This is a genomic window from Streptomyces krungchingensis (assembly GCF_054729265.1).
In genome coordinates this window covers 1-57671 of the sequence record NZ_JBPUKY010000003.1, presented here as the reverse complement: position 1 = coordinate 57671, position 57671 = coordinate 1, and the positions used below count along the sequence as shown (strand labels likewise).

At 67.9% G+C, this 57671-nt stretch carries 44 protein-coding genes, 1 tRNA gene and 2 pseudogenes; 22 read left to right on the top strand and 25 right to left on the bottom strand.

From position 1 onward, the window contains the following. Positions 1–68 precede the first annotated feature (68 nt). Positions 69–236, bottom strand: a complete 168-nt coding sequence (locus tag ACSYGO_RS46255; RefSeq protein ID WP_460390482.1) for a hypothetical protein — start codon at positions 234–236, stop codon at positions 69–71. A 204-nt stretch (positions 237–440) separates the two neighbouring features. On the opposite strand from ACSYGO_RS46255, the gene ACSYGO_RS46250 reads away from it, so the two are divergent. Next, complete coding sequence (locus ACSYGO_RS46250; RefSeq protein ID WP_460390481.1) at positions 441–1040, top strand: hypothetical protein; 600 nt, start codon at positions 441–443, stop codon at positions 1038–1040. 256 nt (positions 1041–1296) lie between these two features. Here ACSYGO_RS46250 and ACSYGO_RS46245 read toward each other — a convergent pair whose 3' ends face one another. Further along, on the bottom strand, positions 1297–1503 hold the full coding sequence (locus ACSYGO_RS46245) for a DUF6417 family protein (protein WP_460390480.1): 207 nt from the start codon (positions 1501–1503) through the stop codon (positions 1297–1299). A 441-nt stretch (positions 1504–1944) separates the two neighbouring features. Beyond that, a complete protein-coding gene (locus ACSYGO_RS46240; RefSeq protein WP_460390479.1) occupies positions 1945–4374 on the bottom strand; it encodes a helicase associated domain-containing protein in 2430 nt (809 codons plus the stop codon). 195 nt (positions 4375–4569) lie between these two features. Between ACSYGO_RS46240 and ACSYGO_RS46235 the strand changes: the two genes are divergently transcribed. The 4 genes from ACSYGO_RS46235 (at position 4570) to ACSYGO_RS46220 (ending at position 10453) form a co-directional block, all read left to right on the top strand. After that, entirely contained in the window at positions 4570–5547 is a 978-nt protein-coding gene (locus ACSYGO_RS46235; protein WP_460390478.1) for a TniQ family protein, read from the top strand. Positions 5548–6285: 738 nt separating this feature from the next. Continuing rightward, positions 6286–6984: a hypothetical protein gene (locus ACSYGO_RS46230; protein ID WP_460390477.1), complete on the top strand. Its 699-nt coding sequence runs from the start codon at positions 6286–6288 to the stop codon at positions 6982–6984. 20 nt (positions 6985–7004) lie between these two features. Further along, positions 7005–9383, top strand: a complete 2379-nt coding sequence (locus tag ACSYGO_RS46225) for a transposase (protein WP_460390476.1) — start codon at positions 7005–7007, stop codon at positions 9381–9383. Beyond that, positions 9380–10453 (top strand): ATP-binding protein, encoded by a 1074-nt coding sequence (locus ACSYGO_RS46220; RefSeq protein ID WP_460390475.1) that lies wholly within the window; start codon positions 9380–9382, stop codon positions 10451–10453. The genes ACSYGO_RS46225 and ACSYGO_RS46220 overlap by 4 nt, the downstream gene beginning before the upstream one ends. 43 nt (positions 10454–10496) lie before the next feature. Here the strand turns inward: ACSYGO_RS46220 and ACSYGO_RS46215 are convergent, their stop codons facing one another. Continuing rightward, positions 10497–10958 (bottom strand): GNAT family N-acetyltransferase, encoded by a 462-nt coding sequence (locus ACSYGO_RS46215; protein WP_460390474.1) that lies wholly within the window; start codon positions 10956–10958, stop codon positions 10497–10499. Between the two features lie 810 nt (positions 10959–11768). Between ACSYGO_RS46215 and ACSYGO_RS46210 the strand changes: the two genes are divergently transcribed. Beyond that, positions 11769–12950 carry an AlbA family DNA-binding domain-containing protein gene (locus tag ACSYGO_RS46210; RefSeq protein ID WP_460390473.1) on the top strand — a complete coding sequence of 394 codons (1182 nt, stop codon included), beginning with the start codon at positions 11769–11771 and terminating at the stop codon, positions 12948–12950. Between the two features lie 699 nt (positions 12951–13649). Here the strand turns inward: ACSYGO_RS46210 and ACSYGO_RS46205 are convergent. The 4 genes from ACSYGO_RS46205 to ACSYGO_RS46190 all read right to left on the bottom strand — a co-directional run bounded on the left by ACSYGO_RS46205 (position 13650) and on the right by ACSYGO_RS46190 (position 26223). Beyond that, positions 13650–13973, bottom strand: coding sequence for an ankyrin repeat domain-containing protein (locus tag ACSYGO_RS46205; protein WP_460390472.1), 324 nt, complete (start codon positions 13971–13973; stop codon positions 13650–13652). Between the two features lie 58 nt (positions 13974–14031). Continuing rightward, the gene (locus ACSYGO_RS46200; RefSeq protein WP_460390471.1) at positions 14032–20544 is read right to left on the bottom strand and encodes an RHS repeat-associated core domain-containing protein; all 6513 of its coding nucleotides are present in this window, start codon (positions 20542–20544) and stop codon (positions 14032–14034) included. A gap of 102 nt (positions 20545–20646) precedes the next feature. Then, positions 20647–24261: a laminin G domain-containing protein gene (locus tag ACSYGO_RS46195; protein WP_460390469.1), complete on the bottom strand. Its 3615-nt coding sequence runs from the start codon at positions 24259–24261 to the stop codon at positions 20647–20649. Between the two features lie 1338 nt (positions 24262–25599). Beyond that, positions 25600–26223, bottom strand: coding sequence for a hypothetical protein (locus ACSYGO_RS46190; RefSeq protein WP_460390468.1), 624 nt, complete (start codon positions 26221–26223; stop codon positions 25600–25602). 164 nt (positions 26224–26387) lie between these two features. On the opposite strand from ACSYGO_RS46190, the gene ACSYGO_RS46185 reads away from it, so the two are divergent. Together ACSYGO_RS46185 and ACSYGO_RS46180 are read left to right on the top strand one after the other, a co-directional pair. Next, on the top strand, positions 26388–26591 hold the full coding sequence (locus ACSYGO_RS46185) for a transposase (protein WP_426682776.1): 204 nt from the start codon (positions 26388–26390) through the stop codon (positions 26589–26591). A gap of 17 nt (positions 26592–26608) precedes the next feature. Continuing rightward, complete coding sequence (locus tag ACSYGO_RS46180) at positions 26609–26920, top strand: transposase (protein ID WP_460390467.1); 312 nt, start codon at positions 26609–26611, stop codon at positions 26918–26920. On the opposite strand, the gene ACSYGO_RS46175 is transcribed toward ACSYGO_RS46180, so the two are convergent. Beyond that, entirely contained in the window at positions 26912–28486 is a 1575-nt protein-coding gene (locus ACSYGO_RS46175; RefSeq protein WP_460390465.1) for a hypothetical protein, read from the bottom strand. The genes ACSYGO_RS46180 and ACSYGO_RS46175 overlap by 9 nt on opposite strands. A 329-nt stretch (positions 28487–28815) precedes the next feature. Between ACSYGO_RS46175 and ACSYGO_RS46170 the strand changes: the two genes are divergently transcribed. Beyond that, positions 28816–29622, top strand: coding sequence for a barstar family protein (locus tag ACSYGO_RS46170; RefSeq protein ID WP_460390464.1), 807 nt, complete (start codon positions 28816–28818; stop codon positions 29620–29622). 125 nt (positions 29623–29747) lie between these two features. Further along, positions 29748–30092: a hypothetical protein gene (locus ACSYGO_RS46165; protein WP_435233990.1), complete on the top strand. Its 345-nt coding sequence runs from the start codon at positions 29748–29750 to the stop codon at positions 30090–30092. Positions 30093–30662: 570 nt separating this feature from the next. On the opposite strand, the gene ACSYGO_RS46160 is transcribed toward ACSYGO_RS46165, so the two are convergent. From ACSYGO_RS46160 to ACSYGO_RS46140, 5 genes are all read right to left on the bottom strand, one after another. Continuing rightward, on the bottom strand, positions 30663–30911 hold the full coding sequence (locus ACSYGO_RS46160) for a hypothetical protein (protein ID WP_426682780.1): 249 nt from the start codon (positions 30909–30911) through the stop codon (positions 30663–30665). Positions 30912–31166: 255 nt separating this feature from the next. Further along, positions 31167–31240 (bottom strand) — tRNA-Met (locus ACSYGO_RS46155). A 549-nt stretch (positions 31241–31789) separates the two neighbouring features. Further along, entirely contained in the window at positions 31790–32455 is a 666-nt protein-coding gene (locus ACSYGO_RS46150; RefSeq protein ID WP_460390463.1) for a DUF4097 family beta strand repeat-containing protein, read from the bottom strand. Positions 32456–33323: 868 nt separating this feature from the next. Beyond that, on the bottom strand, positions 33324–34082 hold the full coding sequence (locus tag ACSYGO_RS46145) for an HD domain-containing protein (protein WP_460390462.1): 759 nt from the start codon (positions 34080–34082) through the stop codon (positions 33324–33326). 77 nt (positions 34083–34159) lie between these two features. After that, positions 34160–34489: a PadR family transcriptional regulator gene (locus ACSYGO_RS46140; RefSeq protein WP_460390461.1), complete on the bottom strand. Its 330-nt coding sequence runs from the start codon at positions 34487–34489 to the stop codon at positions 34160–34162. Between the two features lie 428 nt (positions 34490–34917). On the opposite strand from ACSYGO_RS46140, the gene ACSYGO_RS46135 reads away from it, so the two are divergent. Beyond that, complete coding sequence (locus tag ACSYGO_RS46135; protein WP_460390460.1) at positions 34918–35661, top strand: vWA domain-containing protein; 744 nt, start codon at positions 34918–34920, stop codon at positions 35659–35661. 292 nt (positions 35662–35953) lie between these two features. Here the strand turns inward: ACSYGO_RS46135 and ACSYGO_RS46130 are convergent, their stop codons facing one another. Further along, positions 35954–36721, bottom strand: coding sequence for a hypothetical protein (locus tag ACSYGO_RS46130; protein ID WP_460390459.1), 768 nt, complete (start codon positions 36719–36721; stop codon positions 35954–35956). Between the two features lie 294 nt (positions 36722–37015). On the opposite strand from ACSYGO_RS46130, the gene ACSYGO_RS46125 reads away from it, so the two are divergent. Next, a complete protein-coding gene (locus tag ACSYGO_RS46125; protein ID WP_426682664.1) occupies positions 37016–37150 on the top strand; it encodes a hypothetical protein in 135 nt (44 codons plus the stop codon). 103 nt (positions 37151–37253) lie between these two features. Here ACSYGO_RS46125 and ACSYGO_RS46120 read toward each other — a convergent pair whose 3' ends face one another. Genes ACSYGO_RS46120 through ACSYGO_RS46110 form a run of 3 tightly spaced genes read right to left on the bottom strand, consistent with a single transcriptional unit; the run spans position 37254 to position 38907 of the window. After that, positions 37254–38108, bottom strand: coding sequence for an ECF subfamily RNA polymerase sigma factor, BldN family (locus ACSYGO_RS46120; RefSeq protein WP_460390458.1), 855 nt, complete (start codon positions 38106–38108; stop codon positions 37254–37256). Further along, on the bottom strand, positions 38105–38626 hold the full coding sequence (locus ACSYGO_RS46115) for an RNA polymerase sigma factor (protein WP_426682662.1): 522 nt from the start codon (positions 38624–38626) through the stop codon (positions 38105–38107). Before ACSYGO_RS46115 ends, ACSYGO_RS46120 begins: the two co-directional genes overlap by 4 nt. After that, positions 38623–38907 carry a hypothetical protein gene (locus tag ACSYGO_RS46110; RefSeq protein WP_460390457.1) on the bottom strand — a complete coding sequence of 95 codons (285 nt, stop codon included), beginning with the start codon at positions 38905–38907 and terminating at the stop codon, positions 38623–38625. The genes ACSYGO_RS46115 and ACSYGO_RS46110 overlap by 4 nt, the downstream gene beginning before the upstream one ends. A gap of 501 nt (positions 38908–39408) precedes the next feature. On the opposite strand from ACSYGO_RS46110, the pseudogene ACSYGO_RS46105 reads away from it, so the two are divergent. Then, a pseudogene (locus ACSYGO_RS46105) lies at positions 39409–39645 on the top strand (SAM-dependent methyltransferase); the annotation flags it as partial. Here the strand turns inward: ACSYGO_RS46105 and ACSYGO_RS46100 are convergent. Then, a pseudogene (locus ACSYGO_RS46100) lies at positions 39621–39731 on the bottom strand (hypothetical protein); the annotation flags it as partial. The pseudogenes ACSYGO_RS46105 and ACSYGO_RS46100 sit on opposite strands and share 25 nt — an antisense overlap. 40 nt (positions 39732–39771) lie before the next feature. Next, positions 39772–40032 carry a hypothetical protein gene (locus tag ACSYGO_RS46095; RefSeq protein WP_426682660.1) on the bottom strand — a complete coding sequence of 87 codons (261 nt, stop codon included), beginning with the start codon at positions 40030–40032 and terminating at the stop codon, positions 39772–39774. 261 nt (positions 40033–40293) lie between these two features. Here ACSYGO_RS46095 and ACSYGO_RS46090 point away from each other — a divergent pair, with 261 nt between their 5' ends. Beyond that, positions 40294–41397 (top strand): hypothetical protein, encoded by a 1104-nt coding sequence (locus ACSYGO_RS46090; RefSeq protein ID WP_460390456.1) that lies wholly within the window; start codon positions 40294–40296, stop codon positions 41395–41397. Between the two features lie 163 nt (positions 41398–41560). Here the strand turns inward: ACSYGO_RS46090 and ACSYGO_RS46085 are convergent, their stop codons facing one another. Next, positions 41561–42169 carry a TetR/AcrR family transcriptional regulator gene (locus tag ACSYGO_RS46085; protein ID WP_460390455.1) on the bottom strand — a complete coding sequence of 203 codons (609 nt, stop codon included), beginning with the start codon at positions 42167–42169 and terminating at the stop codon, positions 41561–41563. Positions 42170–42292: 123 nt separating this feature from the next. On the opposite strand from ACSYGO_RS46085, the gene ACSYGO_RS46080 reads away from it, so the two are divergent. Then, positions 42293–43039 (top strand): SDR family NAD(P)-dependent oxidoreductase, encoded by a 747-nt coding sequence (locus ACSYGO_RS46080; protein WP_460390454.1) that lies wholly within the window; start codon positions 42293–42295, stop codon positions 43037–43039. Positions 43040–43917: 878 nt separating this feature from the next. On the opposite strand, the gene ACSYGO_RS46075 is transcribed toward ACSYGO_RS46080, so the two are convergent. Further along, entirely contained in the window at positions 43918–44511 is a 594-nt protein-coding gene (locus tag ACSYGO_RS46075) for an AfsR/SARP family transcriptional regulator (protein ID WP_460390453.1), read from the bottom strand. 651 nt (positions 44512–45162) lie between these two features. Here ACSYGO_RS46075 and ACSYGO_RS46070 point away from each other — a divergent pair. The 6 genes from ACSYGO_RS46070 to ACSYGO_RS46045 all read left to right on the top strand — a co-directional run bounded on the left by ACSYGO_RS46070 (position 45163) and on the right by ACSYGO_RS46045 (position 52342). Beyond that, entirely contained in the window at positions 45163–45579 is a 417-nt protein-coding gene (locus tag ACSYGO_RS46070) for a hypothetical protein (protein WP_426682655.1), read from the top strand. A gap of 379 nt (positions 45580–45958) precedes the next feature. Continuing rightward, positions 45959–47503: a S8 family serine peptidase gene (locus tag ACSYGO_RS46065; RefSeq protein WP_460390452.1), complete on the top strand. Its 1545-nt coding sequence runs from the start codon at positions 45959–45961 to the stop codon at positions 47501–47503. Beyond that, positions 47500–47820 carry a hypothetical protein gene (locus ACSYGO_RS46060; RefSeq protein ID WP_426682653.1) on the top strand — a complete coding sequence of 107 codons (321 nt, stop codon included), beginning with the start codon at positions 47500–47502 and terminating at the stop codon, positions 47818–47820. The genes ACSYGO_RS46065 and ACSYGO_RS46060 overlap by 4 nt, the downstream gene beginning before the upstream one ends. A 304-nt stretch (positions 47821–48124) precedes the next feature. Beyond that, a complete protein-coding gene (locus tag ACSYGO_RS46055; RefSeq protein WP_460390510.1) occupies positions 48125–49207 on the top strand; it encodes a M14 family metallopeptidase in 1083 nt (360 codons plus the stop codon). A 155-nt stretch (positions 49208–49362) separates the two neighbouring features. Continuing rightward, entirely contained in the window at positions 49363–50961 is a 1599-nt protein-coding gene (locus ACSYGO_RS46050) for a S8 family peptidase (RefSeq protein WP_460390451.1), read from the top strand. A 112-nt stretch (positions 50962–51073) separates the two neighbouring features. Continuing rightward, positions 51074–52342: a hypothetical protein gene (locus tag ACSYGO_RS46045; protein ID WP_460390450.1), complete on the top strand. Its 1269-nt coding sequence runs from the start codon at positions 51074–51076 to the stop codon at positions 52340–52342. A 923-nt stretch (positions 52343–53265) separates the two neighbouring features. Here the strand turns inward: ACSYGO_RS46045 and ACSYGO_RS46040 are convergent. Next, entirely contained in the window at positions 53266–53733 is a 468-nt protein-coding gene (locus ACSYGO_RS46040) for a hypothetical protein (protein WP_426682649.1), read from the bottom strand. 720 nt (positions 53734–54453) lie between these two features. Here ACSYGO_RS46040 and ACSYGO_RS46035 point away from each other — a divergent pair. Continuing rightward, positions 54454–55219 (top strand): IS5 family transposase gene (locus ACSYGO_RS46035; RefSeq protein WP_460390509.1). Its coding sequence is split into 2 segments (ribosomal slippage): positions 54454–54768 and positions 54770–55219, totalling 765 coding nucleotides; the frame shifts between segments, so codons are not numbered across the junction. Between the two features lie 46 nt (positions 55220–55265). On the opposite strand, the gene ACSYGO_RS46030 is transcribed toward ACSYGO_RS46035, so the two are convergent. Both ACSYGO_RS46030 and ACSYGO_RS46025 read right to left on the bottom strand, forming a co-directional pair. Beyond that, entirely contained in the window at positions 55266–55667 is a 402-nt protein-coding gene (locus tag ACSYGO_RS46030) for a hypothetical protein (protein WP_460390449.1), read from the bottom strand. Positions 55668–55921: 254 nt separating this feature from the next. After that, a complete protein-coding gene (locus ACSYGO_RS46025; protein ID WP_460390448.1) occupies positions 55922–56851 on the bottom strand; it encodes an alpha/beta hydrolase in 930 nt (309 codons plus the stop codon). Positions 56852–57671: the final 820 nt, after the last annotated feature.

Sequence of the window (57671 nt, the reverse complement as noted above, 5' to 3'; positions counted from 1 at the left end):
CGGCCGTCGTGTCCGGCATTGGCCGGACCACCACCGAGCCTGGCGGACACACCCAGGCGCCTGACGGTCTATCGGGTGCTTGGGAGGGTGGGGAGGACGCGGGTGAGGAGGAAGTCGAGGAGGAGTTCGGGCCGCTTGTAGGCGGCGAAGTGACCGACGTCCTCGATCAGGGCGAACTCCTTGACCGGGTCCTGGACGTCGTCGAAGAAGGTACGGGCGCGAGTCGGCGTGTTCACCAGGTCGGAGGCGCCCTGGACGACGAAGAACGGGACGTCGAACCGGGTGCCGTCCGCTGTAGGCCACGGTCGGGAAGCAGCCGTTGCCCGGCGAGTCGCCGGGCGCACGCCTCGATTTGCCCCGCGTCCAACGCGAACTTGCCGCGGTCGATGCGAGAAGTGAAGCAGCCCCTGTCCCGCTCCCGGAGCGGGCATGCTGGCCTGATGACCATCCCTTTCGGCGACTTCGAGGACTTCTCCCACCTCGACCTGCATCTGCTGGCTGCAGCCGACGCCCACGAACAAGCCCAGATACGCCTCGACCGCGCCCGCATCTCCGCGCGCACCCAGGGCACACTGCCCGACTACCATCCTGACGACATCGCCGCCGCCCGCTCGGGCTCTTGGCGCGCCCTGCGCCGCGACGAAATCGGCGACGAGCAGCCTGAAAGGCTCGGGGGGCGGCTGTACCTGCTAGCTTTCGAGGGAATCGTCCGCTACATCAAGGTCGGCATGGTCGAGGGGCGGACTCTGGCCGCGCTGAGGGACAGGGTCCGCCGTCACGAGCACGCCGCCGAGATCCATCAGTGCTTCCTTCTCGACGCCTGGGCCTCACAGCCCTGCGCCACAGATCAGGCGGCCAGACAGTGGGAAGAGCACGTCCTTGAGCGGTTGAACACATTGCTCAACGGGGATCGGGTACGGCGGGTACACCGGGAGTACTTCTACGGCATCTCTTTTGACCTGGCGATGACCGCGATCGAGCTCGAACGCCCGGAGGTGGACGGTACCCCCCGGCATCCCGGTGTCGTTTACCAGGGGTAAACACCATGCGGCGCGTCTCTGCCGTACTCCGGCTGGCCCCCAGTAGGGCCCGTGCGGAGTCCGCGTAACGCCAGGAGCCGCCGACAGGTTGGTAACTGTCGGGCCACCAGCAGACGCGGAGACCGGCCCGGCCTTCGCCCGCAGGCACACAGCGAGGTCACCCGCCGCGCCGGCGGTGCGCAGCAGTCGACCATGGCGCGGGACCGCACCGCGCGGGGGCCGTCAGCACACACGATCAATTGAGTGGGTCCGGCGCTCAGTTCTCGGACGGGATGCGGGCAGCAATTTCCCGGGCCAGGCGGTCCGCCTCCGGCGACATAGGGCCGCCGTCCTGCGCTACGGCCAACAGCAAGCTGAGTAGATCATGCGCCTCTTCCAGGGTCAGCAGTGCCAACCGCTCGGCGGTCTCTTCAACAGGCGCGAAGTCGACCTCGTCGAGATCAAGCTGGTCGTCGTCATCCATGCACGGCGCAACGCTGTCAGGGCCCGCCCAGTCACGGCCGGTCCCTGACTTGCATCCGGCCCGGGCAGCGGAGGCGCCGGGCCTCGGACGAGCGGTGGTCGTCAAGGGCGGTCGCCTACGCGGCGAAAGGCTCCATGAGGCTTCAGCCAAACGATCGTCCTCATGGGCAATAGCTGAGGCCCGGGGACACTGTTCCCTTCACGACCACGCCTCCTATATCCGGCATGTAGCTACGGATGTTCCCAAGACCTCGCACTCTCCTAGCCAGAAGGAAGGGGAAAGCTGAATCCGCTGCCGCTGCGGAGGACCCAGACAGCGCGGGAGTAGACGATCGTCTCCTGCTGCCCAGTGCGTCCTTCTGGTGCGGGTGCAGCGGCAGGGCAGGTACGGCAGGCGGCAAACGCGTTTCCTTTGCGGGGTGGTGGCCTGGGGGCGGGATGTTCAGCGCAGGGCGAGTGGAGACGGCCGAGTCCATGACAGATCTGGTGCGGACCACCAAGACTCGTCCGTGGTGTGCTCCTCCTCGTCCGGGGCGGGGGCGGGCTGGAAGACGGGATCCAGGTCGATGCCGAGCGCGGTCAGGGCGGTGGTCTGGGGGATGGTCAGCTGTGCGGTGTCACCGCGGCATCTGCGCAGCCACTGGCCCAGGAGGACCTCGTCGCCGCGGACGTCTTCCCGGTGGCCGAGCGGGACATCCAGGTGCCCTTCGCGCTGCATGTACTGGCGGGCGGCCGTCAAGCCGCGGGCGAAGGCGCGGGCGCGCGGTGCGGATGCTGGCAGCAGCAGCATGGCATGGGGGTGCAAGTCCGGCTGTCGGGCGGCGAGTTGGCCCAGCAGCCGTACCTGCTGAGGGTGCAGGGCGGGCAGCTGGTTGAGCTGGTGGTTCAGCCAGGCGGCGGCCGTGTACCCGGAGGCGGGTGTGGGGGCGGTGTGCCGTGTGAGGGTGAGGTGGGTGTAGTCGTGCTGCCATGCCACGCCCCAGGGCGGGTTCCACCACGGGTCGACGGCGTTGAGGGCATCGATGCGGTCGCCGTGCAGCTTTTGGTCTGCGGCCAGCTGGCGCTGCCGGGCCAGCCAGCGCAGCAGGGGCCGTTCGTGCGGGGTGGGGGCGCGGGTGACGGCCAGGGTGCCGTGGTGGGCGGCGAGGGTGATGGCTTGTTCCAGGCGGGCCTCGAAGCTGTTTTCGGGGTGGGGCCAGGAGATGTTGAGGCTGGTCAGGGCGAGGGCGCGCTGGGCGTCGAGGCTGCCGTGGGCGTACAGCGAGCGTTGCTGGCCCAGCCAGAGTCCCAGGGGGTATCCGGTGCGGTCGGTGTACTCGCTGGGCACGTTGAGGTGTCCACGGCGCTCGAAGAAGCGGATGGCAGCGTTCCATCCGATCTGCCACAGTCCCGTGTCGACCTGGTGGGTGCGCAGCTGGGTGACGGCGGCGACCTCGCTGGCGCGCTCGGGCGGCGGGGGGCGGGGGATGATGCGCTCGGAATCGATATCGGTGTGGCCGCCGCCCAGGCGCCGCCAGTAGTGGGAGTCGTGGGTGCGCAGCCCGTTGAGGACTTCCCACAGGATGGCGTACTCCGAGCAGAGCATGGCTCGTTCGGTGCTTTGGTGGGGACCGATGTAGACGGGGATGATCAGGACGGCGATTTTTCCTGCTCCGGGGGGTTGGCGCAGGGCGCGTCCCAGGGCCTGGATGATGTCGGAGGCGCTGCGTTTAGGGTCGGCGAACAGGACGGCGTCCGCGTCGGGCACGTCGACGCCTTCGCCCAGGATGCGGACGTTGGACAGCACAGCCCCGTCGACGTGGTCGGCGGGGCCGGAGCGGCGGCGCAGCAGGGGGGTGCCTTCGAACTCGGCCAGGAACTGGGCGCGCAGGCGGGGTGATTGCTCGTTGTGCAGGGCGCGGGTCCACAGGCGGCGCACGCGGGTGGTTGAGGCGGCTGCCTCGACGGTGCGGGGCAGTGTCTCGCTGAACTGGCGGGCGTAGGCGACGCGGCTGTGGAAGCTGATGACGCGGCGGATGCGGTGGGTTCGCATTGTGTGCAGGAGGCAGACCTGCAGGGCGGCCAGGCGGAGGCCGTTGGCGTGGCGGGAGATGTCGCCGGTGGTGACGATGTCGCGCAGGTCGTCGTCGGTGATGACCGGCGCGACGATGCGGTAGTCGGCGAGGATGCCGCGGTCGATCGCGGCGGCGAGGCCAAGGTTGTAGACGACGGGCCCGTAGATGGAGGGGTCGTCCATCGAGGCGAGCGGCTCGGGCGGTTCGTCGGGCTGTGAGGTGCGGCGGCGCGGTTTCTTGGGTTCCTCGGGCTTCCAGATGCGGGGGGTGGCGGTCATGTAGAGGCGGCGCTCGGCGGGGATCTCATGGTCGTGGTGGATACGCGCCCAGCTTTTGTTGCTGCTGCCGCTGCTGCGGTGCGCCTCGTCGATGATCACGATCTGCCAGGGCGGGAGCCGGTGGTACCGGTGGGCGCGGGCGATCACGCCAAGGGAGTGGTAGGTGGTGAACACGACGGCCGAGCCGGGGCGGGCGGCCAGTGTGCGGGCGAGGTGGGCCGAGTCGGTGGTCGTTGCCAGGCGGTCGCCAGAGAAGCTCACCGTGTTCGTCTTGAGGGTGCAAACGGCAAGCATGCGGGTGATGCTGCTGTCGGCGTGCCAGTTCCAGGCGGTCTGGCTGATCAGGTTGAGGGAAGGGACGACGACGAGGATGTGCCCGGAGCCGGCGAAGTGCTCGGCGATCCGGATGGCGGTGATCGTCTTTCCGGTGCCGGTGGCGGAGATGATCGTGGCCCTGGGCATGCGGGACAGGGCCCGCACCGCGGCGTCGTACGCTTCCTGCTGGTGGACCCGCAGTTGTTTGACGCCTTGGCCTGCCACGGCCGGGGCTCCCTTCAGGGGACGGTACAGGCAGCAGCGGCCCGGCCGACGGGCACTGCAGACCCTGGATCGACCTTGCGTCAACCGTGCCGGCTGTTCAAAGCTGATCCGGAAAGTCGTTACCGAGATCACAGCGCACCCTCCGCCCGAGGAGCAGGGCGCAAAGGCGGGCGCCCGTGCTCGGTGGAGGTGAGTGTGGTGGAGCAGGTGCGCCCCCTGCCGTACCGGTTGCTTCTTGTGGACGGCGAGTCGACCGGCTCTTTCGTGACGCGGCTGGCTGCCCGTCACCGCCAGCCTGTCGCGCACCTTCTGGCGACGGTGGGTGAGGGCCGCTCCGCCGCCGACATCGATCCGTGGCAGAGCGAGCTGTATCTCAGCGCCGCAGCACGACAGCGGCTGGCGGTTCTTGCCGGGCGGCCACTGGCGCAGCTGACGCGGGCACTGGCAAGCCTGCGCGATGAGCATCTGCTGCCCGACGGGTCGGGAGCTGCGGCGTACAAGTGGCCGTGGCGGCCGCACAGCGGGTTCCTGGTGCGCGGGTGTGCACTGTGCGCGGCCCGCCGCGGTGTGCTGGATCCGGTGTGGCTGATCCGGCCGGACCCGTGGCATATCTGCGTACGGCACGGCCGTTTCCACGACATCTCCCGCGACGGCCGGGTGTCCTTCATCGACCTGTCGCCGGGCCCACACGTGCTGCGGGCCGAGCAGCGCAGACTCCATCTGGTCAAAAGGCTGGGCCCGGTGGGCCGGCTACTGGTCGCTGACGCCTTCGCGGTCCTGGCGCATCCCGCTGTGCACCTGCCGCAGCTGGGCAGCAGCAGGACCACGCCGCTGCGTCTGCTGCCCATCGCGGTCAGCGTCGCTTACCGGATGGCCCGGCTTGAGCGGCTCCGTCTGGACCGCAGGCTGATGCACGACGACTACCGCCGCTGGCACGCGGAGGCCGGGCGCGATCTGGGCTGGCACTTCCGCGCGGCCCTGGAGACGTGGAGCATGCTGCATTCGCCGCTGCAGCTTCCTCCGCTCCCGCTCACCCGTGCGGCCCGGCCACCGTCCGGGCCGTACCGAAAACCCGGCCGCCCCCACCGAGCCGTGCCCGAGATGGCCTCCGTCGACAAACTGACCTGTGCCACCTGGGACGTTCTGGCCCTCGAAGAGCGCCCATACGGCTAACCCGGCGCCGGTGCACCGCAACGTGACAGCAATCTCTATCTATTCGTCGAGAGGCAGGGGCTGTGGCATCGGTTCACGGATCGGCCGGGCACATCTTCGCCATCCGTGCTTGCGCGCTCTGCCGCAGACGATCAGCTTTCTGGTGGGGAAGCGAACGGCTCATCCCTGCAGCGCCCGGCGTGGGCCAACGGTCTGGAGATGGCCGGGCTGGCGATGCAGCTGGGCTCTGGCCAGCATCGAGCGGCTCAGGTGGATCCGCGGGTGTGGGGACGGCAGATGCACCGGCCCTTCAGGTCCTGGGGAATCTCGTTCGAGGTCCACGAGGTGCGCCTGATGGTCGAGTTGCGGCTGCATCGGCACCACTCTGCCACGGCTGCGAAGTCCCGGGCAGCGCGGTGGTGTCCCTTACCAGGGCTGGCGTGGGCGACGTGGTCGTGTCTGCCCGTCAGGTATGGCCACGGAGTGGGCGCGTTGCTGCGTGAACGGCGCACGGGCATCCTGCACATGCGGGCCCTTCACGCCCTGGTCGGCGGGGTGCGCTGGCAGATGCTGCCGCAGCCGCTGCCCGGAGGGGAAACGCTGATCCGCGCCGCCTGCTATGAGGAGAGGTCGGGCCCGCCCGGCCATGGCGCTGGACGGGCTCCCGGCGGGTGCGGCCTGTCCCCTAGCATCGCTACGAGCACTGCTCCCCTGCCGCGGCCGGTGGGATCATCGGTGCGGAAGGGGACGCCTTGGCCAATGGATATTGAGGTTCAGTACCGCAGCGCGGCAGGCCGCACCTGCCGCGACGAGCCGGCCGGGCTGCGAGGCGTGCCGCTCGAGGAGCGGCAGCCGCTGTTGGAGCCGCGCGCTTACAAGGGCCGCCCGTCCATCGTGACCAAGTGGATCGCTGCCACCACCGGGCAGGTGGTGTGGTGCACGAGCACTGTGCAGATGGACGCGGCAATGCTTCTGGACTTCGATGCGGACATCGTGTGCTTCCAGTCTCTTGTGGTGCGGCTGCACTGGAAGTTGGAGGGCCGGGGCGGCATCGTGGAGCCGGCGTTTGTGGCCCGCACCCGCGACCAGCGCCGGCTGGTCTTCGCGTATCCGCCCCGCGACAGGGCGGATACGGAGGAGCGGGTGCTGCGGCAGGCGGCCGAGCAGGCGGGCTGGGAGATACGCCCACTGCACGTGCCGCAGGGGGTGCTGCGGTCCTCGCTGGAAGGCGCCGCGCACTTCTGCGGCCCGGAGTTCGCCGGCGACGCCCACACCCGCCGGGTACTGCTGGACGTGTTCGCCGCGCCGCGCCCACTGCAGGAGGGCGCGGCGGCCTCGGGCCTGGGGCTGAAGGCGCCCGGCTATGCGTGGCATCTGGTGTGGACAGGCGCGCTGACGTGTGACTGGACCAAGCCGTTGCTGGCGACCTCTGCGGTGTGGGCCAGCCCGGCCGCCTAGGCCAGGTCAGGATGAGAGGAATGGCGACGGCGGTGCAGGCTGAGAGTACGGAACAAGGCCGACTGCGGCTGGGGGCGAGGGTTCGCTGGCAGGGCGGCACCTACCGGGTCCTGGTGCTGCAGGGGGCGGAAGTACAGCTGGGCTGCCTGGACGAGGCGGGGCAGGACGCCCGGGCGATGGTCTCGGCCGTGGTCGGCGCCAGCGACTTCGCGCTCCTCGATGAGGATCTGCAGGAGCTCGAGCAGGAGCAGGTGGCGGACACCAGCAGCCTGTCCCTGCTGTCGGAGTCCGAGTTGGCGCTGGTGCGAGACTGGGAGCGGCATCTGCGGGAGGTCGACGACGGGGTGCCGCCGGATGCCGAGGAAGGCGCAGTGCCGCGCCCTGGCTACGACCCCGCCCGGTTCACCGTGCGCCAGCGTCTGGCCGCCAAGGCCGCAGAGATGAAGACGCTGGGCTTCAGGCATGCCTCAGTCGGCACGATCGAACGGCGCAGGCGCGCGTATCAGGCGCGCGGCGTGTTCGGGCTGATCCGCGAGATCATGCCGGGCTCGCCCTGGGGGCGCACCGACGAGCGGGTGGTGCAGCTGCTGCTGGCGGAGATGAGGGCGGGGCTGGGGGAATCCGACGGGGACGCCAGCCGGCTGTATGAGCGGCTGCAGGCCGCTGTGCGGCGCGAACACGAGGCCGACTACGACGATTTGATGATCTCCCGGGCCACGTTCTACCGGCTGCTGGGACGGCTGGGCATCAACGTGGCCTTTCTGCACTGGCCCACCGATCGGCGTCTGGACGGGGCCAACGGCGCCGTGCCGCCGTACACGCCGACCTTCGCACGGCGGCTGGGTGAGCAGGTGCAGATCGACTCCACCGGCCTGGACATCATCGCGATCGGTGACGACGGGCGGCCGGTGCAGGTGGAGCTGACCGCGGCAATCGACGTGGCGTCGCGGACCATCATCGGCGCAATGATCGTGCCGAAGGTGCCGGGCCGCGGTCCCAGGGGGCGGCGGCTGGGCGGCCGCGCCACCCGCTCCTTCGACGCGGTGCTCATGCTGGCCCAAGCCCTGGCCCCGATGCCGGGCCGGCCCGGCTGGTCACCGCGGGCGCTGGCGGAGCACTCCGAAATGCCGTACGCGGATCTGGTGGCGTGCGATCCGCGGATGGCCGGTGCGGCCGCCCGGCCGGTGATCCGCCCGCGGATGGTCGTCGTCGACCACGGCAAGATCTTCAACAGCCAGCACTTCGACGACGTGTGCCGGATGCTGCGCATCAAGGTCCGCCCGGCCCGGGAGCGCACCGCCACCGACAAGGCCATCGTCGAGAGCACCTTCAACGCGATCAAGCGCCGGTTCTCGCAGTATGTCGCCGGATATACCGGCTCCGACCTGAAGCGGCGCGGCAAGCACGTCAGCGAGGGGCCGCTGTGGAACCTGAACGAGCTGCAGGACCTGCTCGATGAGTGGATCGCCCTGGACTGGCAGCAAAAACCGCACGACGGGCTGCGCAGCCCGTTCCTGCCCGGCCTGACGATCAGCCCGAACCGCATGTACGCCACGCTGGTGGCCGCCGAGGGGCATGTGCCACTGGTGCTCACCCCGCACGAGAACCGCAAGCTGCTGCCGTTCGACTACCTGCGGGTGACCGACAAGGGCATCCGGATCGGCAACCGCACATACAACAGCGAGGAGTTGCAGGAGTACAAGAACCGGCACTCTGGTATCCGCGGGCAGGGCAGGCGCTGGCAGATCCGCTACAGCCCCTACGCCCCACGGTTCGTGTGGCTGTGGAACCACCACGAGGACGACTGGGCGGAGGCGGAGTTCATCCACCAGCGGCTCATCGGCGACGCCTGGACCCAGTGGACCTGGGAGCAGGCCACCCTCAACGTGCTCGAGGACGGCGGCCGCAAAGACGATGAGCGGCGCATCGCCCGCGAGGTGTCCGCGCTGCGCGAGCGGGCCCGACGTGGCCCGGATCCCGACGTCCCGCGGGCGGTGCGGCTGTTCACGGGACCTGTACTGGATCTGGACGTGCCGGTGACCGACCCATACGAGGGTGTCCCCGACCCCGATCCCGCCACCGTGGTGCGCGCCCCGTCGCTGACCACAGCCGCCGAACACATCCTGCAGACGGCTCGGCCCGCCGCTCCCCCACAGCCAGATCGCCCCGGCACGGACACCGGGCCGGAGCCGGCGTACGAGCCCGCCGACGACGGTCACCCTGAGGACGCCGGGGGCCACCCGCAGGCGCCTGCCCGCCCGAACAGGACGGGTGTGTTGAGCCTGCGGGGCGGTGCGGCAGAAGTATTCGCCATCACCCGGCCACCCGCCCGACGGCAAGCCCCCTCCCCCGGTGCCGGCGCGCCCGGTGACGGTGAAGAAGACGAAGGAGAACCGTGAGCCGACGAGAACTGATCCGCGCCTTCGGCACCGATGTGGCCCAGAGCGTCACCCAGCCCATTGAACCGCCGCTGCTCACTACCCGGGAGGGCTGGGACCTTGCAGCCTCCCGCCAACTGGCCCCGCCCAAACGCGCCGACTGGGCACCCAAAGGCACCAGGGTCGGGCCCCGCGATCCCCGCCTGATCTACCACGCGGAAATGCTGCCCGTGGTCACACCCGCCTTGTGGCGGGGCCTGCTGGATGCGCGGCGCCAGCTGCGCAAGAACCGGTTCCGCAGCGTCGGCCGCGCCACGGACATGATCGTGGACGGGGACCGGGGCACAGGCAAGTCCACGTTGCTGGTGCAGATCGGACGCGGCTACCAGGGCCTGATCGAATCGGATCTGGGTCCCGACCCCAACCGCATCCCCGTCATCTACATCACGGTCCCGCCGGAGCGGGAGAGCACTCTGCACTGGTCGCTGCCCTTCGCCGAGTTTCTGGGCCTCAACCACACCCTCAACCCCAACGACCGCAACCGGCGCACCACCGACATGACCGAGCCCGTCGCCCACGTGATGCGCCAGGCGAAGACACGGCTGGTCCTCATCGACGGCATCAACCGAATCCAGGACAACGAGATCGCGGCCGCCTTCAGCTACTTCGAGGCGCTGCAGGACCGCACCAACGTCACGTTCATCTTCTGCGGCACCGGCGCCCGCGAAATCGTCCACGAGGCCCGCTACGACAAGCGGCGCAAAAACCTGCCCGACGCGGTCAGGAGCAAGGCCTCCTTCAGTGACCTGCCGGTGCTGTGGGCCGGCCACATCCCTTACGGCCCCGACTGGCACAGCGTCGTCAAGGGCTTCGACGAAGACCTGTGCCTGTACGACCACAAGCCCGAAGCCCTGCTGAAACTCTCTCGCTATCTGCACCGGCGCACCGACGGCTACATCAGTGCCTTGAGCGACCTGATCTGCCAGGCTGCCCAGGATGTCATCGAATCCGCCGCCGAGACCGGAGGGGACGAAGCCATCACCAGGGAACTCCTGGACGACATCCGTATCGGCCGCGGCGACAGCAGGTGACGCGACCGGCTGGCCGCCCGAAGCGGTGGGCGTCGGCCGCCGGTCACCTCACAGCACGCGTCCAGCGCAGCCGCAGAACCTTCAATGCGGTCTGCTCGCTGTCCGGTACGGCGGCGCACTGCAGGTGCTGGGTCCAAAACCGGACAGCGCCCACCCGCTCGCGCTCGACTTCAACGATGACCTCGCCAGCGTCCGTCGAGACTTCTTGAAGGACGTGGCTGGCCAGTCGGCGCCCCAGCCGCCTGTCCCGTACCCGCCGGTCGACCACCAGGTACTCCAGCACGGGCTGGTAGGGCCGCGGATCATCGGCTGCCTGCGCGCCCTTGAACCCGTTCGCCACAACTGCAAGGCCGGCCAGGCCGCTGACGTCCGGGCAAGTCATGGTCCAAAACCGCGGCTCGTTCACGAAGGAAGGAAGCTCCGCCAGGGGCCACTCGCTGCGGAGCAACGCGCGTGCCGCGTCTTCGTGTTCACCCAGGCCGAAGGCAATCCGTGCTGTGGTCATGATCCTCAGTGTGGCGCCTGAAACGGCGGGCGGGTCGCCCTCGGGCCCGGCAGGGCGTCGGCTACGGGTGGGTCGCGCGTGTGATTGACGACCGCATCAATCTTGCGGACTTGAGCGGCCCGGGGCGTCCTGATCACCACCCGCTGGTTCGGAGCGGGCAGCTAGGCGTTCGCCGCACGCTCCGGCCGCTCGATCTGTGGATGGCCACGCCTTGAAGGGTCTGCTGCGCGAGCACCAGGGCATCGAGGCAGGTCTGTGACTCAACCGCACTCCGCCGGGTGGGATGCGGATGGCGGTGGCTGAACCTTTGGTTTCCCTCCCCGGCCCGGCGCAGCCATCGGCCAGGATCATGGCTTGAGGCTGGCCGCGGAGGCCCGCTGCCAGCGCCTCGCCGCAGCCGCTCTCTTCGGCGGGCATCCGGCAGGGGCGGCATGTGGCTCCGGGCACGCCGCCTGGGGCCATCAGGCGGCCGCTCAGCGCCGCGCGAAACATAGCAGAGTTGCACGAACTGGGCATTGAAGGTTGCGTCAAATCGCTGATGCACAAAGTCTGGAGGCCCGAGAAGACGTCTGAACGAGCAGCCGCACCCCGCGCGACGGGATCCGCCGGCTCGGCGCCATGGTGATTGCTGTGTGCTGGTCGCATGATGCAGGCCTGGCGACCGATGCGCCGGCCCGAGGCGCGGGAAATGCCCCTGCCCTGGGTGGCATTCGCCTCTAAAGTGACGCAATGGCACGCTCATGGACTCGACTGCACGAACATCTCGGTCACCCGCCCGGTCCCCTCACGTACGACATGGTGGGCGCCGCCGTGGCGGACAAGCTCCCCGAGAGCGATGACCTCGACTGGAAGGGACAACTGCCGAGCTTCACACGGGCGCCAGGGGTCTGGAACGAGTTCGCCAAGGACGTCGCCGCCATGGCCAACACGCGCGGCGGGCTGCTCATCTACGGCGTCAGCGACGAGATCAAGTTGGTCGGCGTCGACCTGGCGAAGGTGGACGAGAAGCAGATGCTCAGCGCCATACGCAACGGCATCCAGCCCTTCATCTCGGGCATCGAATTCATTCCGCTGCCTGCCCCAGGGGGCGGCGGCCCGGACGTGCTGGTCGTCGATGTCCCGCCCAGCGAGATGGCGCCGCACTTCCAGTACGGCTGGGAAGCCAAGGACAAGGACCGTGTCACGTTCAACGCGCCGCACCGCATCAACGACGACACCTTCTACATGCCCGAACACCAGATTGCCCGCGCCTACCGCGAGCGGTTCGTCCGTCAGGACGCGGCCGATGCACTGCTCCAGGCCTGCCTGACGCAGACGACCGAGACCGTCCTGAGCGAGTCTGAGGGATTGCCGGCCTGGCTGGTCATCGCCGCCCGGCTCGCACGACCGGTGCCGAGGATGGTGCCCTCACCGACCCACATGGAAGCGAAGTACACGCTGCACGAAGCCCTGAGAAGGGCGGGACGGGTCAAGGACAACCCCGCCGGGCCGGCCGTCCTATCCAACGTGCTCGGCAACGACATGCAGGTCGGACTGCGCCGCTGGGTAGCCAGCAGCTTCCTCGTCCCCGACCGGCGATCCCCCGGGCGTGACGCGATGGTCGAACTCCACCACGATGGGACCGTGACCGTCAGCGCCGAACTCGCCCACGGTCTCCCGCCCCATGACGGCGTCCCCGTCAACCTCCAAGTACTGCAGATCGTCGTGCTCGAGGCCGTGGCCCTGGCCGATGCGTTCCGTCGGCGGCTCGCCGCCGACAGCTCACTCGATATCACTGCCTCCGTCGCCACGGTCAATACGGGCAACCGCCTGCTGCCCTTCGGCAACCGCTTCGGACAGTTTGCACTGATGGCGGAAACTCGGCGGCCCCATCGGCTGTTGCCTGCCTCCAGCGAACTGGCCCCGAACGCGGATGACGAGACGCTGCGTGAGTGTGCCCACGAACTCACCAGCGGGCTTCTCCACCAGTTCGGGATCAACCTCCACCGCTGATCCCGTACAGGGGCCGGCGTCGACGCACGTCACACCGGGGTGGCACGGCACGCCATCAACGAAGAGGTTCACGGCTCGCTGCGTTGAGAACACCGTCGGCGTCGTCACGCGCGGAGGGTTTCCGAGGACACGATGGGCCCAGGCCGGGGGCCCACCACCCGGTTCAGTGTCGGACCTCCCACCACGGGACGAGCAGGGTTACCGTGCCGCTGGCGAACCTCGACGGCGACTACAGCGTCTGTATCGACTGTGGGCTCGGGTGGGTCGAGTGGCCCTACACCATGGAGAATTTCCGGCGGCGCAGGCTGGCCACCGCAGGCCTCGAGGCGCTGCGCCTTGAGCACCCCCGCCTGCCTTGGCACATCTTGGGCGGCTACTTCCCGGACTCCCGGGCCGTCTCGGCCGCTGCCAGCGGCGGCGTACCAGGGAGCATCAGCAGCGAGAGACCTGCCCACACGTGCCCGAGGGGCCCCACGCCAACAGGGCAGTCGGCCGTTTTCCGAAGAGGTAGGGCGCGATCAGGCTGACTGCTTTGTGTCGGTGCGGACCATTAGCCTCGGGGCATGAGAGATGCGGTCAAGCCTGAAACGCTGCGTTCCGCCATAGCCAGCGCCGTCGCCGAGTTAAAGTCGTACGAGGTCCCGGCCGAGTGCGTACGTCTGAAACTGGCGCCAGGAGATGAGGGCGACACCTTAAATTCTAGGCGAAGCGCAATAGGAGCCTCTCAGCCATTTCATGGCGATAATCGCGCGCTATTTCCAGCGGCCCCTTACCTCCGGCGGCTGCAACTTGGGGCAAAGCCCCGTAAGCCAGAAGCGTCGCAATCAGCTTAACACCCATTTCGCCACCGGACTGAATGGCCGAGTCCGCTTCATAGTCCACAGCATGCGCCAGAAGGGTCAGGCCACAGCATTCCTCATCGGGATCCCCTCCGGCGTCCAAAAGTCTCGCCAGCTCGTCCACGTCATCATCTTCGATTGCCTGATGAGCCGGAGTCCACACGTTACTTACTTCGATAGCCACATTTATCATTATACAGAGTGTGCTGCCGCGCCCGAAATGGGCGCGGCAGCACACTCTTCTAAGGCCTTCCCGATGTGTATACGAGGCGAATATTCGGAAAGGCATCGTGAAACTGCCCAATCACACCCGTGCACGAGGTACAGGCCTGCTGTGACGAGTGCAGTATCAAGCGACCCTTGACGCCCGATGATCCACCCAGTTGATTTGCTACATAAGTGAGCATCTTATACTCGGTATCCCAGGTTCGGGGGTTATTCCCTGTCGCCGTTGCCCTAAATCGAATCGGGTTACCAGGACTTCCGACAGGGGGAATAATGCCAGCCTGCTCATGCTGTCCACTGACAGCGCGAAGCAATTCCGGGTTCTTGCCTTCCAGCTCGAGACTTCCTGCCAATGCAGACCGAGTCTTCCCTGCGACCCTTGTCGCATATAGATTCTCTACCTCTGCAGCAAGTCTCTGCGACGTTGCGGTGGTAGCCGCTCTGGCCGCTAGCGCTGGGCCAAGGCGCCAAGGTCCTGCCACATCCCCGACTGGACCCGGGGCTTCGCACATAAATCCCGGAGGGCAGTCAGGACCTGGATTCAAGATCCGATCCCAGTCTCCATGCAGCATGGCAACGAGGAGGCTTTGCGATGAATACGCATCCCAGAAGCTGGGAAGGTCTGGGCCACCATTACCCATATTGTTAACATTTGAATCGGATGGGCCTTGGCAGGTGTAGATCGGCCAGCAATCGCCAGTTCCCGTCTTGCCAGTGTTCCCATTTTTATCGGGGACGGTGGTGCCCTTGGGATAAACGCCCGCATCGGCTAGGTCGTCTACGAACCCTTGGCCGTCGTCCTTGCCCCAGTCGAGGTCGGGGCAGGTGATCGGATCACAGCCACCGCCACCTTCAAGATGCCGTGTCAGGCCAGTGGGGTCACTGGCGGTAGCAGGGCTGTTGTTTGCGTAGCTATAGCCGTTCAGTGACTGGCCGTCGTCGGCGGTCAGAAGCGGGTCGACACTGAGGAACTGGCCGACGATCGGATCGTATTCGCGTGCTCCGACGTGTGTCAGACCGGTGGTGTCGTCGGCGGGTTTGCCGAGGAAGGCTTTGTCGTCGGGCCAGCTTGGCGGTTTGGTGCCTCGAGGCGCGCCAAACGGGGTGCTGTAGCGCTTGGTCACGGCGTAGGTGCTTGCATCGAGGGTGATGCTGGAGGTGCCGTGGTGGTCGCCGGCGAGGAAGCTGAGTTTGGTGCCTGCTATGCCGGATGTCGCGGTGCGGACGGCGATCGTCTGGCCGTTGGCGGTGTAGTAGCGGGTTCCGGTGAGGGTCTTGGTGGAGCCCTTGACGGTCAGGCGGACCTCGGTGCCGCCGAGGTAGAGGACAGTGTCGCCGTCGGCCTTGGCTCGGCGGATGAGCAGGTCGCCGTTGGCGTCGTAGAGGTAGCTGGTTTCCTTGGTGCCCTCGGTGAGTTTGGCAAGGTCACCCTCGGTGTTCCAGGCAAGTGTCTGCTGGCTTGCCGGGCCGGGGCGGGATGTGGTGTTGCCGCTCTGGTCGTAGCTGTAGGTGCTAGCGCGGGAGCCGGTGGTCTTGTCGAGTGTGTGCGGCTTGGCGTCTGCGGGGTCGTCGTAGGTGTAGCCGGTTGTCTCGTTGCCTGTGGTGGTGTGCTGGGTCTCTGTCTTGCGCTGTCCGGCGTCGGTGTAGGTGTACGACGTCCAGTAGGGGGCGGCTCCGTCGAGGTTCGTGGTAGTGCGGCTGGAGGTGGCACAGTCTGCGGTCTTCGGGGTCCAGGCTTCGGTCAGGCGGCTGTAGCCGTCGTAGGAGAAGCACTGGTAGTCGGCCTTGGTGGTGCCGCCCTGGGTGGTGGCGTCGAAGACCGAGGTGACGTTGCCGGCGTCGTCCTGGGTGAACTTCAACTCCTGCGGCATGTAGCTGTGGACGTCGTCGGTGACGTAGGAGCTGGTGAGGCGGCGGGTGCCGGGCTCGTATTCCCAGTGGAGGTAGGCCTTCTTCGCCGAGTCGCCGCCCTGGACGCCCAGTGCGAGCTTCGTCAGGTCGCCTTGCGGGGAGAATTCGGCGCCTTGGAGGTAGCCGGTGGTGCCCGCTGAGGTGAGTTGCTGGCCGGTCGCGTTGTAGGTGTAGGAGACGGTTTCGGAGGCAAGGCCCGCGGCGGCTGGCTGGGAGGCCTGGCTGATGGTGCCGTCCAGGCGGTAGCCGGTGGTGAACGACAGGGTCTTCGGTACGCCCGCGGTGACCAGTGGGTCCGTGTCGGGCAGGGTCAGCTCGCTGCCCGTGACCTGGTACAAGCTGTCGTAGGCGGTGACCTTCTGGGTGTAGGCCTTGCCGGCCGCACCGCCGTCGTAGCGGACCGCGGTGTCCTGCTGCCCCTTGGCAAGGCTGTCGAAGGTGAAGGCAGCGAGCTTGTTGGCGTCGCTCTTGTCGGCCTGCCACATGCCGGTCTTGCGGCCGAGCTCGTCGTAGCTGTAGAGAAGCTTCTTGGCCGCGTCATTGTTGGGAGTGGTGCTGACGACCTGATCGAGACTGTCGTACGCGGTGGTGGCAGTGCCCTTGTCCGGGTCGGTAGCGGTGCTCTGGCGGCCGAACAGGTCATAGGTGTAGGACCACTTGCTGTTATCCGGTCCGGTGATGGACTCCTGCTGGCCTGCGGACGTGTAGAGGTAGCTGGTCGAGGTGTAACTGGTGCCCGTGGGCTTCGGCCCGGCGTATTCGCGGCGTTCGGTCGTCTGGCCCAAGGCGTTGGTGGTGACGGCGGTGGCCTGGCCGCCGTCCGGTGCACTGGTCGCTGTGGTGTCGCCGGTGTAGGTGGTGTCGGTGGTCCAGCGGGTGACGCCGTAGTTCTTGGTCACCGTCTTGGTCGCGCGGCCGGCGCCGTCGTAAGTGGAGTCGACTTGGACTGGCGCCTGGGAGCCAGAGGTCTGCACGGGGGTTGCAGCGGGTGCGGAGGTGTCGTCCCAGATGTCGCCTTGGGCGCTGATGGCCAGTCCGCGGTCGTCGTACAGGGTCAGGGACAGCAGCCGTCCGCCGACCGGGGTCGGTGTCTGGACCTGGCGGCTGCGCAGCAGGGAGTCGTAGAACTCGTAGCTGGTGTTGTAGCCGGAGCCGTCGCCTTTGAGGGTGCCGGTGGACACCCAGGACATGGCCGAGTTGGTGAGGTTGTAGGCGTAGACGTAGTTCGGCGTCTTGTTCAGCGCGCGGGAGCGGTTGGGCAGCCAGATCTTGGTGAGCCGGCCGAGGCTGTCGTACTCGCGCTCGGTGACCTTGCTGTTGGGGTCGGTGGCCTTGAGCGGGGCGCCGGTGGCGAAGTCGACGTTGGTGGTGGTGGCGTATGTCTTCGCATCGGCGACCACCGTCGAGGTGAGGGGGCCGGCCGTAGTAGGTACGTAGGTGGTGGAGGCGACCTTCAGGTCGTTGGTGTTCTTCACCGCCGTGGGACGACCCAGCACGTCATAGTCGGTGGTGGACGTCTTCTGCCAGCTCGGGGTCCCGTCGGTGGCATAGCTCTTGGCCCGCCCCGTCCACTGGACCTCGCCCTTGGTCGGGGTCTGGGTGGTGGTGTAGGTCTTGGCGTCGTAGGCGGTCGCTGTGTCCGAGATGACGTCGCCGGGGCGGGTCGAGTCGCTGGGCAGGTCAAGGTCTGCGTTGAGTGTGGCGCAGGGCTTGGCGACGACGCGGACGCGGGAGATCAGCGCGTTGATGCCTGCGGCGTCGTTGCGGGCGTAGGTGTTGCGGGTGCACTTCTCGTCGTCGGTGACGGCGTCGTCGCCGCGGTCCTCGACCTTGGAGGCCATGCCGTAGTCGTCGTAGGTGGTGGCGATGGTGCGGACGCGGTCGTGCGGGGTGATGCCGCTGGTGATGTGGGTGCGTGTGTGGCTGGCGGCGGTGCGGACGTAGTAGGCCTCGGTGTCCGCGTAGGACTTGTGCTGGGTGGCTGTCTTCTGTGACCAGGGGTCGTTGATGGTGCCGCCGATTTCGATGGCGCCGTCGTAGGTGCTCGTCTCGCGGGTGAAGCCTGCGTACTGGTCGGAGTCGGTGATCTGGGGGGCCGTGATGGCGGTGGCGTCGACGCTCTTGCGGGCGTCGGGGTCGGGGGTTTTGCCGTCCGGGCCGAGGACGCGGTCGCCGTTCATGCCGCGCATGTAGGCCGTCACGGTCTTCAGCTGGTTGCTGCTGGTGTCGCCGGTGAGGTGGGTGACCTTGGCGAAGCCCCGCCAGATGGACCAGGTGCGTTCCTTGGCGGGGGTCATCGGGTCTTCGTTGTAGTGCCAGGCGCCGCCGCCGGAGTACTGGTAGCTGTGCTGGACCGCCTTGGAGCCGCCGTAGGGGTCCGAGGTGGACACGGAGGTCACCGGGTACTTCTGGAACCAGTCGAGGAGCGGGTCTTTTTCTCCGTTGGGTGACCAGTAGACCGGGTAGCAGCGCTTGGTGTTCTCGTCTGCCTTGGGCATGGTCTGCCCGGCGACGCAGTCGGCTTCGGCGTAGGAGACCACAGTTTGGGCTCCGGTCTCCGAGGTGACCGTGCGCAGGCGTGGCCTGTCGAGCGAGAGGATGTCATCGGCGGTGCCGTCGACGCGGTTCGGCAGGAAGATGTGGGTGAACTTCACCGGGTCCAGGGCGAGGTCGGTGCCGCGTTTGCCGGTGTGCTTGATCTCGTCGAGCCACAGGGACTGGTCGGTGGAGTCACCGGTGTCGCCCGGGTCGAGGTAGAGCTGCTTGAGGGTCCAGGCGTCCACCGGGGTGAACTTGTCGGTGGCCGTGGCAAAGGCGTCCCAGGCGTAGGTGGTGACGGTCGTCAGGCGCTTGCGGGTGAAGAACGACGGGCCGGTGTTGCCGGTGCACTTGTCGCCGTCCTTGCAGATCGCGTCGAACGGCACGTCGGGCCAGTTGTCGCGGGTGTCGTCGGTCAGGGCGTCGCAGCCGGTGCCGGAGGCCAGGCAGCGTTCCGCGTAGGAGAAGACGATCTTGTCGGAGGCGGCGGGGCTGCCGGAGAAGAGGGCGTCGGCGCGCTGTCCGTAGCGGATCTCCTTGAGGTAGCCGCCGCGGGTGTAGCCGGTTCCGGTGGTGTCGTCACCGAGCTTGTCGTAGTTGTTGGTCTCGGCCGTGTACCAGTACGACATGGCGTTGTTGTGGGTGTCCTCGACGTAGTCGAGGTTCCAGCGCCACGCTTGCTTCTTGTCCCGGCCGGAGAAGGAGGTGCCGTCGGCGTAGCCGGGTTCGCCCTCGTCGTCGCCGAAGACGGGCACGGTCCATACCGAGTCGGTGCGGTCATCGGTGCCTGCGCCGGTGAGCTTGTTGAGACCGAAGACGTACTTGGTGCCCTTGCCGGTCGTGACGGTCCAGTACTCGCCGTTGTCGTCTGCGTTGTCGGCGCCGGTCGAGTGGGTGACGGTGGAGGCATCGTCGTTCTTCAGCCGCCACGTGCCCGAGGTGTCGTCCTTGACGAGTTCGGTGGCCTTGCCGTTCAGGACGAGCGAGGCGTTGTCGTACTTCCAGCACAGGTCGTACTTCTCGCTCTGCCCGTCGTCGTCGCAGGTGCCGTACTTGCGCTCGATGTAGGAGGAAGTGAGGTCGAAGCCCTCCCCGATCTGACTGCCCTGGTTGTTAGTCGTGGCCGTGCGTCCGTCGATGCTGCCGGAGTCGTAGGAGATCGACAGATCGGGTGCGGGGCCGGCCGCGGACGGCGGCACGCGCAGCGGGTAGGACCAGGTGAAGGAGCCTGAGGAGCCGCCTGCCTCCCAGGTGGAGGAGGCCGACAGCGGGGTCGCCTTGTAGTCGCCGCCGCCCGACTTCGTGCCGGCCGCCAGTGCGAGCACCATCGTCTGCGGGGCTGACGCCGATGGGGTGAAGGCAAGGGTCGACGAAAGCGTGGAGCGGCGAAGGTTGTTGGTGGCCGGAAGGGTCTTCGGCGTACGGCACGTGCCCTTGCCGGCCTGGTCGAGCAGGCAGCCGGGGAACTTCATCAGGTGCAGGCGGCCGGCCCAGTCGCCGCCGTAGGCGGAGGCGAAGGCGGAGTAGTCGATGGCCAGGCGGGCGCTGCCACCGCCTGGGGGGCCGGTGACGGTCAGGGCCACGCCCTTGATGCCGAGTTTGCGGGTGGCCTTCTGGTCGAGGACCTTGACCGTGACCTTGTCAGCGGTGTGCGGCCGGGCCTTGCCTTTGGCTGCCGGGCCCGGCGCGAGCAGGGTGAGGGGAAGGGCTCCGGGCCGGGCCTTGGCCGTCTTCGTGCCGGACAGCGACAGGGTCGCCGCCCCGCCGGTGGGCCAGGTGACGTTGCGCTGCTGGTCGGTGCGGGCTCGCTTGGCTGCTGCCCGGTCTGCGGCCTCGGAGCGGGCCACGATGCCCGCGTTCTTCTTGTTCGTCTTGGCGGTCCACGGCGAGACCTTGGCCGCGCGGGGGGCCTTCCCATGCAGATCCCCGAGCGGTTCCGTGTCCGCGGCGAAGGCCACCGGGGTCAGCAGGCCCGGCAGGAGCGCGAGAGAAGCCGCCGACGCGATACGGCGTATCCAGGGGCGTTTGCCGTGCCGGGCGCGGCGTCTGGGTCCCGCCGGGCGGGAGACGAACTCGTTCATCACAGGTCTCCTCGCGTGTGGCCCGGCCCGGGGCCGGGCCACACGACATCAAGGTCTGAAGAAGCAGAAGAGCAAGGGCGAAGGTGTGCGCGTGGCGGTGCGCTACGTGGAAGGCTGCGCGATCTGGCTGTTGACCTGGTCGGCTTGCATCGCGCCGGCCCACACACGGACCTTGGCGAGATCGCCCGGCAGGTAGTGGCCGGTGCTTCCGTCCGCGGAGCCGCGGCCGGCCGACAGTGCGCCTGCGCCCTGCTGGGGTGCGGCCAGACCGGGATCCTCCTCGCCTTGCTGGACGAACGGCCCCACATACAGCTGGGCCACGCCGAAGTGCTGGGTCCCGTCAGCGGCGGTGAAATCCTGCGTCGCGTCGAAGACTCCGGTCACATCGACCCAGGTGTCGAACTCACGGTCGCCGATGGCGTCCTGCGCCGGGGCGATCGCCGTATCGAGGATCTTGCCGGTCGAGTCGACGGCGGTGCGTCCGAACTTCCACTGGTAGACCCCGTCGGCGACCTTCTCCACCCACAGCGCCCAGGAGGACTCCTTGCCCACCGGGGTGGCCTGGGCTGCCACCAGCCCCCGGTAGCCGGCAGGCTTCGAGGCCAGAAGCGTCTTGTTCAGCCGGACCCGCGCGGACACCGTGAACGAGCCCGTCTCATCGACCACCGGCCCCGTCGTTGCGGCGTAGCCAGCGGTCCCGTCCAGGACCAGTGCGGTGGCATCGTCGCCGGACAGGGCTGCTCCCGTGCTGGACAGCGTCAGGCCGCCCCGGCTGTAGGGGAACGAGGTGCTCGCCGGGTTGTCGGGGTCTTCCGGGCTCTCCTTGACCTGGGTTCCGGAGGAGATGGTCGCATCCCAGTGCGCCACGAGCTCATTGCCCGCGACACCGTCCGTCTCCAGACGGTCCTCCGTCCTGACCTGGTCCGCAGTGCGGGCGTCCTGCCACACGGCGACCTCGTCCAGGAGACCGAAGAAGTGCTCTGCGCCGGCCCCTGCCGTCACCGAGCGGCCGAACTGCAGTCCGCCGGTCGCCGTCCACGGCTCGTAGGAGGATGCCGTGTCGGCAAGGACGACGGGATCGCCCTGGGGCTGGCCGTTGACGAACAGCTGGATGGAGTCGTTGCTCTTGTCCGTGTCCCCGTGCGCGTCGAACACGCCCATCAGATGTGTCCACACCTTCAGCGGCGGGTCGGCCGCGTCCGCGAACGAACGGATGTACACCGGACTCGTCTGGTCCTTGTCCGCCCGATTGAAGATCCACTTGCGGTAGGAGGCCGAGTAGTACAGGGCGAACGCGCTGGTCTTGGACCCGGGTTCCGATAGCACCACACGGTTCGCCGACGCGTTGGTCAGATAGACCCAGGCGGAGATGGTGAACGAGTCCTGGGTGTTCACGGCGGGCACCGCGGTGGCCGCGTATCCGGTCTGCTCAGCCGGATCGGTGGTGTCGTCGTTCAGGCGGAGCGAGTAGTCACCGGCGCCCCGCCGGGCCCTCGTGGAGCCTCCGGTGCCGGCCTCTCCCACCAGGGTGGCGTTGTGGCGCACCCCCACGCTCGCGGTGTCTGCCGCGGTCATGGTGCCGGCGCCGGGCTTGAGTTCGCCGAACCGCCAGCGTCCGCTGGCTTCAGGGGCCAGGTCCACCTTCGTGGAGAAGAAGGCGGGCGGCCCCCAGCGCACCTTCCCGTCCTTGCCCAGTTTCAGGTCGCTGGCCTCGACCGACAGTGTCTGGGTGCCGGACAGCCCCGGAGTCACGTTGCTGATCGTCGCTGTGCCGTTCGTCGTCGCCGTCACCGTCTTCGTGGTGGCTGCGTTGCTGCTCATGAACCGCCAGCGGTACTGCTTCACGTCCTGGTCCGCGGCATTGGGGCTGAACTTGAAGGATCCCGGGATGCCCGGACCGCCGTGCGCGGCGCAGTCGTCGGCCAGGCACTGCGTATAGGGGCCGGCCGAGGTGATCGTCGGCTGTTTCGGAGCCGTGGAGTCGATCCGCAGGTAGCACCACGACGAGTACGGCGAGTACAGGTCTCCGAACCTGCCGTCGTAGCTCCAGTGCGACTGAGTGCGGGACCTGAAGCGGTACAGGCCTCCGTCCGCCCGCTTGTCCGTGGTCGTCGTCTCCAGGTATTCGTCCGGGTGCCAGCCGGACCTGGGCTGGTAGTCGCTCCACACCTGCGACCACGTCCCGGACGTGGTGTCGGTGCTGGAGCGCTCCATCACGAACTCGGCCTGCAGAAAGCCTTCTTCATCGCCCTGATGCTGCTCGACCTTCGTCTGCACCCGGGCCTGGACCGTCGGAGTGTCCACCGTCACCGTCAACGGGTTGGACGAAGGCCGGCACTCGGCGGTGGTCCCGGTTCCGGAAATCGCTCCGACCGAGGTCGGCACGCCCGGCGTGTGCACGTAGACGACCTTCAGCTCGGCGTTGTTGTCGAAACGCTTCCAGGCCCGCGGCTCGCTCTCGTCCTTGGCCCGCAGCATCAGCGTCAGCCTCGGGAACTTGCCGTCAGCGAAGGAACGGACGGTGGAGGTCAGGTTCTCGTCGGATTCCTCGGGGTTGTCGTTGAACTCGATCCACTTGTTGGGCTGCTCGGGACTGCACAGATCGCCGCGGCCCGCCGACACGTACCTGTCGCCCATCTGATCGAGCTGCTTGGGGCCCGGCCAGCGCGTGCCCTCGCTGATGTTGTCCGTGCGCTCCAGGTCCACCCAGTAGGGAGTGCAGTTGAACGACCACGTCTCATACGCGCGAAACGTCGCGTCCAGAACGTGCTTGCCCGCCAGGGCGCCCGGCCCGAACTCGAAGTACATCCGGTCGGTGTAGCCGCCGGTGCTGCAGGCGTAGCCGTCGGCGATACCGCACCGTCCCACGCCCTTGGGCTCGCTGAACTTCCAGAACTTGTCGCCGTCCGAGGACAGCTTGGTCCACTCGGACACCCCGAGCCCCACCGGGGGGTCGATGTACACCGGATAGACGGTTTCCTGGCCGCGCAGCAGATCCAGGTCCGGGTGCACGGACACGGTGCCCTCGCCCACGGTCACCGGCAGTTCCGCGGTGGCATCGCCCTCATCGGGATGGGCAGGATCATCGTCTGTCCCCTGCTCCGTCTGCGACCCGGTGGCGGGCATCGACAGCAACTGGGTCTGCGGGCCTGCGGTTTCGGTGCCTGCGGAATCCCACATCTGGCCGGCCGGCCCTCGGAAGACGGCGTTGCCATCCGCATCGACCGCGCGCAGGCCACCGCCCTCGCCCTCAGTGACGCTCAGACCGTTCCCGCTGCTCGTGAGCTTGATCTTCTCAAGCTCGGGGCTGGCTGCGGCTTCCGCGTTCTTCACCACCAGGACCTCGCGGTAGCCCTCGGCGCTCGCCGTCATCTGCAGATCCACGCCCTGGATGGGCACATCTGCATAGGTGGCCGTGGCACCGTCCAGGGTCGGCGCCGGCAGCGAGGTGGGCCAGCCCAGCTTCAACTCCTGCCCGCCGAGCCCCAGACGCAGCAGCCCAGAACCGCTTCCCCCGCCCGAGAACGCCACGTCCACAACCGCCGACTTCGGGCCCACAGTTCCGTCCGCGCGCTTTTCGAGCGTGACGTCGATGTCCCGCCACGAGCCGTCTTCGGCCCGGGCCCGCTGCGGCTGCGTCGACTGCGTGAGCGTGAAAGTGCCGTCCGGGTTCGCGACCGTATCGCTGTACTCGGTACGCGCCGCGGTCACCTCCACCGGCTCCCCCGTCGCCACCGCACGCTCAGATGCAGACTGCTCCGATTGCACCGCTCGCGGCTGCGCAGCCTGCCCCTCACCGGACGCCGCGATCGTCACGACCGGAAGAAGCGACAACACCACGGCCGCAGCGGACACCCCGCCAACCGCACGCGGCACGCCACTTCTTCGCAAACGGGCATCACGACGTCCCCAACCCAGCCCCACAGCCCCCACCCCAAGGTCACAGATTGTTCACAGGTGGAGCGAGTTAACGCTCCCTCAGTTCCCAACGTCAATGTGAACTGGAACACACATCAAGGTGCCGTCAGCCTCTTGACCAGCAGGAATGTCGCGAGATGTCCCGTGGGAGCCCTCTCGCACATCCACCCCGAGACCATCACTCTCCGTATGCATCCTGACGGACGGGCGCACAGAACCAGCCACTAGCAGACCCGCAGCCGAACAGCACGCACCAGACGCGGATTCGCCCTACCCCTATGCGCCACAAGCCTCACGAGAAACGTTCCCTCTGCCCCTCAACGATCAAATCCAGTCATGGCCATAACGCCGGAACACGCACGCGTTTACGTTGCGTGCACGCCTAGATCCCGCGCTAGCCGCCAGGACCATGTCGCCCGGACGGCTGACCGCGAACTCACCTACCGCTCGCTCGGAGGCGGGTCCAGCCGTAGGCCTGCCGAACTCCGGCGTACGGGCACCGAGGACGATTCACCCGTGAGCTACGACCTGCCCGTCTCGGACGGCGAACACCCACTCGACAACGACCAGCCGGGCTCGGCGTACAACGAGTTCTAGGGGTTACCAGGAGTTGGACGGAGCCGTCGCGCCCCCAGCGGCGCCGACGCACCACTCGCCAACGGCAGGTACGCGGCCGATCCCACAGACCGCCACCAGCCACGCACCATCCATCTCGAGCCCCCAGCCCGGGACAGAACCATCAGGACAGCCGTCATCCAACAGCCGTGGTCCACGTAGGGAACGCAAGCACCGGCCGCCCCTGGTCACGCAGGAAGTCCCGCAGGCTGCGGCCAAGTACGGCTCCCTGCCCTCTTACCTCGCGTCCCAATAAAGGTCGTCGCAATAGAGATGCAGAGTCGTCTCAATACTTGCAGCCTTGCAGGCCACAGCCTCTTTCCAGCCGCAAAACTCAACTTGATCATCTTCTCAACTTTTGCAGCGCTGCAGGTCAGATGATCGGGAGCAAGTCTTGAGCCTGCAATGCACGTGAGACGCCATACCCGTCCATGCTGTCGAAGTGTTCGGGGAGGGTCGCCGGGTGCGGGTCGGTTCGTGAGCGGGGTTTTCCCCTCGCTGTGAGGGTGATGCTCCGCAACGTCAGTCGAATGCCACGACCAGGCGAACGCCTTCATCTCCGAAGCGGCCGGCCAGAGCCCTCATTACGGCGAAGACATGCGGCCAGTGCGTATCAGGACCCAGGACAGCGCCAACGGTCAACGGCTCGTACGTGCAGACCATTTCGCCGATGGTCCATTCCACGCGTTCTGTAGCGCTCCGCACGCCCGCGGGTGGCACGCCCACCACGGACACAACTTCCGCCGGCCACGGATCGTCGACGAATTGTCGATGCCGCACCGACGGCAGTGATTTCGTATGCCAGGTCAGCCGGCCGGTGCGGAGGTCGGGAACGGTCGCGTGATCGATGGATGCAAGCTCCGCCCAGCTGACCCAGCTCGCGCAGTCCAGATCGCCCATTGCGACGCAGTGGCCCAGCTGCGAGCGCATCCCGCTCGACAGGTCGTCCGGAAGCCCCCGGGCCTCGGCGAGCGGCTGAAAGCCTGCGTAGTTGCGCACTCCGAAGAGACAGGCGAAGGCCGCGTAGTCGGTCTCGTCATACAGCGGCCAGAGGTCCATGGCAGCCACCCACGGCTCGCCGTCGTAGTAGTCGGTGCCAACACTGGGATGACGAAACTCGATGCCGCCGTGAATGTCTGTCCCCACAGAGCCGGACCCTAACAATGGCAGCCTGTACTGACACGTGATTATCGGTCGGCCGACAACGGGCTCTGACTGTGTCGCCACTGACGTGCCGGGCAGCGCGCGGGTCGGGATCGGCTGATACTTAGGCCGTTTTTCGTTCGGATCATCTGATCGTTGGTCCGTGTGTGCCGTTGGCTGATGCGCAGTGGGCGCGGATCGACTCGTTACTCCCGGACCGGACTCCGAAGCGGGGTGGCCGGTGGAGGGACCACCGTGAGGTGATCGATGCGATCGCCTGGAGGTTCCAGACGGGGTCGCAGTGGGTCTGCCTGCCCGAGAAGTACGGCAACTGGAGAGGCGTCTGCAACCGGCTGGGATGTGGGCCGTAGAGGGCACCTGGGAGCAAGTGTTCACCGCGTTCATGGCCCAGGCTGACACTGACGAGGACCTGAACTGGGTCGTGTCTGTGGACTCGACGATCGTGCGTGCCCACCAGCACGCGGCCGGGGCCCGCAAAAAGGGGGCCCTGGCCGACGAGCCCGGTGACCATGCCATCGGCTGTTCCCGCGGAGGACTGACCCCAAAGATTCACCTCGCCACCGACGGCGGCTGCCGGCCGTTGGCTTTCGTGCTCACCGCCGGCCAGGCCGGTGACGCACCTGCCTTCCCGGACATCATGGCCCGACTGCGCGTCCCACGCTCGTCGTGCTCAGCGTGAGCGTCGGCGCCTCCAGGTCGCCAGAGCCGCGACGAGGACGAACGCCCCGAGGGCGATCGCGGCAGCCGCACAGAGGCCAGGAGTGGCCCACGCCGGGCCCGGCCACACGGACACCGCGACGTCGGTGCTGTCGTTGGCGGTCTCCGGGTCGTTGCTCGGGTGGTGGCTGTCGCCGTCGGCGACGGTGACCCGCCCGCCACGATGCGCCATTTCCTTGTCGATGCGGAGGGTGAAGGGGAAGGTCGTGGTGGCTCCCGCCTTCCCCGCCTCTGCTGTACACACGTACCGGCGGGCGTTCGGTTGCTTCACGGACGCTTCGGTAAGGGGCGAGCCGTTGGCGGCGAGGGCTCGGCAGACCTGGTCGATCACCTCCTCGTCCCGCGCGGGGTCGTAGGGCGACGACACGACGGTGGTGCCCGCCGGAACCGCGAACTCGACCTTGACCTTGGCCGGAAGCGCGCCTGGGCCGTCGTTGCGTACGCCGACCCGCACGTCTGCCCGACTGCCGACGGGCCCCCTCGCGGTGTCGGCGAGCGCGACCAAGTCGCTGGTGCTGCGCACGGCGAGCTGGAGGTGCGCTGCGCTCTCGCCCGTCGCGCGTGGCGCTCCCGCGTCCTTGCCGTCGTCCTGGCCGGCCCCGGGGACGTAGCGGAGCGCGGATCCCTGTCCGGACTCGTACTGCGAGGCCATCTCTTGCGGCGGGACGTAGTCCTCCCCGAGCCCGGCGGCCTCGAAGGTGACGGTCGGGTAGGTGGCGTCGTCGGCGAGCGTGAAAGCCTCGGGAGCGGCGAGGTGGTAGGACGCTCCGGGCGGGATGACGACATCGTCGGCGGGCAGCCGGCACCAGGCCGATGTGGTGCCGCGATAAAGGCAGTTGCGGTGCTTGCCTGCCATCCGGAGACCGTCGCGGGTGCTGATGAAGAGCGAGACTCCGCGAGCGGGGACGTCCCCGGTGTTGCGCAGGGTCAGCGAGACGGCGACTCGTCCGCCCGGCGTCGCGCCGTCCCGGTCCGCCCGTGTCTCGACGGCCAGTGCCGGCTTGCCGACGACGATGCGGGTGCTCGCCGTGACGCTCGGCAGCCCCGGCGAGGTCAACCGGTAACGCAGCACTGCCGAGTCGCCCGCCTGGGCCCCGTCCGCGGGACTCACGCGGAAGGACTGCCGGCTCCCGCCGTGCCGGCGATCGACCAGTTCGCCACCGCAGCGGAAGGTGGGCAGCCGGACCGGGCAGTTGTCCTGACCCGTTTTCAGGACGGCGACGCCCCTGAGGTCCGTCGCGTCGAAGGCGACCGTGTAATGGCCCGATCCTTGCTCCCCGAATTGCTCCTCGATGCCTAGCCTCGACCCCGGGTTGTCCTCGGGATCACGCGAGACATAGAAGACGAAGGGCACATCGAGCTCGGGACGGGATGTGTCCGACGAGGCCGAGCAACCGAGGACTCCCGCCAGCACGCCGAGGACGAGGACCACCACCGCGACCGCCACCTGGAAGGACCCGATCGGGCGCGAGGCACCGCTGCCCGGTATTCGCTGAAACTCGGTGGTGACGCGCTTCGACGTGTGCACGACGGTTACTCTGCCATGGCGCCAGAGTGACGGGATGCTTGACGCCGGATGGTGTCACGGCCCGACTCACGCCGGTGTCCGGGACGGCAGGGCCGAAGGAATACCTGGATCGCCCGGCGGAGCTCAGGAACCCGCTCCAGGACTGGCCGGACTGTACATCGCGGGCCTCTTCCTCTGGTCTGCCAGGTGATCCAAACGAAACTGCTTAGGCGACAGTTCCTGCCGGAGAGGATCGGGGGTGGAGCCTCGGCGGAGGAGGTCGTGCGTCCGACGGCTCTTTGACTCTGCCTGATCGGCGTCTCTGTAGGCTTTTCAGCCCAGGAGGTGTGGTGGAGACCGCGGTTGAAGAGGGTAAGTACGCCTTGACGAGCGACGAGGACGAGAGCGACTTCTGGGGCTTCGTGCAGGAGGCCAGGGGTTTGTTCACCCCGGGTGAGGACGGTCTTCGCCACGTCGAACTTTTGGGGTGCTTGCCGCGGGGAGCGCTGCTGACGTGCCTCGATCATCTTGGCGGCCGCCGCGCATCTGCAGGGAACGCGCATCTGTCCTTCCTCGATGCTGCAGGAGTCGAGATGGGTTCCTACTTCGTCAGTGATGTCACCGCGACCGCCGCCAAACGGTCACCGCGTGGCGAGGGCCTTCTCGATGTCACTGTGCGTCTGTGGTGTGACCAGCTCCGTCCTGGTTCGGCATGGGTGTGGGAATTGCTTCGCACGGGGCAGCTGAACCGGAAGGGTCTGTGGCACTCCCTCGACCCGGAAGGACGGAAAGCCTGGTTGTCCGTGGCTCTGTGGTCACAGCGGTACCAGCGCCGCGAACACCCCGATGACGCTGCACCAGGACAGGTGTTCACCTTGGACGGCCGACAGGTCGTTGACGCGGACAGCTTCTACTGTGCGCTGGGTGAGGCCATCAATGGGCCCGGCGGGTACTTCGGGTGGAATCTCGCTGCCGTGGACGACTGTCTCGAAGGGCGCTTTGGCGCCACTGCTCCGTTCGCTCTGGAGTGGCAGAACTCAGACATCGCGAGGTCGCGGGTGGCCGGCGACCGAGCAAGTGATGGGGACACCAGCGGCGTTTTCGAGGTGCTGCTAGAGATCTTCGCCGATCACGGCATCGACGTCCTCCTGCGGTGATGCCGGGGGTGCCTTCTTCTCCCAGCTGGACCGGAAGCACCCCTGGGATGGACGCTCCCTCGCACCCGCAGCCTGACACCGCCTGGCAGCCAGGGGCGAGGGCGGCTCAGGGATAGCCTGGGGTGATGATCGAGCTCAAGGCGCCCCTCGCGGTGGCGGTGGTCAGGTGGCTGCCCGAATCGCAGGGCGGCCGCCATTCGGGCCCACCGACGGCACCGGTCTACGCGGCGACGACCGCGTTCGGCAACGCCAGCACCTGCGCACAGTCAGGTGCGGATCTCCTCAGCATCCTGGTGCAGCGAATCGACACCCTGCCCGACGGCTCAGACCTCGCCAACATCGGCTTCCTCGTCCCCGACCTCGCCAGAGCGCACCTGCGCATCGGGACCGAAATTCTGATCACTGAAGGCCCCAACGTCGTTGCGCGGGCCGTCATCCGCGAACTGCTGCAGCCCGAACACCCGACCTGAAGCAATCCCGGATCAACCAAGATCACGACGTACAACTGGAGTACTGGGCGGGCTGGAAGACCATCGCCACCGGGCGGCCGGCGTGACCGGTCGGCATGGCGTGATGGGGGCTACACCGGAGTGCCCCCGGTTGGACGGTACGGCGTGTCCGTCCGCCGCGGGTGTCGTTGATGGGGCAGCGCGCACAGCATCCCCCGGCAGTTGCGCGGTCTTGAGGGCCCGAACCGCCTGCCCGGCTCGGGCCCTCACGATTTTCCCTGCGCGCAGGGAGTGGGCGGGTGGTCAGGGCGGCGGCCTGCGGTGGAGGGTGAGGTGGTGGTGTCGGCGCGGCGGACGCAAGCCGACCAAAGGAACTGGCTGGCGGGGGCGGCGATTGCGGTACGTCTGTCCGGCTCGGAGGGTGGCTCGACAACACCCGGCGCAGGGCCGACAAGCTCGCCCCGGAACGCCGGGCGGCACTGGATGAGCTCGGCATGCGCTGGTAGTTGAGCGTTGAGATCCCCCGTCGGGGCCTTGACGATGGAGCCATGTGGCTGGCCTGGCGTGCCTTGTGCGCCCGAGGGCAGGACGTCAGTCGGCGGCATTCACCAGGTCGGTCAGCTCGGCCTCGGTAGTCCCGGCACACAGCTGTACGTCGAAGGTGTAGCCCTGATCGCAGAACACCACATCGAGGTCTGCCGGGGCCAGCTCCCGGAAGGCGATCGCCAACCGGACAGCGTCTGCTTGCCAGACGTCCATGTACAGGCAGGTGCCGCCGTGGTACAGATACGCCTCGCCAGGACCCTGCTGTGTCTCGAACTCCCAGAGGAGGCTCCGCACTTCGCTGGGATGGCTTGATTCGTGGTGGCTGGCCGAGCAGGTGCCGGGGTCAGAGTGCTGGTTCAGGGAGTTCTCCGGGCTTGACCATGACGACCTCGACGCGGGTACAGCCGGCCGCTTCCCGTGCACGCCGACGTCGTGTGGCGGCGCGCTTGTCGTAGCGGCCGGGATTCGTGCCAGGAAGGAGCCGGGCGTGGGATCGTCCCGAGGACGCGAGAGGGCCCGGATCGTGTGGATCCGGGCCCTCTTCGACAGTAGCGGGGACAGGATTTGAACCTGCGACCTCTGGGTTATGAGCCCAGCGAGCTACCGAGCTGCTCCACCCCGCGTCGGTATCCCCTACCGTACGCCATCACAGCAGGCACCGAAGACCACCATCCGACGCAAGGCGCCTGGGCGGCGACGCCGACGTCGGTGACGTACTCGTCCTGGCCCCGCTGCCACCCGAGGTCAAGGACCGTGTCCTGCCACGCGTCGTCGAGGCCCTGGTGATCGCCGGCTGCCCGGGAGCCGACGATGCGGTCCCAGGGGCGCACGTTCGGCGTCCGGTACTCCACCACGGCCAGTGCTCGACGACCCGACGGTGACCGGACGCGGCCGCACGTTCCGGTACACAACGCACGGCGACACCGATCACCTGGCAGCCTTCCCGTCCCCTTTCGAAACGGCGCGGAAGGCAGCACGTCCAAGCCATCGCGCCGTGGTCCGGTCCCGTCACGGCTCGGCCGTACGAAGAGGCCCACGGCAGGCGGGGCGCGGCTTGCGGCGCGCGCCCCAGGACGGCCGCGAGGCCGACAAAAACGGCGGCGTACCCGGCTCGGTGCCGGGATACGCCGCCGTCGCACAGGCCGGGGCCGGGCGGGGTGTCACCCGGGGGGTCAGAGGCTGCGGGCGGTGATGTCGCCGTAGGCGGTGGCCGCCTGGATGGTCAGGGCCGGGGTGCCGTCGTTCTTCAGCGTGTTGTCGATGCGGCCGTAGCCGGTCCGGGCGTCGAGAGCGGCGGAGACACCGTGGGCGGCGCCGACGGTGATGTCGCCCATCTGCGTGCTCAGGGCAAGGGGGCCCTGCACGGCTTCGGAGACGGTCACATCACCCTTGTGGGTACTGATCTCACCGGGCCCGTTCAGGCGGCCGACGGTGATGTCGGCGTCCAGACCCGCCAGGCGGACGCCCGCGGCCTCGTCGATCTTCACGGTGCGGTGGCCGCCGTCGAAGACGACGTCACCCAGGCGTCCCACACCCCGCAGTTCGGCGCCGGCCGCCTGCGCCTGGACGTGGGAGCCGGCCGGCAGTTGCACGGTCACCTCGACGGACCCGGCAGGGCCGAGGATCCGGCTGTCCGCTTCCGGGGCCTCGATACGCAGGACGCCGTCGTCACAGGTGATCCGGATCTGCTCGGCGGCCTTCACATCGCGGGACTTGGCGCGGTTCGCCGGCCGCACCTCGACCGTGACATCGGTGCGGTCCGCAGCGATCAGCTGGATACGCCCGGCAGGGATGGAGAGGTGGGCCTGGACCGGGGCGGGAGCGTTGAACTTCTGCATCACGTAACTCCTTCATCATCTGCGCGAACCCCTCGGCCCGCTGTTTCCGATGAACGAAAAGCTACGTTGCATTCACAATATCGGCAACACTGTTGCAGCATCAGGAAGCCATAACTGCAGGCCAGTATGCAGATTTCATTGCAACGGCCTGACATTTAATGCAACGCCTTCATCGACATTCGTTGCAATGAAATGACAGTGAACGCTCCACGAGAAGCAGCACCGCACAGCACGGGGAACGAAACAGACCGCGGGCCCGCGATCCGACACAGACCCACCTGCCGTTCCGCGGAGCCGTCAGGCGCGGAAGGACCCCCTCACCCTGCACCCCTTCGCGCGCATGCCCGCCGAGCACCAAGACGAAGCCCTGGCCAGGAGGCTCGACGCCGTTCCCCGCGACGAACCTGCCCGCCCTGCACAGCCCCGCCGGAACAACGCGACGGCAGCCCCCATGACGCCGTAGCGGCCGGCAGTCGGACACGGAACGCCGAGACATGCGTCCGGCCGCTGCAGACGTCGGGGCATGCGGTGGCAGGTCCGTTGCAAAAGTGCGTTGCCAGGCCGGGCCACGACCTCGGCTCGCGGCGCTGGCGCTGTCATCTGCTGCCTTGAGAAGGCGGGAGTGGGGCCGCAGGGGGCTGGGCCGCCTCACGCCTGATGGGCGCTTCGGCGGGGATGCGCCATGCCCGGATCAGTTGTCCAAGTCGGCGGGCTGGTGTCTCGCTGGGGATGAAGAGGACGACCGCAACCAGGGCAAGGGCGCCTGCTGTGAGCGTTCCGGCCGTCCAGGCGGACAGGCCTCCACCGGTCATGGTGATCGCGATAGCAGCTGCTGTACCCAGCACACCTCCGATACGGGCCGCAGCGCTCAGCATCGGTGCTCCCGAGAGGTCGGGCGGCGCAGTGTCCAGGACAGCCTGGGTGTGCTGAGCAGGACTCGGAGAGTGAAGCGAGTGCGGGTGCGGCGGGTGGGGAGGGCGGCCAGTTCGGCGTGCCATTCCTCGCGCCACCGTGCGCGCGTCGGGGTGGGAAGCAGCAGGGTCAGCATGGACAGCGCGCGTGTGGCGACCGCGAATGCGGTGGATGTGGGCTGGAGGACGGCCGAGGAGAGGTCGTGCAGTTCACGGCTCACGTCGGTCAGGCCTGCCCCCCGGGCCAACGGTGCGATGATGCCGAGGGTTTCACGGGCCACGAGGTACCGCCTGGTGGGGGCGACGAACGCGATGGTACGCATGTTGTGCAGCCGGTCGGCGAGACGGACGGCCAGCACGGCCTGCTCACGCGTCGGCCTGAGCCCCGGCTGCCTTGCGATGGCGAAGTCGAGGGCGCTTGGCGGGATCGCGGTGAGCTTGGCGGTGCGGACGGCCGAGATCAGATCGGCTGTCTCCTGCCCGAAGTGCTCGGTGACGCGGCCTGGCGGGCAGGGCGTGTCGTCGACGTCGTGCAGCAGGGCGGCGCATATCACGGCCGGTGGCATGCCGATGTCGGCGACGATGGCGGCGACGGCGAGGCAGTGGGTGAGGAACGGGTCGCCGCTGCGGCGCCTCTGTCCCTCGTGCCAGAGGGCGGCCTCATCATGGGCGTGCCGGATGAGCGAGGTGTCGGCGACCGGGTGGTGCGTACGCACGACGGCCAGGATGCCGTCCAGGGACGGGGTGGCAAAGCGGCGCCTGCTCGGTCGGCGTGCTAACCGGCGCCGGGCCCTCATGACACTCCCCCGTCGGCGATCGGGCGGGCGGCCCACCCCGGGAGGGGCTGCTTGCGGGCACGGTAGGTACGGGCGAGAGTGTCGCGCGCGTGCTCGGCACCATCTTCGGTGATCCGGTAGAAGCGACGGCGCGGCCGGCCGGCTTTCTCATGAACGGCCGGGTCTTCCCAGGTGCTGTCCACCCAGCCGACTTGTTCCAGGCGGGCGAGGATCGGATAGATCGTGCCCGACGGCAATCCCGCCAGCTCGCACAGCTCAAGGCCGTAACGCTCTTTGGCGGGGTCTTCCAGCAAAGCCCGCAGCACCAGCTGGGTCTGCAGGGTCATACGCAGACTACCCATACTCGTACTCTACATAGCCTATATACGATCTGTCTAGAGCTTGTCACGGACTGTGGTTCTCCTGCCAGGCCGCACAGCGTCACGACGCGGCTGATGCCCTCGAAGAACTGCGCGCCCCGGTAGGCGGCGTTCAGGTCGATACCGACGACGGGACACCTCCGCTCGCACGGAGAGGACGGCTTGCGCAGCCCCATCACCTCGGACCGAGGGCGGGACACCTCCGCTCGCGCGGTGAAGACAACGTCGGGCAGTACGGCGGCCTGGACGACGCCGCGCAGGTCGAACCACGCGAGAACTGGACTGCACCTGGCGCCGGATCGTCCTTGGCAGCCCCCGGCACCAGGGAGTGACGAGAGACAAGCGAAGTCGGCAAATCCGGGATCCGGCCCGCTCCTTGAGACCACTCTGGCAGGGTGATCGAGACGAAGCGCGGTGAGTACTCCCCCGCCATCAGCCTGTCCAAGGTGCAAGAACGAGCCCCGGACCTGGTCAGCCTCTACAAAACAGCCGGCACCAGCGTCCGCAATCACGGACTGGAAGGAGTACGGGCCGCGGTCTACCTCGTACTGGACCGCTCACGCTCCATGCGGCCCTACTACGCCGACGGCACCATGCAGCACCTTGCGGAGCAGGTCCTGACGCTGTCCGCCCACCTGGATGACGACGGGACTGTCCCGGTGGTCTTCTTCTCCACCGACGTCGACGGATCCACCGACCTCAATCTCGGCAGGCACCGCGGCCGCATCGACAAGCTGCACCAGAACCTCGGGCACATGGGGCGCACCAACTACCACTGGGCGATGGACGAGGTCATCGACCACTACCTGGACTCCGACAGCGACGAGCCCGCCCTGGTGATCTTCCAGACGGACGGAGGCCCCACCAGCAGGCCCGCCGCCGAACGCTACCTGTGCAAAGCCGCCCGCCTGCCGTTGTTCTGGCAGTTCATCGGCTTCGGCGACCCGGCCGACAACGAGTTCGCGTTCCTGCGCAAGCTCGACACCCTGGCCGTCCCCGAGCGCCGCGTCGTCGACAACGCCGGCTTCTTCCACGCCGGACGCACGCCGCAGGCCGTCAGCGACGACCTCCTCTTCGACCGGCTGCTGCAGGAATTCCCCACCTGGCTCACCGCCGCCCGCAGCGCAGGCATCGTCTGACAACACCCGGCCCCGGCAACCGGCCCACGGCAAACTCGAGCTCCCGCTGGCAGAACCCATCCAGGCGCGCCGGCCGACAGCGCAGGACACGCGCCCGAGCCCTGCGGCCAGTGCCCGTGGTGGCTGCTGCAGGAGGTCGGTACCTGCCGCACAGGCAGTGTCACGGGCACGCTTCGTCTTACTCCCCGGGCTTCAACCAGGGGTAGGGCACCTGCCGTCGTGAGGGGAGGAAGCGAGTGCGGTTCGAACGGAACAAAGGGACCTGGCCGGCACCGCATGTGATCGGGGTCTTTCAGCCTTTGCTCTGCTGAGGCCGCCGTCTGGAGTCGAGGCGTGCAACGTAGCGCGGGAGGGGATATCCCTCCCGTTGAAGAGTGGAGAGGATCTTTCTGACCTCCCAATGAGGGCGCGGAATGGCGGAGTCTAGCGTCTTGCGGCTTTCGCTGTTCAGTCCCTCTGCGCGAAGTCTGAGAATGATCCACAAGACCTCGTCCGTCGTCTTCCACCGCCCTAGGGCCGCGAGTACGAGGTCAAGGGCATATCCGTCCCCGGTCCGCTTGAGCTCGCGCACGCTGCTGACGAATTCAGCCTCGTCCAGCGGCTGTTCCGCCGTCTCCGTGATGAGGTCCGCCAGTAGCTCGTCATCTCTTGTGCGCAGTACTCTGTCCACGGCTGTCACTTCGACATCAATCATCGAGCTGCGCAAGGGAAATCCCCTGCCGTCCCGTGCTATTTCAAGGTCGACGTCCGGTGGCGCATCGGGATCCTCAGCAGTTGTCGGAGCGCCCTCGTTCTCTTCCAGACGCGCGGCCATCCACAGATCCTTGAAGCGGCCCACATCGCCGCGCAGAGCGGTGATCACCAGCTCCACGTTGCGCCACTTCGGTAACCGTCCTCCGCGCAGGACCCGGTTGACGGTGTCATGGCTGATCCGGTCCCGGTCCGGGATGGCGGAACGCAGTTTCCGGCTGCTCGGCTCGCCGCGGCTCAGATACAGGCCGTGAAGGGCGGCCATGTATTGCGCCAGTGCGGACAGTTCATGACGGCTCTCGCTCACCATCCTTGGTTCCCCCCGGCCTCTGAGCCCTGGACGAGCTTGTCAGAGACTGTACGACGCTGTCAGAAAGCGGAGGAACTACGAGGCGTCAGACGCCGTCTGACTGTGTACGAAGCAAGCGCAGATGCCGCTTGAGCTGCTTCTTTCCGAGGAACTGCCTGTCAGAATCTGAAGCCATCGTACGCCGGGAAGTTCTGTACCGGCGCCTGCTCAGGACCAGGAGTATTGATGGCGGACAAAACTCACCGGCCGAATGGAACCGAGCGGCGCAAGTCACCTGACAGGCGCGTCCTCGACGTGATCATATTTGTGACCGTCGTCGTGTCGAACGTCCTGCTCGTCCTCATCGGCCACGTGTCACCGGAGTCACTGATCGGCTACAGCTCCGCGCTCACCGCCGCCTACGCCGCATGGCGTCACCAGAGCCGATAACCATCCATCGGCCCAGCGAGGCGGCTTCCTCCTGGGGTTCTCGCATTCGGATTCCGGGGCGCCCGGATGCCCGGCCAGACACGGTCGCTGCTGCTCCGCCCGGTCAGCGTGCGTCGTTTGGGAGGAACCGGGCCAAGGCACGCACCGCCCGGTACTGGAGCGTCTTGATGGCGTCCTCGTTCTTGCCCATCACCCGGGCGGTCTCGGTGACGGAAAGGCCCTGCAGGAAGCGGAGTGTGACGCACTCCTGCTGCTGAGGCTTGAGGCGGCGTACGGCCTCGAGCAGGGCGGCGTTGGAGAGTGACTCCAGCACGAAGTCCTCGGGGGAGCGCTCTACCTCGTTGGCGTCGAGCATCTCGCCGGTCGTCACCTCGAGCCGGAAGCGGCTCGACTTGAAGTGGTCCGCGACGAGGTTGCGGGCGATGGTGACCAGCCAGGCGCCGAAGTCGCGGCCCTGCCAGGTGAAGGTGGCGATGCGGCGCAGGGCGCGCAGGAACGTCTCGCTGGTGAGGTCCTCGGCGGTGGCCTTGCCGCCCACGCGGTAATAGATGTACCGGTAGACGGTGTCGCTGTACTGGTCGTAGAGGCGGCCGAAGGCGTCGGCGTCCCCGGCCTGGGCGCGTTCGACCAGGTCCATCATCCGGGCGCTGTCGCTGTTCGCAGCCGGTCGTGCGATGCGGATGTCTGTCAGGGCGATCGGGTACGGCCGTCCGGCCCGGGTGGTCACCCCCGACGTGCACGACGGGCAGAAGGCAAGCACTTCCTCTTCGTTCTCGCGGTCAACTGCCGTGGTGAGGGTGTCCTGTTGAGCCGCCACCGTCGCAGTGGCGGCATGGGCGTCCCGCTCGGATGCGGTGCCGGCCAGGAGCCGCTGCAGACGTTCGGCGGTTGCCTCCTCGTCGGACCACATCTGTGCCAGAGCTTGGCGCGTCTGCTCCAGCCGCTCTTCGACGCTCATGTGCATCCCCCTTCCTCTTCGGCATACATCTGGGCGAGGTGGGACAGCGCGCGTGATACGTGGCCCCGCGCCGAGCTGGGCCGTATGCCCATGACGTCGGCGATCTGCTCGTAGGGCAGATCGAACAGGCAGCGCAGCACCAGCGCTTCACGCTGCTGTTTCGGTAACTCGCGCAGGCTGCGCAGCAGGTCGAGCCGCTCGTCGCAGGAAATGGCGAAGCCGTCGTGCAGGAGCGAGTCGAAGTCGGCCGGGTCGGTCGGCTCCCCCAGGCGCCAGTGTTCCGCGTAGATCTTGGCGTGTCGCTGTGCGGCCACCGTGAGCAGCCATGCCTGTGGCTTCGGATGGCGTCGGAGGCGCTCCCAGGAACGCAGGGCCTCTTCCATCGTCGCCTGAGCGGCGTCCTCCAGGACTTCGTTGCGGGCGCCGCGGGCGAAGAGGTAGCGGCGCACGCGCGGTTCGTAGTGCATGAAGAAGGTCTCGTATCCGGTCGCCGACGGGTGGGGGTTCGCACCGGTCATGGTGTGCCGCAGCGGTCGGGCGCAAGCGGGTGAGGCTGCGTGTGGACCTCCACGCTGTGGTGGCCGCCCGGCTCTTGTCGCACGACGAGGCGGCTGCCCGGTGGGAGGCGTTCCACCAGGGCTATGAGTCCGGCGTGGCGTTCCCGCTCTGTGCGCACCGCTTCGCGGAAGCGGACCGCCTCCTTGAGGATCGCCCACACGTGCGCTCCGCGGGTGTGCCGGGCTGCCAGGCCGGCAGCCGTGGCAGCAAGTAGTGGTGCCACGTCGGTCAGTGTTCCCATGCCGTCTCCATCCGCCGGTTCCGGCCCCGCTCGTAGGCGGCCCTCACCACAGAAAAGGCGGCGGCCGGTCAAAACGCTGCATCCGGGGCTGAGTTGTCATCCTTGATTTGAGAATCCGGGTCAACCTGCCGGTAGGGGGCGCCGGTTGCAGCGGACTGGTCGTTGTTCGTCGGGATGGTGGATGGGCGGGGCCCTTCTCCCGGCCGAGGACCACCTGGCGGGACATCGCTGGTGGCTGTCGGCATCGGCGGCGCCGGGTCCGCGTGGCTGCGGGAACGCTTTTGGGCCTCGGACCGGGCCATCCGGGTGATCCACCGTGCTCACAACTGAGCCGATGCGCCGGCCGCCCCGTGCGTTCGGCGTGCGAGAGGGAAAGAGTCACGCAGGGAGGGGTACCGCAGCCGCCTGGGGATGACTGCGGCACCCGATTCCACCTGGCCCCGCAGCGCGCCAGGAGGACAACGGACCGGAACCTGGTCGCGTGTGTCCGGGCAGTCCGGCATCAGGCCCGTACCGCACGACATCGCCGCCGAGACCGAACTGTGGGACGCCTACGCCGAGTCCGCTTTCAAGGACGACGCCGAGCCGTCCTTGTGCTGGACCCAGTCCACCGGCCACGGCCCCGGCCGCGAACTCGTCGGCGACTGTCGCACGGTGCTGGAGGGCGGCTGCGGCACCGGCCGCGCGCTCGCATACCTGGCCGCGCGGGGCGTCACCGCGCACGGCGTGGACCTGTCCGCGCGGTCGGCCGGGTTGTGGCGGAATCTGCTGCGCCACTTGGCGAAGGGGCCTTCTTCGTAGTCGACGGCGTAGGTGTCGCGCATCTCCAAGTGGACGGCGGTGCGGGTGCAGTGGGAGATCAGCTCATCGAAGGTCGGCACGCTCGACGGCATTGCACGCCTCCCTGATCATGTGCGCCATCCTGGCCGGCATGCGGATCACTGCTTCGCCGTCCGGGATTCCCTGCGCGTGGCCGGGCATCTCGAACGCCGTGCATTCCGCCTCCAGTTCAGGATCCGTCTTCCAGCCCTGGAAGACGAGTTCCTGCTTCTCCTGGTCGACCCACACCGTGGGGCTCTGTTTGTCCCCGGTGTTGGGGTCGATGCCGACGAACAGTAGCGGCATGGTCGCCTCCCTCGATGGGATGTGCAGCTGTGTGCAACACCGTTGCGTCGCCGTCGTGCCATTCGGTCAGGGCGACAGATCCTTGCGCGGTACGGACCGGGGCAGGCACCGGCGCCGTGGATGGTCGGCCTGGGGGTGGCCGAAGTGCGGCTGGCGACAGACGCGGGACCGATCGCTTGTCGGCCCGCTTCCGCCCCCGCTAGGTTGGCGCATTCGCCGCATGGGACTCAGGGGGTTTGCAGCGTCGTGCAACGCCGTGCATTGCCAGGAACCGTACTCGGCCTGCTGCTGGCCGTCGCGCTCGGTGCCGGTGCGAGCGCATGCCGAAGCAGCCCGGAGCAGGATGCCAAGGCGGTGGCGACGGTGTGCGATGGGCTGCTGACGAAGGCTGTGGCGGAGGCGTACACCGGCGCGAGCAGCGCCGGCGTGCGGCCGGGGTCGGCGGGTGGTACACCTGGGCCGCGGCAGTGGTGCATGGTGTCCCAGACCGCACTCGTGAGCGTCACGGCCGTCGGCCGCAAAGAGTTCCACAAGACGGACCCCGGCGACGTATGGGGTCTCGCGGGCGCGCAGAGCTCTGTCCCGCTCGGCCACGGCTGGCTCGGCGGCTACTACTCGTTCCGCAGCGGAGGCGGGCCCTCGGGCAACCAGTTCCGGACCGAGGCAGCGGTACTGCTGGACTGCCCGCGGGTGGCCGGTGACGGATTGCTCGTCGCGGCGAGGGACGCGCTGGAAACGCACGGCGAGGTGCCCGCCGCCTTCCGCACGAAACTGGCCGGGCTGGCCGCCGACGCGGCCCGCCACACCGCGGCCCGCTGGCACTGCAGGAGCGGGCTGGGCCGTTGGCCGGGCGGGATTCCCGCGGCGGAGCCGCCCCCGACGGACCTGACGCACACGGCCGGTGTCTGCCGGGGCGTCATCACGCCGAGCCTCGCGGAAGTGACCGAAGCAGTCCAGGCGCAGGGCTCGGCCCCAGGGCTGGCCCTCAGCGAGGGGTGTGTACTCAAGGACGCCAAAGGCAGCCTGGTGCTGTCGCTGCGAGCCCGTTACGGGCCTGTGGCCAGTGTGGCCCGAAAAGCACCCGCCAAATTCCCCGAACCAGGCCAGACCGATTCCCCGTCCCCGGGGCTGGACGCGGACCGGCAGGACGGCGCCGCCGGTCTGCAGACGGTACTGCGGATGAGCTCGCGGTGCGGGCGCGGGCAGGGCACGGCGCACTACACGCTTGGGCTTCCCGGCTCGTACAGCAAGGCACCGGTCTCCGACACCCACTGGGCTCAGATGCTGCGGACCTTCGCGCAAAAGTCCGCGACCCGGCACGGCTGCTCCCTGCCCGCCGAATTGCCGACGGTGGGCGAACCGTGACTCAGCCCGCTCCCGCCGAGGTGCGGACGTGATCCTCGGCGGCCCCGCGGATGTCATGTCGGCCTGAAGTGCCTGCTGAAGAAGTCAGCAGCCAGAGGACGTGCGCGCTTTTCGTCCTTCGGCTCGTCATGTCCGAACCGGTAGACCTGGCAGTCCAGGAGCTTCAGTTCACGATCTGCGGCGATCGAGGTATCGCCTGCAGGGCGATGTCGACGGTGGCATGGAGGGCCGCACGGGCCGCGCCGGCAGCCGCGTGCACCGCGTTGCCCTCGCTGACCACCATGACGTAGCGGGCGAGTGCGTGTGGGTCGGTCCCCACCGGCAGGTCGCCCTCCTCGACGGCGCGGGCCAGCCGTCGTGCCAGGGCCTGCTCGCCGGCGAGGCGGCTGTCGGCCAGGAACCTGGCGATGCGGCCGCTGTCGCCGCCCTCGGCCAGGCCGCCCTGCACGGACAGGCATCCGGAAGGGCGGTCGGCGCGGGTGAGCGCGTCGGCGTTGGCACGGAGGAAGGATTCGATGACCTCGTGCGCGGTCGGCTCGGCGAGGGCCTCGCGGGCATAGGCCATGTCGGCCTCGGCATAGCGGGCGACGGCCCGGTGGAACAGCTCCTCCTTGTTGCCGAACGCCGCGTACATGCTCGTGCGGTTGATGCCCATGGCCTCGGTGAGGTCGGTGAGCGAGGCGCCCTCGTACCCCTGGCGCCAGAAGACCTCCACCGCACGGTCCAGCGCGGCATCCGCATCGAAGCCCCGGGGTCTGCCGCGCATCGCCATGACGCCCTCCTGTGTCAGCCCTCCAAATTTTAACCGAGCGGTACGGAATAGGTGTAGCGGTGCCGTGGTTCTCCACTACCGAACCACTTAAGTACCGAACGGTACAGAAAAGGAGAGCCCCTCATGGGACAGCTGGACGGCAAGACCGCCCTCGTCACCGGCGCCACCTCCGGCATCGGCCTGGCCGCCGCACGACGGCTCGCCGCGGAAGGCGCGCACGTCTTCCTCACGGGCCGCCGTCAGGAAGCGATCGACGAGGCGGTGGCCTCCATCGGCGACCGCGCCACCGGAGTACGCGCCGACGTCGCCAACCTCGACGACCTCGACCGTCTCTTCGCGCAGATCGAGCAGCACGGCAGCCTCGACATCGTCTTCGCCAACGCCGGCGGCGGTGAGTTCGCGGCCCTACCCGACATCACCTGGGACCACTACGCCGACACCTTCAACACCAACGTCGGCGGCACCCTGTTCACCGTGCAGAAGGCACTTCCGCTGCTCACCCCCGGCGCATCGATCATCCTGACCAGCTCCAACATCGACACCAAGGGCGCCGCCTCCTTCAGCGTCTACGCCGCGACCAAGGCCGCGCTGCGCTCCCTCACCCGCAGCTGGGCGGCGGAGCTGGTCACCCGCGGCATCCGCGTCAACAGCATCGCGCCCGGGCCGATCGAGACGCCCGGCCTCAGCGGCCTCGCGGGTGGCCCCGAGGCGGCCGAACAACTGCTTCAGAACCTGGCCGCCGCAGTCCCCATGAAGCGGCTCGGCCGCCCCGAGGAGATCGCCGAAGCCGTCCTCTTCCTCGCCGGCGAGGCCGGCAGCTACATGACCGGTGCCGAGATCTACGTCGACGGCGGGGCCAGCCAGATCTGACCGCCGCAGCCGGCCGCCCGAGCCCCCGCCCCCGACACCCGCCAAGGAGCTGCAGCCGACGAAGGCCGCCGTTCGATCCCACCTGCATCACGGCCAAAACCGACCACGGCCACTACTCGTGGCCGACAACCCGGCCTGAACCTGCCCACAGCAGCGATGGCTTGATCCCCCGTGGCCCCCTCCGAGTCGAGGGGGCCACGGGGGTATCAGACCCTCCAGACCCGAGCGCGCCTGATCAGCCGCGGAAGCGTGAGAACCAGGTACCGCCGGCTTTCTGCCCGGGCACAGCCTGGTCCTGGTCCTGCTCCTGGTGCTCCGGCTCAGCATGCCCGGCCCGGCGTTCGGCGGTAACGATCCGCATCTGTCCGGCAGGTTGGCCAGCGCGTACGGGCCGTCGGGGGCGACGTGCGCGGCGGCCCGTGCGGCCCGTGCGGCCAGGGTGGCGGCCTGCGTTCGCCTGGCTGCACGGCTTTCGGCACCTGCGCGTCCGCTGGGACCGGGGGGCCGGCCAATACGAGGGTCTGCTCATGTGCACTCGTCTGGCTGGCGTCGGCTGGTCGCCGGGGCGCGAGCGCGGAACAGTTGACAGCGACGAGCAGACCAGCGCGGCTTGCGGCCGGCACCGGCACCGGCACGCCAAGAATCCAAGGGCATCGACTTCACCCGCATGCCTGGCACCCAGATTCCGACCGGTCCAGCAGTGCGGGCTGTCGACCACCAGATGGCAGGCTGCGCCGGCCATCGGTGCCCAGGGCTACCGTCGCCGTCCCGGACGAACGAGACCGTCTCCGTCTGACGGACGACTCGAAGGAAGGCCGCTGTCTGCGGACCGCTGTGACTCATGACGGCGGGAGCGTGGTGCGGTCTGCCTCATTCCGTCAGGAGCTCTTGGCCTTACCGACGTTGACGGCTGTGTTCAAAGACATCGCTGTCGCTTCTGGGGCGCGTGAGGCGTTGGCCTGGCCGCGCAGCCGGTCAGGTGCAGGCATCGGCGCTTGCGTCGGCGCGCTGTGCTGCTGCCTGTGCTGGTCGCGTTGAAGGCATGGCAGTCCCTGCAACAGGTCGGTCATCTGCGGCGACGGGCTGACTTTGAGTTCCCGCTGAAGGTAGGCCTTGTATTGGTGGTAGTACTGCACCGCGCTCGCGACATTGCCTTCGGCGATGTGAATTTCGATGATGATGCGGTGGGCGGTCTCCCGGATCGGGTCGATCGCGGTTGCAGCCAGCGCGGCTTGGAGGGCGGGCAGGTATTGCTGAGCGGTCAACATCTGCTGGGCCAGGCCCTCCAGGGAGTACAGGCGCATTTGGTCCCAGCGTTCGCGGTCCGCTTGCAGCCACTCGTCAGGCCAGCCTGGCAGGAGATTCCGGGTGAACGCTTCTATGAGCGTTTCGCTGTCTGTGGGCAGCGGTGTCAGCGCGTCGACGCTCTGCCGGGCCGAGTCGCGGATCCGGAGCATGTCGACCTGGACCACGGGCGACACCCGCAGGCGCTGGCCTATGCAGTCGATCAGAGTGACGCAGCAGGGGCGCCGCCCTTGGCACAGTGCCGAGCGCAGGTTGGCCGCGGCTCGGTGGCACGGGTAGTCGGGCCATAGTTGCTCCGCTGCCACGCCCCGGTGGACGCCTTCGGGCCTGAGGCCCAAAAGAGCCAGCAGTCGCTGTGTCCCAAGAGGTACGGGCACCCTGCTGCCGCAGCAGGTGAGCTCGAAGACACCCAGGAGTTCGAGCGATACCTCGCTCGAGGTTTCGATTCCAGACACGTTCACCACTGTGCCGCCGTCATGTGCCACGCGCATCCGGTCAGTCCGCTCTTTGGCGCAGATGACGGCGGGGCACGCCTGTCGCTGTCACCTTTCGGGGGCCGCGGCAGTCGCTGCCTCCTGCGTCGACGACGCGTCGTCGATGCATCAAAAACGCCCCAGCCACGCCACTGCACCATCCGCCCCACGTCGCCCGAACAGAGGCGGGTGATGCTCACGGGTAGAGGAATTCAGGATCTCCCGCCTGTGCAGGGGCCCGTGGACTCACGGCTTGATATCGCCAAGGCAGGCATCACGTCCGCGCTCTGTGCGGCATCGCCCGAAAGCACGGCACATGGGAGCAGCCCCAGAAAGGAAAAAGTGATGGTCGCCACTCAGGCAGTAGCAACACGAGCAAATGAAGCGGACGCCGACTACGACGCGTATCAGACCGTCGTTCAGATCATGAGCAAGGCAATGTCGGATTCGATCCTCGAATCCCTCAGGGAGCTCAAGGACCCGCAGACCTTCACTGCACACATCAGGGATGCGGCGACCGCTCAAGGAATCGACCCGGACGCCGTGCGCGAGAGCGATGAACTCTTCAACCGATTCTGGACGCTGGCCAACGGCGTCGACCTGGATGTGTCCTGGAAGAGCAGTTCCGGAATCCCGGTCCGCTCTGCCGTGATCGCCGATTCTCTGCAACCCACCCAGCCGCCTGTTTCCCGGTCCAATGGCCAGGCAAGGTTCTCCCTCGGAGTCAGCGCCTTCGGCGTCGGCATCGGGGTCAGCTGGTGAGAAGCAGACACCTTCGCTCCCGTTGTTGCACGGCGGAAATCCCGGACTCATCAACAGGTTCTGGGATTACCTGTCCAGCGACAGGCTGAACCATCGAGACGGGAAATCTGTTCCGGGATGGCACCGAGCTTTCCGAGGTCTCGGAAAGCTCGGTGCCGGTATACGGCGTAAATCCACGTGTACTCCGCATGAGGGTCAAAGGATTGCCGGCTGGTCCCGGGACCACGACCGGTGGTGGGGCCCACTGCCGTAGTCCAGGCACGGGTGGCCGCCGGCCGGACCCCGATCGAGCAGCGGGGGATGTGGACCTCATGCTGCGGATCCGTGGGCCGGACCGTCACCGGCCAGGGTTTTCACCCGACATGAAGAGGCGAGTGCCATGTCACGTCAGTATTTCCAGCGCGGCCATCTCGTCGAGGCTGAGGAACTCGACGATGTGATTGCGGTCAAGGACAGCCTCGGCAGAGCTGCTGCCGATGTGGAGTCAGAACTGGGAAGCAGCGCCCGCGGGCAGGTTCGCGAGGCCGGCGTCGACGACGAGACGGCCGACGCCTTCGCCCGGGCCAGCTGGATATTCGTCAGACCGAATCAGCAAACCCGCGACGCGCTCACCGCAGGCGAGGAGATCCCCGGGGCGGAAGCGACCGGCACGGTCATCCGGCGGCCCAACGGCAGAATCGGTATTGCGACCGACGCTCTGACGGTCCAGCTGCAGCCGGCGCTCTCGAAGTACGAGGCCGAACTCGAGCTCGAGGCGGCCGGTCTGACCGTGGTCAACCAGCTCCGCTTCGCGGACAACCTGTACGAGGTGCGAGCCGCGGCGTGGCAGGACGCCCTCGCCGCTTCCGTCGAACTCCAGGGCAACGACCGCTTCGTCTTCGCCGAACCTTCGCTCATCGAGCATGTTCCCGGCCGGTTCAGGCCTGCCGGTGCCCGGTACGCGCAGCAATGGCAATGGAGGAACGTCGGCACGAACGGTGGTACGCCGGATGCCGACGTTCATATCGAGTCGGCGTGGGACCGTACCTTCGGAGCCGGGGTCCGGGTCGCCGTCATCGACAACGGCTTCGACGTGGAGCACCCGGACCTCGCTCCCGGGGTGGATCCGTTGTCGGGTTTCCTCACCGATCATGTGGGAGGGGCAGTCTTCGTCCAAGGCACCTCCGGGATGCCCGACAGCGGTCATGGCACCTTCTGCGTCGGCATGGTCGGGGCCCGGCACAACAACGGGGAGGGTGGTTCGGGAGCGGCCCCCGAGTGCAGCCTGATGCTGCTGGCGTGTCTGGCGGACCAGGTCGGCACGCAGGCGACCCTCGCCCGCGCCGTGGCATACGCGACCGACCCGTCGGTGGAGGTCCCCCAGATCGCCCCGGGCAACGGAGCGGACATCCTGGTCAGCAGCCTGGGCCCGAACGGCGCGGACTGGGATCTGACCAGCACTTTGGACCTTGCTCTCAAGTTCGCCGCCACGAAGGGGCGTCAGGGCAAGGGAGCGGCGATCTTCTGGGCGGCGAGCAATGGCACCAACGTCGACGTCGCCAAGGACGAGGTGGTCTCCCATGCGGACGTGATCGCCGTGGTGCGGTCGACGAACCAGGACCGGGAGGACAATGCGGCACGCGGCTCGGAGGTCGAGCTGATCGCCCCCGGCGTCAAAGTTCTCAGCACCACCTCCGGTGGCGGTTACGGAACCAAGACCGGCACCAGCTTCGCTGCTCCGTGCGCGGCCGGATGTGCGGCACTGGCGCTGTCGGCGAACCCTCACCTCACGCGCGATGAACTGCGCGAGGTGATGCACAAGTCCGCCGACCACATCGGAGGACCGGGGGTCCAGTACAACGAGGCCGGTCACAACGACGACTACGGCTTCGGCCGGGTGAACGCCGCCCGGGCCGTCGCGCTCGCCGAAGGACTGAACCCATGAACGATCAACCCGCGGTCATCCGCTGCCACGTCGTCGCCGAGAACGCCCAGGCGCTCAGAGAGTTCCTCTACGAGACACAGCCTGATGTCGGCTGCCGCGCCATCGCGCACCGCACCCCGGCCGGCGTCGAACTGGACCTCTACTTCCGCCAGGACCAACTGGTCCAGGCCAGAGCGTCCACATCGGCATCGCTGGTGGACATCACCGAAGTGGAGAACATCACCGAGAACTGGCGTACCCGGCAGGCAGAGGTCGGCAGCGGTGACCGCTTCGCAGACCGGGACGCCGTCCCCCACGGTCTGGGCAGGAAGGATTGAATCCTCACCTCCGTGAACGGAGGTGATTCCTGGCTCACGCTGCCTCTCAGACCGGCGGTCCGTCAGGTCTTCCACGAGCAACACCAGCCGGGTTGACACCAGCCCGGGCAGCTGACCTGCTGCAAGGTCACACAACTTCAAGGAGATTCCGCGTGCTTGGCTCTCACGACGCATCGTCTGCAGCTCACGCTACCAGCACGCCGGTCCGCCCTGGAGGCGAACCGGCCTTTCCTGCCCTGCTACGCAGGGGTCCGATTCCTCCCCGGCCTGAAGGCCGGGGCGTCCTCGGAGGGACCCGGTGAGCATGTATCTCAACGTGACCGAGATCGAATCGGCGATCACCAACTTGCACGACGCCCACCCCGGGACGACACAGATCATCACTCCGCCCCACCCCACGCACGAGGGCCGGACGACAAGGCTCTTGCGGGTGGGGACACGACCGGTCGACGAGGTGCCCGCAATCCTGCTGCTGGGCGGGATGCACGCCCGGGAGTGGGTGCCACCCGACGCGCTGATCTCGTTGGCAGCGGACCTGCTCGAGGCACACAGCCTGGCCACCGGACTCGGCTACGGAGCAGCGGCGTTCACGGCGCCCCAGGTGACGCAGGTCCTTGACGACCTCAATCTGTTCTTCTTCCCCTGCGTCAACCCTGACGGCCGGGCCTTCAGCCAGACCACCTCCGCGACGTGGCGCAAGAACCGCCGGCCGGCGCCTGCCGGGTCCACGGGTCCCTCGTGCGTGGGGGTGGACCTGAACCGGAATTTCGATTTCCTGTGGGATCACACCGCGAAGTTCGCCCCGAACGCGAATGTCCACACGTCGGACAGACCGTGCGATGTGCAGGTCTACCGAGGGCCGGCGGCGGCGTCGGAGCCCGAGACCCGCAACGTGGTCTGGGCTCTGGACAACCATCCACAGATCGAGTGGCTGGTCGACGTCCACAGCGCGGTTCCGGTGATCCTGCACAGCTGGGGCTGCGACCAGAACCAGTCCGTCACCCCGGCCGACAACTTCCGTAACCCCGATCTTGATGCAGTGCGGGGGCGGCCGGACGACGGCATCGGCGAGTTCATCCCCGAGCAGGACCTGCAGATCGGGGTCGAACTGGCGGAGCAGATGAACGACGCGGTGCGTGCCGTACGCGGGGTCGACTACGGGGTTGATGCAGCGTACGGGCTGTACCCCACCTCGGGGACGAGCGACGACTACGCGTACAGCCGGCACCTCACCGACCCGGCCGCCACGAAGGTGTTCGGCTTCACCATCGAGTGCGGTGACACCTTCCAGCCGGACTTCGGCGAAGCCGAACAGGTCATCCAGGAGGTCTCGGCCGCGTTGGTGGCACTCGCGCTGAAGGCTCCCGAGGTCACTCACAGCGTGTAGCCTGCCCAGAACGCACCTGTCCGGTTTGCCAGAGTTGTTCGCTCCCGGGGAACCGCCGGCAGCTTCGTACAGGTTCGGCCGGCGGCTTCCGCTGACAAAGCGTCAGGCCGGGGGCTGCGGGAACTTTGTAGTGGCTTCAGGGAAAGGGCACGCTCATGATGCATGAGCCGCAGGTGCCGTTCCGGTCCCCCATCGTGGGTGACCTCAACCTGCCGCCGGACGGTGGGGCCACCGAGGGCCCCACCCCGGTCGACCCGCAGCAGCGCCTGCCGATGCTGATCGAGCTGAATGTGCTCTATCCCGGGGGCCTGCTGGCGGTCCGCGAGGCTTTCTACGGCCTGTGGGAGCAGTACGCGACGCAGGCCGGCGGGTGGTGGCCCGAGGAAGTCACCTCGACGAGCCCCGTCCAGCCCCCCGTTCCCAGGGGTCTCGCACTCATCGCGCCGAAGTTGTACCAGTGCGTCATTTCCCGCGCCGTCCTGCGCGACATGGTGACAACAGACCAGGAACGTGCCGAGCACGGCCACCGGCCGCCGACCATCTTCCGGGTATGGCCGGACTACGTGCTTCATCCGCAGATCGATCGTTCCGCGGCCACCGTGAAGGCCAACGCCGCCTGGCACTCCTACGACGCACGCGGCCGCGGAATCGTCTGGGCCGTCATCGACAGCGGAATCGATGCCGGCCATCCGCACTTCTCCCGGCTGGAACTCGCCTCCGCCGGCCGGGGGGAGGATCCGCTGCAAGGACCGGCCAGCCAGTTGCACCGCGACTTCAGCTTCCTGGTGAACCCCGCAGACCAGGCGCAGCCTGACACCCCGACGCAACTGCAGCCCCTGGTGGACGGCAGCGGGCACGGTACACACGTCGCCGGCATCATTTCGGGCTGCACGCCCGAGGGCATGACGCCGCGTGTCGCGGAGTCGAAGGAGCCGGTGAACGGCGGATATGTGCAACGGGCCCATGTGGGCAAGCTGTCCGGGATGGCGCCCGCATGCGAGCTGGTGAGCATCAAGGTCATGCGGCTCAGCCGGCAGGGCACGTGGATCACGTCGTCCAGCGCGGTCATCCGCGCTCTGACGTACCTGCGAACCGAAGTCAACGTGGACCCCGGGGTTCTGCGCGTACACGGGGTCAACATGAGCCTGGGCTCCGAGTGGAGACCCGAGCAGTACGCCGCAGGCCAGTCACCGCTGTGCCAGGCGGTGAATCAGCTGGTCGCCTCCGGCGTGGTGGTGGTCGTCTCCGCCGGCAATTTCGGTGCCCGTACCGCAGGAGACTCGACCAACACCTCCGCCGTCATGGGCTCGATCACCGAACCAGCACATGCCGAGGACTGCATCGCGGTCGGATCCACGCACCGGGACGCGCCTCACGCCTTCGGCGTCACCTGGACATCGGGCAAGGGGCCAACGCTCGATGGGCGGATGAAACCGGACGTCGTGGCGCCCGGCGAGTGGATCGCCTCTGCCGCCAGCGGCACGATCCGGGCGGCGGCCGGACTGGACGACCTGGCCACCGGAGCGTCCCCCTCAGCCGGCTCGCTGACCTACGCCGAGCAGTCCGGCACCTCGATGGCGGCGCCACACGTCTCCGGCATCATCGCGGCCTTCCTCTCCGCCCGCCCGGAATTCATCGGCCGGCCCCGACAGGTCAAGCGCCTGCTCACCGACAGCGCCACCGACCTCGGCCGCGAACGGTATGCACAAGGGTCGGGCCTGGTCGACCTGATGCGCATGCTCGCGAATGTCTGACGAAAGGGAAGCGGACATGACACGACTGGCGACGAACGAGCCGGCGTGGGACCTCGAATTCGAGGAGAACGGCCGACTGACGGCACCTGCCGCACGGGACTTCCTCGACCAGGTGATCGCCGAAGGCGTCGACGACCTCTTCCTGTTCAGCCACGGATGGGGAACATCGAAGGACAGCGCCCGCACGCTGTACAACACGATGTTCCCGATGATCCGGGATGCTGCGACCGGCACGGCAGGCATCGGCAGGATCGGGTTCGCCGGCATCTACTGGCCTTCCCTGTGGTTCCCGCCCACACAGGCAACCCCTCCGCCGGCGGATGCCGCGACGCAGGCCGAGAACGGCGCCGTGGTGGATCTCAACGCCGGTACAGCAGCACTCTCGGGGACCGAGATCGCCAAGTCCCTCCAGCCGGGCTTCGCCGACCCCACGCAGCAGCAGACAGTGACCGAGATCGGCCGGCTCATCGACCAGGGGGAAAACGCGGCCGTCTCGAACGAGCCCGACGCGCACAAAGAGGAACGGCTGCGACAGATCCACCAGCTGCTGACATCTCTCGTACCGCCATCACCCGATGGCGAGTTCGAGGACTCGGGCGAGAGTGCTCTGCTCCTGACAACCGACCCCAAGACGGCATACCAAGCTGCCGCCGAGGCATTTGGCAGCGCACCACCGGGCTCCGCGACGCAAGGCATCGGCGACTGGTTCAGCCACGCCCTCAACGGCGCGAAGGACGCCATGCGCGTCCTCTCCTACACCATCATGAAGGCCCGCGCCGGCGACATCGGCCGCAGCGGGCTGGGACCACTGCTCGAATCCCTGCACAGCCGGTCATCCTCCGTGCGGGTCCACCTGATCGGCCACAGCTTCGGCGCCCGGCTGGTCTCCTTCGCCCTGTCCGGCATCAGCTCAGCTGCAAGCAGCCCGGTCGCGTCACTGCTGCTCCTCCAAGGCGCCTTCTCCCACTGGTCGTTCGCGCACAAAAAGGACAACCCCTTCGGCAGCGCCGGCGCTCTCCACGCCTTCGCGGACCGGGTACACGGCCCCCTGGTGGCCACCTTCAGCATCTTCGACTGGGCCGTAGGCGTGTGGTACCCGAAGGCTTCCTTCCTGGCCCAGGAGGACGCGCAGACCAAGACGGCCGGACGCTGGGGCGGCATGGGCTCCGACGGATACCAGGCAGTGAACCCATCGCAGGACCTGGTGATGCCGGCCAACGGCACCATGAACGTCCAATTCACTCCCGGAACCTTCTACCGGGTCAACGCCGCCAACGTCATCAACCACGTACAAGGAGAGCCCTTCTCCGGCGCGCACTCAGACATTCGCAAGATCCCGGTAGCGGCGCTCGCTGCAGAAGTCGCCGCAGCACATGCATAGATGTCCGAGCCGCCGGACACCGTGTGGTCGCATCCCCTGCCAAAGGGCTCGGCTCCGTCGACGGTGACCGTACAGCGGGACGCGGCCGGCCGCCGGCTCGTCTCCCTTGGTTCGTCTCCCTGCTGTGCGCCGGCCCCACCACGAAGCCACTCCCACTCCCGGCAGCGGATCAGGCCGTCGCCCGGCAGCGGATCAGGCCGTCGAGGCGAAAGACGACGGATCCAAGACGACGGATCCGACCGGGCCAGAGCCCGGGCGCAAGGTCGCCCGGGATGCATGCCCGGATCACCGACCGCCGCCGCGACCACCTGCACCAGCTGACCATCCGACTCGTGCGCGAAAACCGCTCGTGCTCGAGGACCTGAGTGTCCTCAACCTGGTCAAGAGCCCGCCATCAGCGATGCCGCCCGGCCACAGCTCCGGAGCATGCTCGAGTGCACAGCAGCCAGGTACGGAAGAAACGCGATCGCGATCGACCGCTTCTTCCCCTCCACCCGCTGTGCTCCCACTGCGGCGCAGACTTGCGGCGCAGACCGCTGAACCGCCAGGGTGTGATGGCCCGCCGCACCGTCGAACGCGTCATGCGCGAACTCGGACGCACCAGAGCGGTCTGCGGCAAAAGAGGTGGTCACCACCAAGCGACCTTCGGGACCGCGACGCCGTAGCCCCCGACCCCGAACCGGTGCCGGGTCGCCAACAACCGGTGCCGGGTCGCCAACTTCACCCACGTCACCACGCTCGTCGGCGTCGTCCATCTCGCCTTCGTCGTGGACTGGTGTCCCGCCAAGCATCCGTATTCCGGCCGAACCACTGTGGCAGTCCGCAGGGCTCGGCGACGGCGTCCCAGAAGGCGTCGAACGTGTCGATCGACCGCCGCGCAGGTCCCCCATACCGCCCCGGCGCCTGGTCCACGTAGCTGCCGCTCAAGGCGGAGATTCGTCGGGCGGTCTCGCAACCTCGACGACGTCGGGAGACGCATGATGTTGAAGGGTCACAACCAGCGGGCAGCGGTGGCAGGCATCTTCGCCCTGCTCTTGCCACCAGCGGCAACGAGGCCGCAGTCGACAAGCCGGCAGGCTATCGGTATCCGGCGGCAAGATACGTGTGATCCTCTGGGCCAGGCTGCATCGGGCACCGTCGAAGTGACGACAACTGCTTCCTGCGCAAGGGGCGCCGATACGGAAGACCTCAGCGGGCTCGACCGGCTGGGCCAGATCCGTTACCTCTGGGGTTACGGGGACCATCTGGTCCAGATAGCGCACATGCGGCTCATGGGCCGTTCCAGCCACCACGCCGAACACCACGGCCCCGGACATGTCCGGCTGCGCGCTGGGGCAGTAAAGATCCTGGTCCTTGTTGCGATCTTCCGCAGCATGCTCCTCAGAAGGCATGTCTATCCTCCATCAGCAGGGGGCGGGGCACTTCCCTCGCTTCGCGATTCACGCCACGGTTCACCCCAATTGAACGCGATGCCGACTGTGGTGAGGCCAAGGCCAGGGATCGAAAACGATCTATTGGGGTCCGAATCGCGTTCCTCCAGAGCCCTGATGACGCCGGCAAGTGCCGCCTGCGTCAACTCATCCACGCTCACCCGGGGAACCTCGCTCGTCGTTCTACTGGGGTCAGAATTGCGTTCATCCAGAGCCCTGATGACGCCGGCAAGTGCTGCCTGCGTCAACTCATCTACGCTCACCCGGGGAACCTCACTCATCGTTTCTCTCCCTGAAGAGGATTGAAAGCCGAGCACGTGCGCGGCCATGACGTGCCTGCGCCACCTCCGACGTGCCTCTCAGCTCTCTGGGCAGCGGCCTCAAGCCGTCTTCCCTGAGCATTCACAGCCCCCGTTCCGGCGACGTGGGCCTTGAATGAAACAGGCGTTGCGCAAGGGTTACCCATGCATCAATGGCACGTCGTCGTCGCAGGACGCGGCTGCTGGTACGGAGATGGGAGAGAAGGCGAGCAGGGAGTCGGCTGGATGCCGCACGTCACCCCGTCCATGCTCGCCCACGCCTTCCTCAGAGCTCGTCACACGATCTTGTTGAGGTGTCCTGACCGGGCATGACCGATGTGGTGATTCGGCCGTTCGGGAGGGTGTGAGTACTCGGCCGTGGATCGTGGATGACGGCTTGTGGACGCTGATCGAGCCGGTGCTGCCACCCTGGCCGGAGCGATCGCCCGGGGCCTGGCCGGTGGCAGACCGGGCGTGTCTGCAGGGCATCCTGTATGTGCTCCACAACGACATGACCGGGCAACTGCTGCCCCTGCAGCCGGGGTTCGGCTCCGGACAGACCTGCCGGCGGCGTCTGGAGCGGTGGCAGCAGGCCGGGGTCTTCGACCGGCTGCACCGCATTCTGCTCGCCGAGCTGAAAGCGGCCGGCGCACTCGACCGGTCCAGAGCGTGTGCGGACGGCTCCCCCATCCGTGCGAAAAAAGGGGGGATCCGACACCGGCCCGCCACCGGTCGACCGGCACAAGACGGGCAACAAGCACCACATGCTCTGCGACGGACGCGGCACCCCGCTCAAAGTCATCACCACCGCCGCCAACGTCAACGACGTCACCCACACCCTCGCCCCGGTCGACGACATCCCGTCCGTGGCCGGGCGTCCCGGCCGGCCACGCCACCGCCCCGATTCACTGCTCGGCAACAAGGGCTACGACTCCCACCCCCACCGCGAGGAGCTGCGCAAGCGCCGGATCCTGCCGGTGATCTCCCATAAGGGCGCCCCGAGCATCAAGGGCCCGGGCAGACTCCGCCACGTCGTCGAGCAGACCTTCGCCCTGCTCCATCAGTTCAAACGGCTCGCCGTCCGCCGGGAACGCCAAACCGAACTCCACGACGCCTTCGTCTCCTTGGCCTGCGGCCCCATCCGCTGAAGGCGACCGAAGAAGCACCGCTCATGATCGTGTCACGAGCCATTGGCTACAACTCACACCACTCACCGAGAGAGCCGGCCGCCTGCGTCTGCGTGAAGTCGTGCACCAGCTCCCAAGCCCGACTGACATCCAGGACAAAGCCGCCCGTGAACACGGCGAGGCCGTCCATGATCGGCACTTCGACCTCGGCGCCTGATGGCACGGTGCCGTCTCCTATGAGCAGAAACATCCGCTCGGTGTCACTCATCAGGTGGACAACCGCGTGATCACCTCGGAAGGCCAGGACCAGCGCCGGGAACTCCCTGTCCGGCAACCGGACCTCGAGGTACCCCTGGCCACAGGAACGCACGTCGCTGAAACGATCCGACAGATCCTTCACCCCTGAACGCCTCTCAACCGGATGGAACAAACCCGACTCCGGCAACGCCGCCGCCCACACCACACCCATCCAGCCCCCCTTCCCCACACAAGCCCTCGCCCACGATCCAGCGGCACGCTCCCACACTCCACCACGACAGGACTACTGGGACCGAACTGCATGACCGTGTCACGAGCTCCAAGAGAAATCCTGGACAGCATGGTGCGACACAACACCGGGCCTGGCAGTGGTGGAGATGGCCGCTGCCGACGACGCGAGGCGCGTTCACCCCCGGATGCGGGCGAACCGTGTGCTGACGGCCGCCCGACGGATCCGTACGAGCCTCAGGACATGCTGCCCCGGCACATCGTCCCGGGGGCCGGGGTGCGGCCCGTGCGGAGGTATCGGTCGACCGTCTCCGTGACGCAGCGGTTCTGCGGATATGTGCCGTGGCCCTCCTCCTCGGCCGTCAGGAGGACGCCGACGCCGTCGCCCAGAGCGCCGGCCATGCGGCGGGCGCCCAAATAGGGGGTGGTCGGGTCGCCGGTGCCGCCGACCACCAGGACGGGGGCAGCGCCGTCGGCGTTCACCCGGAGCGTGGCGCGCTCGCCGTCGAACGGCCAGTCGTAGCAGAGGTACACACCGGTGGACCAGGCCGCGCCGAAGACGGGTGAGGCGGCTTTGATGCGGGCCTCGTCCCGGTCCAGGCGTTCGAAGCCGGGGCGCAGGCTGGAGTCCGCGCAGGTGATCGCAATCTGGGCAGCGCGGCTGTTGTCGGGCGGGGTCGTCGCGCGGTCGGCGGAGCCGATGTCGTCCGCGCCCTTGCTCAGCAGGCGGCCGTCGTTGTGGTCGATCAGCGCGGTGAGGGCCTTGGCGAGCGGCGCCCAGCCGTCCGTGCCGAGGTCGAGATGGTCGCTGACGGCGTACGCGAAGTCGTCGGCGTCGAGGTATTTTCCGGCGCCTGCCGGGGCGGGCTTCTTCTCCAGCCGGTCGGCCAGCCGCGCCATGCGCCGCGCGGCCTCCTTCGGCCCGTCGCCGGTCGGGCAGTGGCGGATACGGGCCGCGCAGTGCGCGGCGAACCGGTCGAACGCCGCCTGGACCGCCTTGACCTGCGACATCTGCTTCTGGGCGAGGTCCTCGGTCGGATCGACGGACGCTTCGAGGACGAGCCGTCCGACGTGCGACGGGTACAGGTGGGCGTAGACCGCGCCGAGCGCCGTTCCGTACGAGACGCCGAAGTAGTGCAGCCGCTCGTCGCCCAGGAGGTAGCGCAATCAGGTCGAGGTCGCGCGCGGTGTGCGAGGTGCCGATATACGCAAGGAGCGGCCCGGAGTGCTCGGCGCAGGCATCAGCCCCGTCGTAGCCAGTGTCGTTGGCGGTCTTCCCGCAGTGCACGGGGATGGTCGCGCCGACGCCGCGCGGGTCGAAGGAGACCAGGTCGTAGCGGTCCAGCAGCGGCTTGTACTGGTTGAGGAATTCGGGCAGTCCGCTCACGCCGGACACACCGGGGCCGCCGAAGTTGAGGACGAGCGAGCCGATGCGCCGGGCGTTCGGGCCGGTGGCCTTGCGGCGGATCAGGGCGACGTCGATCGTCTGGCCGTCCGGTTTTTGGTAGTCGAGGGGGGCCTTCATGGTGGCGCAGTCGTAGCCCGTGCGCGCGGTGGGCGGCGAGGTACAGCCGGACCAGTCAAGGTGCTGGCCGGTGGTGAACGCGGCGGGCAGACTGGCGGGCGGGTTGTCCGCGGTGAGCTCCGTACGCGGCTGCGCACTTGGGCCGCGAGCATCGTCCTGGAGCCAGGCCCCGACCGCCCCGACCGCCGCGAGGACGACTCCGGCGATGACGCACACGCCGGCCCACAGGCCCGGTCTGCGGCTTCCTATCGGATGCGCGTCACTCATCGAAATCCCCGCGCTCTCACCCCTGGACACCCGCCCCGCCCCCGCATGCCCCCATGCCCGCATGCCCGTATCCGTGACCGTCCGATCGTCGGATGCGTGCAGGATACAAGCCGCTTCGGACAACACGGCCGGACGCCCGGCATGCGATGACCGGGGCGGCAGGGGTGCTGCGGTTCAGTGAGGAACGGAATCCGT

What these genes read in the sequence shown, in the direction of transcription:
- ACSYGO_RS46085 (WP_460390455.1), bottom strand. Translation starts at nt 42,169, where the DNA reads ATGGCGATGCGCGGCAGACCCCGGGGCTTCGATGCGGATGCCGCGCTG.
- ACSYGO_RS46165 (WP_435233990.1), top strand. Translation starts at nt 29,748, where the DNA reads ATGATCGAGCTCAAGGCGCCCCTCGCGGTGGCGGTGGTCAGGTGGCTG.
- ACSYGO_RS46225 (WP_460390476.1), top strand. Translation starts at nt 7,005, where the DNA reads ATGGCGACGGCGGTGCAGGCTGAGAGTACGGAACAAGGCCGACTGCGG.
- ACSYGO_RS46095 (WP_426682660.1), bottom strand. Translation starts at nt 40,032, where the DNA reads ATGCCGCTACTGTTCGTCGGCATCGACCCCAACACCGGGGACAAACAG.
- ACSYGO_RS46060 (WP_426682653.1), top strand. Translation starts at nt 47,500, where the DNA reads ATGAACGATCAACCCGCGGTCATCCGCTGCCACGTCGTCGCCGAGAAC.
- ACSYGO_RS46050 (WP_460390451.1), top strand. Translation starts at nt 49,363, where the DNA reads ATGATGCATGAGCCGCAGGTGCCGTTCCGGTCCCCCATCGTGGGTGAC.
- ACSYGO_RS46200 (WP_460390471.1), bottom strand. Translation starts at nt 20,544, where the DNA reads ATGAACGAGTTCGTCTCCCGCCCGGCGGGACCCAGACGCCGCGCCCGG.
- ACSYGO_RS46110 (WP_460390457.1), bottom strand. Translation starts at nt 38,907, where the DNA reads ATGGGAACACTGACCGACGTGGCACCACTACTTGCTGCCACGGCTGCC.
- ACSYGO_RS46140 (WP_460390461.1), bottom strand. Translation starts at nt 34,489, where the DNA reads ATGACCCTGCAGACCCAGCTGGTGCTGCGGGCTTTGCTGGAAGACCCC.
- ACSYGO_RS46065 (WP_460390452.1), top strand. Translation starts at nt 45,959, where the DNA reads ATGTCACGTCAGTATTTCCAGCGCGGCCATCTCGTCGAGGCTGAGGAA.
- ACSYGO_RS46030 (WP_460390449.1), bottom strand. Translation starts at nt 55,667, where the DNA reads ATGGGTGTGGTGTGGGCGGCGGCGTTGCCGGAGTCGGGTTTGTTCCAT.
- ACSYGO_RS46080 (WP_460390454.1), top strand. Translation starts at nt 42,293, where the DNA reads ATGGGACAGCTGGACGGCAAGACCGCCCTCGTCACCGGCGCCACCTCC.
- ACSYGO_RS46215 (WP_460390474.1), bottom strand. Translation starts at nt 10,958, where the DNA reads ATGACCACAGCACGGATTGCCTTCGGCCTGGGTGAACACGAAGACGCG.
- ACSYGO_RS46130 (WP_460390459.1), bottom strand. Translation starts at nt 36,721, where the DNA reads ATGGTGAGCGAGAGCCGTCATGAACTGTCCGCACTGGCGCAATACATG.
- ACSYGO_RS46245 (WP_460390480.1), bottom strand. Translation starts at nt 1,503, where the DNA reads ATGGATGACGACGACCAGCTTGATCTCGACGAGGTCGACTTCGCGCCT.
- ACSYGO_RS46230 (WP_460390477.1), top strand. Translation starts at nt 6,286, where the DNA reads ATGGATATTGAGGTTCAGTACCGCAGCGCGGCAGGCCGCACCTGCCGC.
- ACSYGO_RS46150 (WP_460390463.1), bottom strand. Translation starts at nt 32,455, where the DNA reads ATGCAGAAGTTCAACGCTCCCGCCCCGGTCCAGGCCCACCTCTCCATC.
- ACSYGO_RS46070 (WP_426682655.1), top strand. Translation starts at nt 45,163, where the DNA reads ATGGTCGCCACTCAGGCAGTAGCAACACGAGCAAATGAAGCGGACGCC.
- ACSYGO_RS46120 (WP_460390458.1), bottom strand. Translation starts at nt 38,108, where the DNA reads ATGAGCGTCGAAGAGCGGCTGGAGCAGACGCGCCAAGCTCTGGCACAG.
- ACSYGO_RS46115 (WP_426682662.1), bottom strand. Translation starts at nt 38,626, where the DNA reads ATGACCGGTGCGAACCCCCACCCGTCGGCGACCGGATACGAGACCTTC.
- ACSYGO_RS46040 (WP_426682649.1), bottom strand. Translation starts at nt 53,733, where the DNA reads ATGCCTTCTGAGGAGCATGCTGCGGAAGATCGCAACAAGGACCAGGAT.
- ACSYGO_RS46250 (WP_460390481.1), top strand. Translation starts at nt 441, where the DNA reads ATGACCATCCCTTTCGGCGACTTCGAGGACTTCTCCCACCTCGACCTG.
- ACSYGO_RS46055 (WP_460390510.1), top strand. Translation starts at nt 48,125, where the DNA reads ATGTATCTCAACGTGACCGAGATCGAATCGGCGATCACCAACTTGCAC.